This is a genomic window from Paenibacillus sp. J5C2022 (assembly GCF_025567625.1).
GTDB lineage: Bacteria > Bacillota > Bacilli > Paenibacillales > Paenibacillaceae > Pristimantibacillus.
The window spans coordinates 57672-115342 of sequence record NZ_JAOQJC010000021.1; the positions used below are offsets into that span (position 1 = coordinate 57672).

Annotated in this window: 48 protein-coding genes (2 of these 48 cut by a window edge); 22 read left to right on the forward strand and 26 right to left on the reverse strand. The window is 54.5% G+C overall.

Features of this window, described 5'->3' with window-relative positions; genetic code table 11:
- Nucleotides 1–629, reverse strand: the 5' portion of a protein-coding gene (locus tag M6D81_RS17565) for a DeoR/GlpR family DNA-binding transcription regulator (RefSeq protein ID WP_262678222.1). Its footprint begins 133 nt before the window's first position; 629 of the gene's 762 nt are visible here — the first part of the coding sequence; the start codon lies at nt 627–629; its stop codon lies off the left edge, out of view.
- 273 nt (nt 630–902) lie between these two features.
- On the opposite strand from M6D81_RS17565, the gene M6D81_RS17570 reads away from it, so the two are divergent.
- From M6D81_RS17570 to M6D81_RS17600, 7 genes are all read left to right on the forward strand, one after another.
- Nucleotides 903–1655, forward strand: a complete 753-nt coding sequence (locus M6D81_RS17570) for an ABC transporter ATP-binding protein (RefSeq protein ID WP_262678223.1) — start codon at nt 903–905, stop codon at nt 1653–1655.
- Complete coding sequence (locus M6D81_RS17575; RefSeq protein WP_262678224.1) at nt 1648–3270, forward strand: ABC transporter permease; 1623 nt, start codon at nt 1648–1650, stop codon at nt 3268–3270. Before M6D81_RS17570 ends, M6D81_RS17575 begins: the two co-directional genes overlap by 8 nt.
- Before the next feature lie 16 nt (nt 3271–3286).
- On the forward strand, nt 3287–4285 hold the full coding sequence (locus M6D81_RS17580; RefSeq protein WP_262678225.1) for an extracellular solute-binding protein: 999 nt from the start codon (nt 3287–3289) through the stop codon (nt 4283–4285).
- 12 nt (nt 4286–4297) lie between these two features.
- Nucleotides 4298–5392 carry a 2-aminoethylphosphonate--pyruvate transaminase gene (gene phnW / locus M6D81_RS17585; protein WP_262678226.1) on the forward strand — a complete coding sequence of 365 codons (1095 nt, stop codon included), beginning with the start codon at nt 4298–4300 and terminating at the stop codon, nt 5390–5392.
- The gene (gene phnX / locus M6D81_RS17590) at nt 5389–6237 is read left to right on the forward strand and encodes a phosphonoacetaldehyde hydrolase (protein ID WP_262678227.1); all 849 of its coding nucleotides are present in this window, start codon (nt 5389–5391) and stop codon (nt 6235–6237) included. The genes phnW and phnX overlap by 4 nt, the downstream gene beginning before the upstream one ends.
- A 193-nt stretch (nt 6238–6430) precedes the next feature.
- Entirely contained in the window at nt 6431–7144 is a 714-nt protein-coding gene (locus tag M6D81_RS17595) for a DUF421 domain-containing protein (RefSeq protein WP_262678228.1), read from the forward strand.
- A 277-nt stretch (nt 7145–7421) separates the two neighbouring features.
- Entirely contained in the window at nt 7422–9047 is a 1626-nt protein-coding gene (locus M6D81_RS17600; RefSeq protein WP_262678229.1) for a beta-N-acetylhexosaminidase family protein, read from the forward strand.
- 11 nt (nt 9048–9058) lie between these two features.
- Here M6D81_RS17600 and alr read toward each other — a convergent pair whose 3' ends face one another.
- The 3 genes from alr to M6D81_RS17615 form a co-directional block, all read right to left on the reverse strand.
- Nucleotides 9059–10207 (reverse strand): alanine racemase, encoded by a 1149-nt coding sequence (gene alr, locus M6D81_RS17605; RefSeq protein ID WP_262678230.1) that lies wholly within the window; start codon nt 10205–10207, stop codon nt 9059–9061.
- 5 nt (nt 10208–10212) lie between these two features.
- Nucleotides 10213–11346 (reverse strand): alanine dehydrogenase, encoded by a 1134-nt coding sequence (gene ald, locus M6D81_RS17610; RefSeq protein ID WP_262678231.1) that lies wholly within the window; start codon nt 11344–11346, stop codon nt 10213–10215.
- Between the two features lie 105 nt (nt 11347–11451).
- The gene (locus tag M6D81_RS17615; RefSeq protein ID WP_262678232.1) at nt 11452–12699 is read right to left on the reverse strand and encodes a PucR family transcriptional regulator; all 1248 of its coding nucleotides are present in this window, start codon (nt 12697–12699) and stop codon (nt 11452–11454) included.
- A gap of 306 nt (nt 12700–13005) precedes the next feature.
- Between M6D81_RS17615 and M6D81_RS17620 the strand changes: the two genes are divergently transcribed.
- On the forward strand, nt 13006–14370 hold the full coding sequence (locus M6D81_RS17620) for an amino acid permease (RefSeq protein ID WP_262678233.1): 1365 nt from the start codon (nt 13006–13008) through the stop codon (nt 14368–14370).
- A gap of 562 nt (nt 14371–14932) precedes the next feature.
- Nucleotides 14933–15691: an AfsR/SARP family transcriptional regulator gene (locus M6D81_RS17625; RefSeq protein WP_262678234.1), complete on the forward strand. Its 759-nt coding sequence runs from the start codon at nt 14933–14935 to the stop codon at nt 15689–15691.
- Between the two features lie 94 nt (nt 15692–15785).
- Here the strand turns inward: M6D81_RS17625 and M6D81_RS17630 are convergent, their stop codons facing one another.
- From M6D81_RS17630 to M6D81_RS17695, 14 genes are all read right to left on the reverse strand, one after another.
- Nucleotides 15786–16706: an aldo/keto reductase gene (locus tag M6D81_RS17630; RefSeq protein WP_262678235.1), complete on the reverse strand. Its 921-nt coding sequence runs from the start codon at nt 16704–16706 to the stop codon at nt 15786–15788.
- 135 nt (nt 16707–16841) lie between these two features.
- Complete coding sequence (ptsP, locus tag M6D81_RS17635) at nt 16842–18617, reverse strand: phosphoenolpyruvate--protein phosphotransferase (RefSeq protein ID WP_262678236.1); 1776 nt, start codon at nt 18615–18617, stop codon at nt 16842–16844.
- 35 nt (nt 18618–18652) lie between these two features.
- Nucleotides 18653–18910: an HPr family phosphocarrier protein gene (locus tag M6D81_RS17640; RefSeq protein WP_262678237.1), complete on the reverse strand. Its 258-nt coding sequence runs from the start codon at nt 18908–18910 to the stop codon at nt 18653–18655.
- 6 nt (nt 18911–18916) lie between these two features.
- Nucleotides 18917–20095: a YhfX family PLP-dependent enzyme gene (locus tag M6D81_RS17645; protein ID WP_262678238.1), complete on the reverse strand. Its 1179-nt coding sequence runs from the start codon at nt 20093–20095 to the stop codon at nt 18917–18919.
- A 61-nt stretch (nt 20096–20156) separates the two neighbouring features.
- Nucleotides 20157–21062 carry a phosphotriesterase family protein gene (locus tag M6D81_RS17650; RefSeq protein ID WP_262678239.1) on the reverse strand — a complete coding sequence of 302 codons (906 nt, stop codon included), beginning with the start codon at nt 21060–21062 and terminating at the stop codon, nt 20157–20159.
- Nucleotides 21063–21108: 46 nt separating this feature from the next.
- Nucleotides 21109–22449, reverse strand: coding sequence for a YhfT family protein (locus tag M6D81_RS17655; RefSeq protein WP_262678240.1), 1341 nt, complete (start codon nt 22447–22449; stop codon nt 21109–21111).
- 44 nt (nt 22450–22493) lie between these two features.
- Nucleotides 22494–22859: a DUF2620 domain-containing protein gene (locus M6D81_RS17660; RefSeq protein ID WP_262678241.1), complete on the reverse strand. Its 366-nt coding sequence runs from the start codon at nt 22857–22859 to the stop codon at nt 22494–22496.
- The gene (locus tag M6D81_RS17665; RefSeq protein WP_262678242.1) at nt 22860–23222 is read right to left on the reverse strand and encodes a PRD domain-containing protein; all 363 of its coding nucleotides are present in this window, start codon (nt 23220–23222) and stop codon (nt 22860–22862) included.
- A gap of 27 nt (nt 23223–23249) precedes the next feature.
- Nucleotides 23250–24170 carry a GntR family transcriptional regulator YhfZ gene (gene yhfZ / locus M6D81_RS17670; RefSeq protein ID WP_262678243.1) on the reverse strand — a complete coding sequence of 307 codons (921 nt, stop codon included), beginning with the start codon at nt 24168–24170 and terminating at the stop codon, nt 23250–23252.
- A gap of 36 nt (nt 24171–24206) precedes the next feature.
- The gene (locus M6D81_RS17675) at nt 24207–25037 is read right to left on the reverse strand and encodes a carbohydrate ABC transporter permease (RefSeq protein WP_262678244.1); all 831 of its coding nucleotides are present in this window, start codon (nt 25035–25037) and stop codon (nt 24207–24209) included.
- Nucleotide 25038: 1 nt separating this feature from the next.
- Nucleotides 25039–25920 carry a carbohydrate ABC transporter permease gene (locus M6D81_RS17680; RefSeq protein ID WP_262678245.1) on the reverse strand — a complete coding sequence of 294 codons (882 nt, stop codon included), beginning with the start codon at nt 25918–25920 and terminating at the stop codon, nt 25039–25041.
- Nucleotides 25921–25990: 70 nt separating this feature from the next.
- Nucleotides 25991–27352 carry an extracellular solute-binding protein gene (locus M6D81_RS17685; protein ID WP_262678246.1) on the reverse strand — a complete coding sequence of 454 codons (1362 nt, stop codon included), beginning with the start codon at nt 27350–27352 and terminating at the stop codon, nt 25991–25993.
- A 338-nt stretch (nt 27353–27690) separates the two neighbouring features.
- On the reverse strand, nt 27691–29082 hold the full coding sequence (locus M6D81_RS17690; RefSeq protein ID WP_262678247.1) for a sensor histidine kinase: 1392 nt from the start codon (nt 29080–29082) through the stop codon (nt 27691–27693).
- Nucleotides 29079–29768, reverse strand: a complete 690-nt coding sequence (locus tag M6D81_RS17695; protein ID WP_262678248.1) for a response regulator transcription factor — start codon at nt 29766–29768, stop codon at nt 29079–29081. The genes M6D81_RS17690 and M6D81_RS17695 overlap by 4 nt, the downstream gene beginning before the upstream one ends.
- A gap of 186 nt (nt 29769–29954) precedes the next feature.
- On the opposite strand from M6D81_RS17695, the gene M6D81_RS17700 reads away from it, so the two are divergent.
- Nucleotides 29955–33659: an S-layer homology domain-containing protein gene (locus M6D81_RS17700; RefSeq protein ID WP_262678249.1), complete on the forward strand. Its 3705-nt coding sequence runs from the start codon at nt 29955–29957 to the stop codon at nt 33657–33659.
- Nucleotides 33660–34355: 696 nt separating this feature from the next.
- Here M6D81_RS17700 and M6D81_RS17705 read toward each other — a convergent pair.
- Nucleotides 34356–36107 (reverse strand): ATP-binding protein, encoded by a 1752-nt coding sequence (locus M6D81_RS17705; protein ID WP_262678250.1) that lies wholly within the window; start codon nt 36105–36107, stop codon nt 34356–34358.
- Nucleotides 36073–37197: an SIR2 family protein gene (locus tag M6D81_RS17710; RefSeq protein WP_262678251.1), complete on the reverse strand. Its 1125-nt coding sequence runs from the start codon at nt 37195–37197 to the stop codon at nt 36073–36075. The genes M6D81_RS17705 and M6D81_RS17710 overlap by 35 nt, the downstream gene beginning before the upstream one ends.
- Before the next feature lie 225 nt (nt 37198–37422).
- On the opposite strand from M6D81_RS17710, the gene M6D81_RS17715 reads away from it, so the two are divergent.
- The 3 genes from M6D81_RS17715 (at nt 37423) to greA (ending at nt 39360) form a co-directional block, all read left to right on the forward strand.
- Nucleotides 37423–38355 (forward strand): methyl-accepting chemotaxis protein, encoded by a 933-nt coding sequence (locus M6D81_RS17715; RefSeq protein WP_262678252.1) that lies wholly within the window; start codon nt 37423–37425, stop codon nt 38353–38355.
- Between the two features lie 107 nt (nt 38356–38462).
- A complete protein-coding gene (locus M6D81_RS17720; protein WP_262678253.1) occupies nt 38463–38810 on the forward strand; it encodes a zinc ribbon domain-containing protein YjdM in 348 nt (115 codons plus the stop codon).
- A 70-nt stretch (nt 38811–38880) separates the two neighbouring features.
- Nucleotides 38881–39360 (forward strand): transcription elongation factor GreA, encoded by a 480-nt coding sequence (gene greA / locus M6D81_RS17725; protein WP_262678254.1) that lies wholly within the window; start codon nt 38881–38883, stop codon nt 39358–39360.
- Nucleotides 39361–39427: 67 nt separating this feature from the next.
- Here the strand turns inward: greA and M6D81_RS17730 are convergent, their stop codons facing one another.
- A complete protein-coding gene (locus M6D81_RS17730; RefSeq protein ID WP_262678255.1) occupies nt 39428–41002 on the reverse strand; it encodes an extracellular solute-binding protein in 1575 nt (524 codons plus the stop codon).
- A gap of 140 nt (nt 41003–41142) precedes the next feature.
- Between M6D81_RS17730 and M6D81_RS17735 the strand changes: the two genes are divergently transcribed.
- The 5 genes from M6D81_RS17735 (at nt 41143) to M6D81_RS17755 (ending at nt 50234) form a co-directional block, all read left to right on the forward strand.
- Entirely contained in the window at nt 41143–43383 is a 2241-nt protein-coding gene (locus tag M6D81_RS17735; RefSeq protein ID WP_262678256.1) for a helix-turn-helix domain-containing protein, read from the forward strand.
- Nucleotides 43384–43590: 207 nt separating this feature from the next.
- Entirely contained in the window at nt 43591–46860 is a 3270-nt protein-coding gene (locus M6D81_RS17740; RefSeq protein ID WP_262678257.1) for a DUF4838 domain-containing protein, read from the forward strand.
- A gap of 41 nt (nt 46861–46901) precedes the next feature.
- Nucleotides 46902–48404, forward strand: a complete 1503-nt coding sequence (locus M6D81_RS17745; RefSeq protein ID WP_262678258.1) for a type 2 periplasmic-binding domain-containing protein — start codon at nt 46902–46904, stop codon at nt 48402–48404.
- A gap of 26 nt (nt 48405–48430) precedes the next feature.
- Complete coding sequence (locus M6D81_RS17750; protein ID WP_262678259.1) at nt 48431–49384, forward strand: carbohydrate ABC transporter permease; 954 nt, start codon at nt 48431–48433, stop codon at nt 49382–49384.
- Nucleotides 49385–49397: 13 nt separating this feature from the next.
- A complete protein-coding gene (locus M6D81_RS17755; RefSeq protein WP_262678260.1) occupies nt 49398–50234 on the forward strand; it encodes a carbohydrate ABC transporter permease in 837 nt (278 codons plus the stop codon).
- Between the two features lie 98 nt (nt 50235–50332).
- On the opposite strand, the gene M6D81_RS17760 is transcribed toward M6D81_RS17755, so the two are convergent.
- The 3 genes from M6D81_RS17760 to M6D81_RS17770 form a co-directional block, all read right to left on the reverse strand.
- On the reverse strand, nt 50333–50680 hold the full coding sequence (locus M6D81_RS17760) for a VOC family protein (protein WP_262678261.1): 348 nt from the start codon (nt 50678–50680) through the stop codon (nt 50333–50335).
- 364 nt (nt 50681–51044) lie between these two features.
- Nucleotides 51045–51581 carry a GNAT family N-acetyltransferase gene (locus M6D81_RS17765; protein WP_262678262.1) on the reverse strand — a complete coding sequence of 179 codons (537 nt, stop codon included), beginning with the start codon at nt 51579–51581 and terminating at the stop codon, nt 51045–51047.
- Nucleotides 51582–51684: 103 nt separating this feature from the next.
- On the reverse strand, nt 51685–52713 hold the full coding sequence (locus M6D81_RS17770; RefSeq protein ID WP_262678263.1) for an NADH:flavin oxidoreductase/NADH oxidase: 1029 nt from the start codon (nt 52711–52713) through the stop codon (nt 51685–51687).
- A 276-nt stretch (nt 52714–52989) separates the two neighbouring features.
- Between M6D81_RS17770 and M6D81_RS17775 the strand changes: the two genes are divergently transcribed.
- A complete protein-coding gene (locus tag M6D81_RS17775) occupies nt 52990–53319 on the forward strand; it encodes a hypothetical protein (RefSeq protein WP_262678264.1) in 330 nt (109 codons plus the stop codon).
- A 66-nt stretch (nt 53320–53385) separates the two neighbouring features.
- Here M6D81_RS17775 and M6D81_RS17780 read toward each other — a convergent pair whose 3' ends face one another.
- Complete coding sequence (locus M6D81_RS17780; RefSeq protein ID WP_262678265.1) at nt 53386–53820, reverse strand: MarR family winged helix-turn-helix transcriptional regulator; 435 nt, start codon at nt 53818–53820, stop codon at nt 53386–53388.
- Between the two features lie 232 nt (nt 53821–54052).
- Here M6D81_RS17780 and M6D81_RS17785 point away from each other — a divergent pair, with 232 nt between their 5' ends.
- The 3 genes from M6D81_RS17785 (at nt 54053) to M6D81_RS17795 (ending at nt 57151) form a co-directional block, all read left to right on the forward strand.
- On the forward strand, nt 54053–54193 hold the full coding sequence (locus tag M6D81_RS17785; RefSeq protein WP_262678283.1) for a paeninodin family lasso peptide: 141 nt from the start codon (nt 54053–54055) through the stop codon (nt 54191–54193).
- A gap of 161 nt (nt 54194–54354) precedes the next feature.
- The gene (locus M6D81_RS17790; RefSeq protein WP_262678266.1) at nt 54355–55320 is read left to right on the forward strand and encodes a phosphoenolpyruvate carboxykinase (ATP); all 966 of its coding nucleotides are present in this window, start codon (nt 54355–54357) and stop codon (nt 55318–55320) included.
- A 31-nt stretch (nt 55321–55351) separates the two neighbouring features.
- Nucleotides 55352–57151: an ABC transporter ATP-binding protein gene (locus M6D81_RS17795; protein ID WP_262678267.1), complete on the forward strand. Its 1800-nt coding sequence runs from the start codon at nt 55352–55354 to the stop codon at nt 57149–57151.
- Nucleotides 57152–57201: 50 nt separating this feature from the next.
- Here M6D81_RS17795 and M6D81_RS17800 read toward each other — a convergent pair whose 3' ends face one another.
- On the reverse strand, nt 57202–57671 hold the 3' portion of the coding sequence (locus M6D81_RS17800) for a pentapeptide repeat-containing protein (RefSeq protein WP_262678268.1). It continues 187 nt past the right edge of the window; the window shows 470 of its 657 coding nt (coding positions 188–657); its start codon lies beyond the right edge, outside the window — the gene reads right to left on this strand; its stop codon occupies nt 57202–57204.

Here is a 57671-nt window from a genome sequence, read left to right on the forward strand (position 1 = left end):
TTGGAGCTGTCGGCGGCGACATACACTTGACCCGATTGCTCGATAATTTTTTTGCGGGTGACGGCCTCCTCCAGATTATAATCCGATATGCCTCTATCGATCGTAATGCCGCTGCAGCAGATGAACGCCTTCTGAATATTCAGTCCTTGAAAGTTGAACAAGTAGTCGTACGCAATGACAGACTGCTCATGGTGCCTGATCTTGCCGCCAATGATGACCAGCTCCACGGAGCTGTCCATCAGCTCCTGCACGATCGGGATGGAATTGGTGACGACCGTCAGCAGCTTCTTGTGCTTGACATGCCTGGCGATATGATAAGTGGTCGATCCGCTGTCCAGATAGATGCAATCGCCGTCGCTGATCAGCTCGCTGCACTTTCGGGCGATGCTTTCCTTCTCCTCCAAATGCTTGACCATCCGCTCATCCATCGAGGATTCCCCGAACTTCGCCTGCACGAGCTTGACCCCGCCGTATATTTTCTCTATCTTTCCTTGACTGGTCAGAGCGTTCAGGTCGCGCCGGAGCGTATCGATAGAGATGTCCAGCTCGGCGGTCAGCTCAGGCAACTTGAGCACTTTTTTGATCATGAGCAGATCGAGAATTTTTTTCTGCCTTTCCAGTGGAAGCATGCTTTCACCCTTCAATTATGTCGTGATATAACCTTCTATGAATTGCTAGCAAGCTAGCGCTGGTGCCAGCGCTCTCCCTTCTAAGTCTACTGATTGCGATCACGGGAATCAAGACTTATTCACATTTGCTCTGCATAGTGTGGCAATAGATGACACAAATAAATGCAATACTTATGTATGAGTTATGCATAATTTACGCACATTTTACACAGTTGCCTATCAACGTTAACAATCCGGCTTTATACTGAGCCTGTACTTAAGGAGGTGGTCAATGTGCTGAGACTCCAGCATATAGGCAAGCATTATGATAACAAAGTCGTGCTGGACGATATAAACGTGGATATTGAAACAGGCGAGATCGTGTCCTTGCTGGGACCGAGCGGGAGCGGGAAGACGACCTTGCTGAACATTATACTGGGCTTGACGAAGCCGGATCGCGGCAAGATTGCGTTCAACGGCGTGGATATGACCTCGCTGCCGATGAAGAAGCGCGGCTTCAATATCGTCTTCCAGGACTACGCACTGTTCCCTAACCTGAATGCGTACGACAACATCGTCTACGGTTTGCGCAATAAGAAGGAGAGCGTCAGCGAGCGAGAGATAGGGGAATATATCGATTTCCTGGAATTGCAGCCGCATCTGAAGAAGCGGATAAGCGAGCTGTCGGGAGGACAGAAGCAGCGGGTTGCTCTGGCCCGTACACTGGTGACGAAGCCGAAGCTATTGTTGCTGGACGAACCGCTGAGCGCGCTGGACGGAGTCATCAAGGAATCTATCAAGAAACGGATACAATCCGTTGCGAAGCAGTTCAAGCTGACGACGATTATCGTGACGCACGATCCGGAAGAAGCGCTGACGCTGTCGGACAAAATTCTCATCATCCAGCAAGGCTCGGTCGCACAGTTCGGAGCGCCGCAGGACATTATCCATCGCCCGGGCAACGACTTCGTCAAGCAGTTCATCATTCAACAGCTCCATATTAAACGGCAAAATATATACAATTTGTTCGGTGAGACGCATGTATAAAGCAAAGCCGGAAATGCGCATTATGCTTGCAGTTCTGCTTCTGCTGTTCACCGTATTCCTGTTCCTGCCGCTGCTCCTGCTGTTCATCCGCTCGCTGGAGACCGGACAGGGCTTCTCGCTCGCCAATTACGCAGCCGTCTGGAGCGAGCGCGATATCGGCGCATCGGCGTTGAACAGCTTGAAAATCTCGGCGGCGACGGCGTGCTTGTCCACCGTATTGGGATTTACACTGGCCTATGCGCTGCATTGCACCCGGATGTACAAGTCTATGAAGGGCATATTGCGAACGGTTATTATCATCCCAATGCTGCTGCCGACGATTACTTACGGATTCGCCATTATGTATTCGCTGGGCAATCAGGGGCTTATTACCCGGATGCTGGGACGGCAGCTATTCGATATATACGGCTTCAACGGCATGCTGATCGGATATGTCGTCTATACGCTGCCTCCGGCGTTTCTGCTCATTCACAATGCGTTCAAGTATGTGGACAAAAAGTTCATCATCGTATCGCATTTAATGGGGGATGGGACGTTCAGAAGCTTTGCCAACACGATACTGCGTCCGCTGGCCGGGGCGCTCGGAGGGGCATTTGTGCTTTCGTTCATCTTAAGCTTCACGGACTTCGGCATTCCGGCTTCGGTGGGCGGGACGTATAACGTTCTGGCTACGCAATTATACGAGGTGATGCTGGGCTCTATTCCCGATATGCATCAGGGAGCCGCGATCTCCGTCATGATGCTGGCGCCTGCCGTGTTCGGCATATGGCTGTTGCAGAGACTGGAGAAGCTCAATTTCCATTACGACAATGCCGCGGACACCGAGCTTCCGCATCATCGCGTTCGTGATAGTGTCCTTGCTGCCATATCGATCGTCATTGTGCTCGGGATGCTCTCCATATTCGCGATTATGTTTATCGCGCCTTGGCTGAACCGCTACCCGTACGATACGACCTTCACGTTGAAGCATGTCATGAGCATCGTGCAGTCCAGTGATTTGATGAAGGTCTACGCTAATTCTTTGTGGGTCGCATTGCTCACTTCTCTGCTGGGAACCGCGATCGCTTATTGGGCGGCCCTGCTGAACGTACGGTCATCGCTCAAGATCAGATCGTCCATGGATACCGTCTCGATGATAACCAATACGGTACCCGGCATGGTGCTGGGCATAGCCTACCTGCTGCTGTTTAATGGGAGCGACTTGAAGGGGACGTTCGCGATACTGGTGTTCTGCAATATCGTTCATTTCTTCACGACGCCTTACTTGATGGCGAAGAACGCCCTGTCCAAGATGAATCCTTCGTGGGAGACGACAGGGGAACTGCTAGGAGACAGCTGGATCAAGACGGTGTATCGAGTTATTGTTCCCAATTCGGCAGCCACGATATTCGACATGCTGGGTTACTTCTTCATGAACGCGATGGTGACGATAAGCGGCGTCATCTTCCTCGTATCGGCCCAGACGTCGGTAGTCGCCAGCAAAATCAAGGAGCTGCAGCATTTCGCCAAATTTAACGAAATATTTGTCCTGTCGATGTTTATCTTCTTCACCAATCTATTGATCAAGCTGTTGTGCGATTACGGGCAAAGAAGAATGATGACCAAAAACAAATAAAAGCGAGGGAATTTCCATGACTACAAGTTCGAAAACGATTAAAGCTGTGCTTCTGTCCATTGTTGCCTTCAGTCTGATGCTGGCTCTTGCAGGGTGCGGCAATGACAGTTCGCAGGAAGCGGGAAAGGTGGTCATCTCCACCAATGCCGATGAAGAAGCCGTGGCGGCAATGGAAGCTGCTTTAAAGAGTGCGGGCTATGAGGGCAAATTTGTCATTCAGTCACTGGGCACGTCGGAGTTGGGCGGAAAGCTGCTGGCTGAGGGCAGTGACATTGAGGCCGATCTCGTCACGATGAGCTCCTACTTTATCGAGAGCGCGCAGGCCGAGCATGCCATGTTCAAGGATTTGACATTCCAGAGCAAGGCTCTGGACAGCTATCCTTCCTATTATGCGCCTATTCTGGGGAATACGGGCTCGATCTTCGTCAATACGGAGGTGTTGAAGGAGAAAGGGCTGCCGATGCCGACGTCGATCAAGGATCTGACTCGACCGGAGTACAAGGACCTGGTCTCCATTCCGAACATTATGCATTCCTCTACCGCATGGCTGCTTGTTCAAGCCATTATAAGCGAGTATGGCGACGAGGCGGGCACGGTGATGCATGATCTGATTGTCAATGCAGGCCCTCATCTGGAAAGCTCCGGCTCCGGTCCGATCAAGAAGGTAGAAGCGGGAGAAGTGGCTGCCGGCTTCGGATTGCGTCATCAGGCGGTAAGAGCGAATGCGGACGGAGCGCCAATCGACTTCGTTGACCCTGTAGAGGGCAACTTCTCCTTGACGGAATCCATCGCGGTCGTGGACAAGGATAATGCGACGACTGAGCTGGCGATGAAGATGGCACAGACGATTATTGAGCAAGCGAGAGGCGAACTCATCACGAACTATCCCGTTGCCTTGTATGAAGGCGAGAAGGTGGACGATGTGAACAAGCCGGCGTATGCCAAAGTATTCGCCAAGCCGCTGACGGTAGAATTGCTGGAAAAGCATCAGAAGGCGTTCAACGACGCGAAATAGGAGGAGTTAGGAATGAATCGATACAAGCTGCTGACACCAGGACCACTGACGACGACAAGCACGGTGAAGGAGGAAATGCTGCAGGACCGATGCACCTGGGACGATTCCTATAAATCGATTACGCAGAAAATACGAGCGCAGCTGCTGGAGCTGGCAGGGGTTGATCCAGCGCAGTATACGGCCGTGCTGATGCAGGGAAGCGGTACGTTCGCCGTAGAATCCGTCATGACATCCGCGATCTCGGATCGTGACAAAGTACTGATTATGACGAATGGCGCTTATGGCGAGCGCATTGTTCAGATGGCGGCATATATCGGGCTGCAGTATGTCGAATATCGTGTCGGCTACGATCAATATCCCGATATGGAGCAGTTGAAGACTATGCTGGATGCAGACCCCGGCATTACACATATGGCCATGGTGCACTGCGAGACGACGACGGGTATATTGAACCCTGTCGCAGATGTTGCCGAGCTGGCCCGGCAATATAACAAGACGCTCATTCTGGACGCGATGAGCAGCTTCGGCGGCATCGACATCGATGTGGCGGGCCTTGGCATCGACTATGTGATCAGCAGCGCCAACAAGTGCATCCAGGGCGTTCCGGGCTTCGGCTTCGTCATCGCCAGACTGGACAAGCTGGAGGCTTGCAAGGGCGTAGCCCGCAGCCTGTCGCTGGATCTGTACGACCAGTGGAAGGGAATGGACAAGGACGGCAAGTGGCGCTTCACCTCCCCTACCCATGTCGTGGCGGCATTCTCCCGAGCCTTGGATGAGTTGAATCAGGAGGGCGGAGTGCGTGCAAGACACGAGCGTTATCGGAGGAACAACGAGCTGCTTCGAGAGAGGCTGGCGTCCATCGGCATCAGAGCCTACATCGCGGAGGAGAAGCAATCTCCGATCATTACGACGTTCATGTTCCCAAGCGAAGCGTTCAGCTTCAGCCAGTTTTACGAGTATGTGAAAGAGCGGGGTTATGTCATCTATCCGGGCAAGCTGACGGAGGTCGACACTTTCCGCATTGGCAATATCGGAGAGATTTATGAGGAAGACATTCACCGCTTATGCGATATTATCACAGAGTATATGGAGGGATTGGGCCAATGAGCGGCAACGGCAATAGCAACAGCAACAGAATCGAGGGTATCATCCTGGATTGGGCCGGAACGGCGGTAGACTTCGGATGCTTCGCGCCCGTCAATGTGTTCATCGATATATTCAGGCAAGCCGGCATCGAAGTGACGATGGAAGAAGCAAGAGGACCGATGGGCATGCTGAAGATCGATCATATTCGCGCTATGCTGTCTATGCCGAGAGTGTCGGCATTATGGCAGGAGCAGTACGGCAGACCTTTCAACGAGCAGGATGTTGAAGCGTTGTATGCGGAGTTCGAGCCTGCGCTCATGACTTCCCTGTCGCACTATACCGATCCGATTCCCGGAGTCATCGACACCGTAGAAGCGTTGCGGGTCAAGGGCTTGCGAATCGGTTCCACCACGGGCTATACCAGCTCGATGATGGAGGTTGTCGTATCTCATGCGCGGGCGAAAGGGTACAGCCCGGACTTCGTCGTAACCCCGGACGATACCGGTTCTAATGGCAGACCTTATCCGTACATGATCTACAGGAACATGGAGCAGCTCAAGCTGTCCGCTTCATGGAAGGTAGTGAAGGCGGGAGATACTGTATCCGACATACGGGAGGGCGTGCAGGCCGGGGTATGGACGGTCGGCGTTGTCATCGGCAGCTCGGAGCTTGGCTACTGTCAGGAGGACTTCGATCGCTTATCGGAAGCGGAGCGGGCAGAGGCTGTAGCCCGAACGAGGAAAGTGTTCATGGAGAATGGCGCCGACTTCTGTCTCGACCGGATGAGCGAGCTCCCGTCTTTAATCGAAGAAATCAATGAGAAGCTGACGCGCGGCTTGAGACCCGGCTGCGAATGCGTACGATAGAGAAAATCATGGCAAAGCCGTTCCTTCCGTTAGGGAGGGGCGGCTTTGTTGTTGTCTGTCACCCGTCAGAGTGATTCATGCCGTCGGCAGCTGCCGATCATGAGGCGATTATACATGGAATAAATGTCCTTGGGAGAGACTGATATACATAATGGCTGCTACACATCATTGGTTACGAGGAAGGGGAGGCAGCATGCATCCTGTCATGGAGACGATTATACGAACGGTCTTGTCGTTCGTCTTGATCATGATCATTACACGAATACTGGGCAAGCATACAATTACCCAGATGACGTATCACGATTTTGTGTCCGCTATTACGCTGGGTTCCATTACCGCCAATATTGCTTTCAATACATCGCTAAAGTCTTGGAATCTTACGGTGGCTTTACTCTTGTTCAGCTCGATTGCCTTTCTGATTACACTTCTGACATTGAAGAGCCGGAAGCTGAGGAAGGTGCTGTCGGGGAAGCCGACAATCGTCATCGAAGACGGGAAGATATTGGAGAAGAACTTGCGGAAGCTGCGCTTTTCGCTGGATACACTGAATCAGGAGCTGCGGGAGAAGGATATCTTCGACATCGGGGAAGTGGAATTCGCTGTTCTAGAGCTGAACGGGCAGGTATCCGTTCTACGCAAGCCGGAATACCGGCAATTGACGAGAAGAGACCTGGCCCTCGCCAGCGGTCAGCGAACGAAATTCCCGATTGAGCTTATTATGGACGGGCGGGTTGTCGAGGAGAATATTCATCAGGAAGGGCTAAGCCCGGAATGGCTCGATCGTGAGTTGGAAAAACGGGATTTGGACGTGGACAAGGTATGTTATGCTGTGAAAGGAACGAACGGCAGCTTGTACTTTGACCTTTATGATGACCGCCTCAAGCATCCGATAGACGGCATGCATTAGCGTAAGGAGGAGCAGCGGGTAGACGACTGCTCCTTCTCGCCGTCTGCTGCAGACCGCATTAGAACTTGTTCGGCATAGGGGCCATAACACGGCATCTCCTTCTGCTTCGCAGATGAATCATAAGTATTGAATGTTATTGCGAACTAGGTAATAATTAGAATCATATATAAATTGGAGCGCTCCCAAATCGGGTGTGTGTGCCGTCACTGAACATGTATACCGTTCCGTTCATTTGAATTGGGAGCGCTCCAATATTTACGTTGAGGGAGTGTGGAAAGTGAAAGAGAAGCGTGTGGGGAACAGGCATCCCGTTATTTCATTTGCCTACGGGGAATGGGAGAGACTGAAGGAAGCCTTCGCGGGGAAATCGGGCATGGAGCATTCCGGAGAAGTATGGATTGGCACTTGGGAAGCGCTGATAAGGTGCAAGCCTGAGCTGGCAGGGGCTATGCGTCCGGAAGAATCCCGTTATTCCGATGACTATGTGCTGATAGAGAGGGAAGGCAGTCTTATGCTGGCAGGGAAATCAGAGCGAGCGGCGTTGTATGCCGTCTATCGGTATGCGCAGGAAGAATGGGGCGCACATTGGATTTACCCGGGTGAAGCTACGGTGATCGCCCCTGATCCGAGCCGTTGCAAGAAGCGAGGAGAGGTCTATTCCCCTAGAATGGAGCGCAGAGGCTTCGTGTTCGAGACGGTGAACGATGCAGCATATATGAAGCAGATGATAGACTGGCTGGCGAAAAACGGCATAAATGAGCTCTTCTTTACTTTCTCCTTATGGGATCAGATTGGCGGAGAGATCGCATCGGATATTGTGGATCGCGGACTATCGGTTACATTGGGCGGGCATAGTCTGAAGTTTTTCCTGGACAATGAGAGAGGCATTCCGTATTCAGAGGCAGAGCATCCTTATACGTCGAAGCGGCAAGTGGACTTCCAATCCTTGGACTGGCAGAAGCTCCTCATCACGAAAGTGGTCTCGTACTGCAAGCATGTGCCCAATCTCGATCGCCTGTCGCTATGGCCTGAAGATGTAGCGGCGAGTGACGCCGAAGGATTCCTGGGTTCCTATGTACAATTCACGGAGATGCTCCATGACGAACTGCTGGCAGCGGACATCAACATTGAAGTGGAGCATATCGTCTATAATGCAGGCTTGTCCTGGAGCATGCTCGAACGAGCGGGTGCGGAGACTTCGCATCTTGTGGACACCTTGCTCGCCTATTGGGGACGCGACTACAGCTGCGGCTATGAGGACAGCCCGCATGAGAGCGACAGAAGGGCGCAACGCGCTTTGCTCGACTGGGAAGAAGCGCTTCAGCGGAGCGGCCGGAAGCTGACGATCTTCGAATACTATAGCGATCACTTTATGCTCTCCTCGCTATTCCCGTTCATACCGCGGCGAATCGCTGAAGATATGACTTATTACGAGAGCTTGCGGGCGCATGGCATTGTGAATCTGGTCGTGCCGAACTTGGACAAGGTTGCCGATTATCCTTGGAAGTGGGCGCATCAGTACAATAGCTATGTATTCTGCAGAGCATTATGGGACGATGATATAGACGGAATTATGGACGACTATTATCAGTATTATGCACCTGAAGAGCGGCGTGCCATAAGGTCGCTCTATGAGGAGCTGGAGCGGCTGCTGCCGCAGCTGACCTTGTGGAATGCGCCCTTGTTCCCTGCGAGGGCTGTCGATCCGGAGAAGGCTCTTGCCGCGACAGAGGAGTGGCGGGAGAGGATTATGGCGTCGCTGCATGACATCTCGGACTCTGTCCGGGAACAGCTCCGGCAGCCGGAGATAAAGCATGGCAGCATGCCTTATCGATTCGGCCAACACATCGTAGCGCGGGCTGATGATCTGTACCGGAGATGGATGAAGTCTGGCCATGCATAGAGATAGAGGCATCATCGTCTGTTTACTCTCGGCACCCGCTTGCCGATCAGGCAGACGACCTCATAATTTATTGTGTTCATGACATGCGCCAGTTCATCGATCGCCAGCAGCTGTCCGCCGGATCGTCCGAACAATGTCACTTCGTCGCCTGCCCGGGCGTCCGCTATATCCGTCACATCCAGCATCGTCTGATCCATGCAGATGCGCCCGGCGATCGGAATGCGCTCACCTCGCAGAAGCGCGCAGCCTCTATTCGACAGCTGCCGCGACAGTCCGTCTGCATAGCCGATGGGAATTGTGGCGATGACGCTCGGCCGCTCCGGCACGAAGGAACAGCCGTAGCTGACGGGCTGATGAGGCGCAATGTGCCGAATTGCCGATATGCGGCTTCTGAGGCTCATAGCTTGCTTGAGCGGCCAGTCGTGCTTCATAGCGGAAGCGGGGTGCAGGCCGTATAACGCGATTCCGATTCGCACCATATCCAGATGCATGGCGGGATAGCGCATGGCAGCTGCGCTATTGCAGCAGTGCCTGATCGGAACAGGGATGCCCCGCTCGCGGAGAGCATCTGCGAATGCCAGGAAGGTCTGGAATTGCTGCTCCGTATAGGCAGCGTTATCGTCATCTGCGCTGGCGAAGTGGGTGAATAGACCCTCCAGCTTGATCTGAGGAGAACGCGCCGCCAGTTCGGCCAACTGCACCGCTTCCTCTATACTCTGTACGCCGATACGCGACATCCCGGTGTCGACCTTCAGATGAATAGCGGCTTGAATGCCCAGAAGATTAGAGCAGGCGATGATGGCATTCAGCACCTCGCAATCGTAAACCGTCAGTGTGATTCCATGGGCAATGGCCGTTGTGACGGAACGGGGAGGCGTATAGCCCAATATGAGGATGGGGGTGGCAATGCCGGCCTCTCTCAGTTGCAGCGCTTCGTCTAGAAGGGCGACGCCGATATAGCCGGCGCCCCCCTTGATGGCTTCCCTGGCGGTCTCGACTGCGCCGTGACCGTAGCCGTCAGCTTTCACAACGGCCATCACCTTGCAGCGTTCATGAACATGCGATTTGAACAGAGTGATATTGTGAGCGATTGCGTCCTGCGAGATCTCGGCCCAAGTATCCCGATAGCTTGCCGCCAGTACAGGAGATGTCAGCTCCATCACGGTCAGTTCGCGGCCAGTGCAAGCTCCAGCGCTTGCTCTACAGGTGTATAGGCGTAGCCCAGATCCTTGGCCACCGCTTCATAAGTGACGGCGCCAGCCACGGTATTGACGCCCAGCTTCAGGGACGCATTGTCTTGAACAGCTTTGCGTACGCCTTTGCCCGCCAACTGGAGGGCATATGGCATCGTAGCGTTGGTCAGCGCGATGGTGGATGTTCTTGGGACTGCCCCCGGCATATTGGCGACAGCATAGTGAACGACGCCGTGCTTCAAGTACGTTGGATTGTCATGCGTAGTGACGCGATCGACTGTCTCCATGATGCCGCCTTGGTCCACTGCGACATCGATCACGACGGACCCTGGCGCCATCGTCTTGATCATATTCTCCGTTACCAGCTTCGGAGCTTTGGCTCCCGGAATCAGTACAGCTCCAATGACGAGATCGGATTCGGCCACAGCTTCAGCTATGTTGAGAGGATTGGACACCAATGTCGTGATTTGGGCCCCGAATATATCGTCCAATTGGCGGAGGCGGTCGGCGCTCAGATCGATCATCGTTACTTTGGCGCCTAGCCCGATCGCGATTTTGGCCGCATTCGTACCGACAACTCCGCCGCCGATGATCGTAACGTTGCCCCGCTTTACGCCCGGCACGCTGCCAAGCAGTATGCCTTTGCCGCCGTACATTTTCTCCAGAAATTGCGCTCCGATCTGAGTAGCCATTCGTCCGGCCACCTCGCTCATCGGCGTCAGCAGCGGAAGCGTACGGTTCACTTCAACGGTCTCGTAGGCGATAGCCGTCACTTCCGCTTCCGTCAGCGCGCGCGCCAGCTCCGGCTCCGCAGCCAAGTGCAGATAGGTGAACAGGATAAGCCCTTTGCGGAAGTGGCGATATTCTGAAGGGAGAGGCTCCTTCACCTTCATGACCATATCGGATTCCGCCCATACTTCGTCGGTTTCGCTCACAATGGATGCTCCGGCCAGTCTGTAATCCTCATCGGTGAAACCGCTGCCAACTCCGGCGCCGCTTTCGATGCTTACGCGATGTCCGGACTGGAGGAATGAGACGACTCCTGCGGGCGTAATTGCAACGCGGTTTTCATTATTTTTAATTTCCTTCGGTACTCCGATGATCATTGGTAGCTCCCCCTTTTACTTGTGCTTCAGTGCCAAGTATAAGGGGGAGTCGCTTATTTTACATTGTGTGGAAATAACAAATGTTGAAGACTTTTTTGTTGTGTTTCACAAACGGGGGGACGGTTCCTTCTTCAGCCTGTCTATCTTCAGGTCAAGGAACACGGTGATTTTCTGGTCGGTATTGCCGAGATCAATGTCTCCAATCTCGGCAATCCGCTTCAACCGATAGCTCAGCGTATTGATATGGATGTGCAAAGTTTCCGCCGCCGCCTTCACATTGCTGTCGGAGGACAGGAATACTTCTAATGTATGTAGGAGATCGCTGTTATGCTCATTATCGTATAAGCGCAGCTTGTTCACGCTGGGATTCCGGACAGGGTGCAGACGGTCTTCCGCTATCATGGCAGGAAGCAGCCGGTAATAGCCCAGCTGGGAGTAGGTATACGCATGATGCAGCTCTTTGGGGAACAGCTTCTTCATGCGCAATACGGTCAGCGCCTCCTGATAGCTGCGCTCCACCAGCATATAATCATCGTAAGCCGAGCCGCATCCTCCTCCTGACGGAGAGAAGCCGAACCGTTGCTGCATCTGATCGAACATATATTGGAAATCCTCGAAGTCATCTTCTCTCAGACTTGAGTCCGGCTTTTGCGCCGACAGGATAATCAGCTGTTTCTGTTTTACGGTATGGAAGAAAGCGGTGATACGCTGCGAAGTCGTAAGCATATAATCGATATGCTGCTGCTTGTCTTGCATGTCGGATGCGAATGCCAGCACGACGATCCGATAACGGCCGGGCAAGGCAATGCCCAGATCGGACGCCTTATCTTCAATCTCGCCTTGATCGGCAAGATGGCCGGTAAGCAGCTGCCAGAAGAAGTCCTCGTGTCCCTTCTCTTCGTTGCGCTTCTTCACTTGCAGCTGCAGCAGCTTCGCAGAAGCCGCATGAGCGGCTTTCTTCAACAGATCGGCGGCGTCGGCGCCAAGCGGCCTGTCCGACTCCAACACCCAAATGTAGCCGAGAACGGTTCGCTGCTTGCGAATGGCAATGGCAATCCGCTTGCCTAGTCCGACCGCCGAGATCGTCGGAATGGCCAGCGGCTCTTCGCTGCTCAATAGATGCTGCATATGACCTGCCTGCCATAATGCGCGAATGACCTTCTCCGGCACCCGCCTGCCGATAATCGTCGCTACTCGGGCTTCATCGGATTGCGACTCGTGGGAGCTGTAGGCAATAAGTCGATGGTTGTCGTCTTCGATCGTAACCGGATTTTGAAGCACCTCGCTAATTTTATCAGCCAGCGCCTCCAGATTTTCGAAGCTTTGATGGAATGGGTTGCGTTCATGCTTCAATGAGGGCACCTACTTAGACCAGTTTCTCTGAACGGGCATTTGTGATTTTCGACAGAGAAAACGCTTTATTTTCATCGATTATAACATAAACGGATACATGGGAATGTGCTAATATGGCTCCATGAGTTTCACAGCTATCTTAAGCTTGGCAGATAGACGTGAAATTATACGCAAGACGAGGGGGAAGCAAGAAAGGAGTTCTTCGAAAGATATTCGACCGCATATTCTGAAAGGTCCGCGCGAGGTTTTTTACATGAATTATGATAACGCTTACAAGCAAAGTCTACTAGATCAGGAGGAGTCATCATGAACAAAGAAAAACCTGCAGAGCTGCATCGTGGACTTGAGCAAAGACATATTACGTTAATGTCATTGGGGGCTGCAATCGGCGTCGGATTATTCCTGGGATCTGCTACTGCGATCAAGCTGGCTGGACCCGCGATATTGATTTCCTATGCGCTTGGCGGACTGGCCATCTTCTTCATAATGCGGGCGCTCGGCGAGATGGCGATCCGGAATCCGGTAGCCGGCTCCTTCAGTCGGTATGCCAGGGAGTATATGGGCCCTGTATTCGGTTATTTGACGGGCTGGAACTACTGGTTCCTCTGGGTCATTACCTGCATGGCGGAGATTACGGCGGTCGGCATCTATATGGAATTCTGGGCTCCGGACGTTCCTCGCTGGATATGGGCATTGGCAGCGCTTGTTATGATGACGCTGGTCAATCTGATTGCCGTCAAGGCTTACGGGGAGCTGGAATTCTGGTTTGCACTTGTGAAGATTGTGACGATTATTCTGATGCTGGGGTTCGGAGCGGCGATGATTGTATTCGGTCTCGGCAATGACGGCGTAGCTGTCGGCATAAGCAACCTGTGGAGCCACGGCGGCTTCTTCCCGAACGGGTTCGGCGGCGTGCTGATGTCGCTGCAGATGGTAATGTTCGCTTATTTGGGCATTGAAATGATCGGCGTAACGGCCGGGGAAGTAAAGGACCCCAAGAAATCTATTGCCCGTGCGATAGACTCCGTGTTCTGGCGTATCCTGATCTTCTATGTGGGTGCACTATTCGTTATCATGTCGCTATACCCTTGGAACGAGCTGGGGCAATCGGGGAGTCCCTTCGTTATGATCTTCGAGAAGATCGGCATTCCGTATGCGCCAAGCATTATCAATTTTGTCGTCATTACGGCTGCTCTCTCCTCCTGCAACAGCGGCATCTTCAGTACGGCGCGCATGCTGTTCAACCTGGGACAGCAAGGGGAGGCGCCTCAGAAGTTCACGAAGGTGACGAAGCGTGGCGTGCCGGGCGTGGCGACCATGGCTTCTGCGGGCGCGCTGCTCATAGGCGTTGTACTCAACTATGTCGTGCCGGAGAAGGTGTTCACTTGGCTGACCAGCATAGCTACATTCGGTGCAATCTGGACGTGGGCGATCATTTTGCTGTCCCAGCTGAAGTCCCGCAAGAAGATGTCGGGAGAGGAACTGCATGGATTGTCTTACAGGATGCCATGGGCACCATATAGCTCATATGCTACGCTTGCATTCTTGGTACTGGTGATCGGATTGATGGCTTACTTCCCGGACACGCGCATCTCTCTGGTCATTGGCCCGCTATGGTATGCGCTCCTCATTGCGGTGTATTACGGCAAGGGATTTCATAAGAAGAGCTGAATAACGATTGGGAATAGAAGGCGCCTTCGGGCGTCGCCGGCTGCGGCGTATTCCGCAACGATCCCGATCGGGTCGCGGCATGGTGGCGCGAGCTTCTGGAAGAGGAAGGCAGTGGCAAGCTGTTCCAGGAGATTCGGTTCGCCGTGCTTGACTTGGCCAAAGATCGGAAATGTATTGGTGCCTTTGAGCAAGCGTTTGGTGCGGAATAGGGAGAAAGAGCTTTTATATAAGACGGAAGTAGAGACACCGAGTACGGGACTTGGTGTCTTTTTTGCGTGAACGGCGAGTTGTAGGCGATGTAGCCTTGATCATGGATAGGAGAGTGGTTGTGATGGGACGCAGTAGATGATGCAGCCTCGGTTGGAGTGAGATGAGCTGGAAGGAACAGCAGCCGTTTATCCCAAAAGTTTTTCCCGATATGCTGTTTCAAATTTTAAGGAATTGTTTAGTTACTGTGTATATGACGATGTTAGACTGGCAGGGGCGTGCAGCGAGCCTGCTGCAGTTGTCATGTTCATAGATGTGTTGTGGAACGATGAAGAGAGTATGGAGGGAATTGTTCATGGATGATGCTTCAACCCCGATCATATGCTGTTTCAAGGAAATCCGGTTCAAGCTTTCACGCCAACAGGTGCACAGCATCAAATGGAGAACGAGCAAAGCGCGCGAATTGTTTGCTTACTTGCTACATCATCGCGGACGGATAGTCTATCGGGATCAATTAATAGAGCTGTTATGGGCTGACATGGAGGAGGATAAAGCCGCCAAGCAGCTTCATACTTCCATTTATCATATACGCCAGACCTTGAAGAGCTTGGAGCTGAACTTGCGGATCGCCTATTCCTGGGCGAAGGTTCCCGGCTATAAACTGGAGACGAAAGCGATGAAAGTCGACGTAGAGGAATGGGAACGGGCTGTCAATTCTCTAGGCAAGCCCTGCTCGCAATCGGTGGCTGCATATGAGCATGTGCTGCATGCATTCGAAGGAGATTATCTCGGCAGCTACGATTATCAATGGGCTGAGCAGGAGCGGCAGCGCTATCGGCGGCTGTGGCTTCTTCATATGCGGGAGTTAAGCCGGTACTACGAGCGGGAGGGCAATATTAGGAAGGCGATTGCAGTCAATCAGCATGTTCAACAGTTGCTGCCTGACGAGTGCGAAAGCTGCTTTTCGCTGATGAAGCTGTTCCATCAGACCGGCGATCGCGAGTTGGTCGAGGAGCAATACGAGCAGTTCAGGTCGCAGATGAACGCTAATCAGAAGGCGGAGCGCATGAGTGACGTGGCTGCATGGTACGAACGCTGGAAAAAATGCGATTAATGGCTTGCGGCAAAAAAAGAAAGAATGGAATACGGGGAGTATTCCATTCTTTCACATGTATGCAAAACTAACGTACAAGAATGCCTGAATTCGTTTATGGCAATATGTTGCCTGCCGAGCGGTAAATCTCGTACCATTCCTCGCGCGTCAAGGTAATGTCGCTTGCCTTGCAGCAGTCGATCAGCCGGTCGATATTCATCGTGCCCGTCACCGGCTGCATCTTGGCGGGATGGCGCAGCAGCCATGCCATGGCAATCGTCGTATTGCTTACGCCATAGTTGGCCGCGACGGCATTAATCGTTTCATTCAATTCCGGGAATTCCTCATTATCCAGAAATACGCCCTTGAAGAAGCCGTATTGGAATGGCGACCACGGCTGAATGGTAATGTCATGCAGCCTGCAATAGTCCAGCACGCTGCCATCTCTATTGACGGCGGCGGCATTCTCCATGTTCACATTGAAGCCGCTCGTAATCATAGTGGAGTTTGTAATGCTCAGTTGCAGCTGATTGGCAACTAGCGGCTGCTTGACGTATTTGCGCAGCAGCTCCATTTGCATTGGGTTTTGGTTGGATACGCCGAAGTGCCTTACTTTGCCGGAGCTTGCCAGCGTATCGAACGCTTCAGCAACCTCTTCGGGCTCAACCAGTGTATCCGGCCGATGAAGCAGCAGCACGTCCAGATAATCTGTGCGCAGACGCCGCAGTATGCCGTCCACTGACTGTAGAATATGCTCCTTGGAGAAGTCGAACATGCCTTTGCGAATGCCGCATTTCGATTGCAGAATAATGCTTTCACGGACGTCGTCATTCATATTTATGGCGTCCGCGAAAATTTCCTCGCATTTCCCTTCTCCTCCATAAATGTCCGCATGATCGAAGAAGTTCGCTCCTTGCTCCATAGCGGTCTGGATGAACCGTTCCGCCCCTGCCTTGTCCAGCGAGTTGATGCGCATGCATCCGACCGCAACGACAGGCACCTCCAATGTGCTTGTCCCAAGCTTGATCGTCCTCATGGCCTGTAGCCTCCTTAGCGCCCTCTATCCTTGCGAATAGGGGCAAGTTATTCACTCTTGCAAGTCCAATCAGTCCTATACGTATTGTGTCATATCTGTGCAAGAGTTCGCAAGGAGGATGTGAGGATTGTATCTCTATTCTGACTCAAGGCTGACATTCGGCGTGCACGCCTCGGCTGCCAATCGCTGGATCTCCTCCGCACTCTCAAGCTGTAGCGCTTGCTGTGCAAGCCGCCGGCATTCGGCGTAGTCGAGCCTGGCGATGAGCTCCCTGGCGGGCAGCAGCGCCGATGCGCTCATGCTGAATTCGTCGAGACCAAGGCCGAGCAGGAGCGGAATCGCCAATGGGTGGCCCGCCATCTCGCCGCACATGCCGGCCCACTTGCCCTCCTTATGCGCGCACTGAATGACGCGGTCGATGACGCGCAGGATAGCGGGCTGAAGCGGCTCTGCGAGATGGGAGACAGCTTCGTTCATCCGATCCGCCGCCATCATATACTGCACCAGATCATTGGTGCCGATGCTGAAGAAGTCGGCTTCCTTCGCCAACTGATCAGCGATCATCGCCGCAGCGGGCACTTCGATCATGATGCCGGCCTCGAGCTTCGGATCGTAAGGAAGCCCGGCCTCGTCCAACTCCAGCTTCGCTTCCTGCAGCAATGCGCTTGCGGCACGAAGCTCCTTCAATGTGGCAATCATGGGATACATAATCTTCAGCTTGCCGCAAGCGCTGGCCCGCAGAATGGCCCGCAGCTGCGTCTTGAACAGGGGGCTGTATTCCCTGTCCAGACATAAGCGGATGCCGCGATAACCGAGGAAGGGATTCAATTCCTCCCGATTCCGCTGCAAATAAGGGATCGCCTTGTCCCCGCCTACATCCAGCGTTCGAATAATAATGGCGCTCCCCTCAGGAATGGCCATAACGGCTGAGCGGTATGCCTGGAACTGCTCGTCTTCACTGGGAGACGTACTCCGGTCCATGAACAGAAATTCCGTACGGTACAGCCCGATGCCTTCCGCGCCTACCTCCCGTGCGGCTTCCGCTTCCTGCGGATGCGCGATATTAATGGCCAGTTGTACGGCATGCCCATCGGCCGTTGCCGTAGGCAGCGACTTGAAGCGGGCCAACCGTGCAGCCGCCACCGCCTCTTCCCGTTGCCGGGTGGCATACGACTCGGTCGTCGATTGCTCCGGGGTCGTAATGACAATGCCTTGACGCCCATCCACAATGACTTCGTCTCCCGTCTGAATAGCGGAGAGAAGGCCGCGGATGCCGACCACAGCGGGAATGCCGAGCGAACGGGCGATAATGGCGGAGTGCGAGGTGCGTCCGCCCTTCTCCAGAGCGATGCCCAGCACCATTCGGCGGTCGAGGCGGGCGGTCAGAGAGGGCGGAATGTCCACCCCTACGATGACCGCTGGTTCTGTCAGCCGTACTTGGAGGGGGGTATCACCGCCATGCAGCTTGGCATGCAGCTGCCCTGCCACGTCCTCCAAGTCGGCGCAGCGCTCGCGCAGCACCTCATTCTCCATTGCCCCGAACAAGGCTACGAGCTCGTCCGTTACAGCCCGCAGCGCCGACTCGGCATATATGCCTTCTCCCTTGATGCGCTCCGTTACTTCTCCGATATATTCCGGATCTTGAAGCAAGGACAGATGAGTGGCGAATATACGCGCTTGCGCTTCTCGTCCGGCCGCGGCAGCCTCGCGCTTCCAGGCGGCGATATCCTGAGCCGCCTGCCGGACGGCTTCCGCCAGCCGATCTGCCTCCTTGTCAATCTCCTGCTTATCCAGCTTGCTTCCGGGATAGGAAAGCACTGCCGACTTCACAGCGGCCGGCAGCTCGGGCAAGCGATAGGCCGATCCCATCGCATAGCCCGTCGAAGCGGCTATTCCTTTCCACTCCAGCATGATTCCGCCTCCTTCCACTAACAACCTGTTCATAGCTACTCCACATTGCTTCCGATAATCTCGCCGATTGCCCGGATCGCTTGCTCCGCATCTTCCCCTTCAGCAGAGACTGTCACCTGATCACCCATTCTGGCGCCCAGCTTCAGCAGGCTAACGATGCTCTTCGCATTCGCCGTCTTCGTCGTCGTACGGACTGTAACCGCGCTTGTGAATTGCAAGGCCGCATCCATAATGAGATTGGCGGGGCGGGCATGGATGCCGGACGGATTCATGACCGTATAGGTCTGTTCCATTATTCGTCACTCCTTCGTATATGTCGGGTACTGAATCGGCTTGCCGCCACTGTCATGCACACCGATTAGACGGGGGCGCGAGGCGGAGAGTCCTTCTACGACCGCTACCTGACTTCTTGTTACAAAAATCTGTGTCCGAAAAGCCATGACGACTGTGCTTCCGATACGCTGCTTCCCGTCCAGCTCGAAATAGTAGTCGATAGCATGGGGGGATGGAGGCTGCAACGCGCACATCCGCTCGCCGTCGGAATCGGCGACCAGCGCATGTTCAATCGCCGAGCGTTGATAGTAGCCTCCGCCGTAGCAGTAGCTCTTGTCTCCCCAATGATGGGATACTTCGCTAACATAGAGCATAGCCGGCAGCTCCGCCAGCTCCCTGTCGGCATGCATGGGAGTGCTCCCAAGCAGCCCGTGGCCCGGCTCTCCATGTGTGCCGCCAAGCGCTTTGATCATGTTCAAGCTGTGGATGCAAGTGGCCGACGGCATATTCATGTGCGTAATCCGAAGGCCGAATTGCTCCTCCGCGATGCGCTTCGCCTTCCGCATCGTCTCTACGTTGGGAGTCGGGGCGATGTCCCCTGCTTCCGGGTCGTACAGGAAGCAGGGGAAGGAGGTGAATCCCGCGACTTCGACATGCTGCAGCCGCAGCAGCTGCTTTAGCGTCGCCGCCAGCTCACGGAGCGGGATGCCGCCGTGCTGACCGGGATACAGCATATCCTGATCGTCCACGACACGCAGCAGGAGAGCTTGCTTCCTTCTCAGCTTGCGGCATGCCTCATCAATTTCTCTTGCTTTATCGACGGAATATACGGTCATGACATCCGGGTTCATCATCGCCACCTTGCCGACCATGCGGGTCGGCGTCTGAACGAGGTGGCCGACGTGGGCGATCGGAATGCCTGCTTGATGCAGCGTCTCCGCTTCTCTGAAATCAACGGCAACCGCACCTTCATAGCCAAGCTCCAGCAAGGCGTTCGCCACGATGGGATTGCGACCGAATTGCTTGGTCATGAACAGCAGCTTCACGCCTTGACGATTCGCTTCGTCCAGCATCATCCGGGCGTTGCGCTTGACCGTATCCAGATCGATGACATACGTATCCGGCATAATAAGCCCAGATTGGTGCAGCTCGATGGCATACCGAACCAATGCGGAATTTCTTTCCACCGTTGTCGTCAAGAACATAGTGATCTCCTCGAATCTCTCAAGCTTGCATAGTTGGAATATTGGACTTGCTAGAAGCTGTTCAAAAGCTCAAAAACGTTCTTGGATTAACCGTCAGCATCCTATGCAGCATTTCATCCGTCACGCCGAGCTCCTTGAGGCGCGGGATGAAATGGCGGAACAAATAAATATAGCCGTATCCTCCATTGCGGGTAAGATGAGACTTTCTCGTAATATCGCAGGATAACATAAGCTGTTCCACATAGCCCTTCTCCAGCAGCGCAGCCAGATTCATGGTCCGGTCTGCGTCAGGGCGGTAAGCTTGCTTGCCGATCGTATCGAATTGAATATAGGCTCCGCTCTCCAGCAGTTCGAGCTGCTCCTCCATATCGAGATTCAGGTCCTGATGGCCGAACGATATGCGGCCAGGGTCCACGCCGAAGCGGTCGAACAGCTTCAGCTGCTCCCGTCCCATTGTACCGATCTCGCAATGCGTGCTGATGGGAGCGCCCGTCGCGAGATGTGCAAGCGCCGCCGCATGAAATACGGTCTGCTCGGCGGCTGTCACCTCGTTCAGGCTGCTTCCAATCTCGGCGATGAGTCCGGCCCTCACGGCCGTGCCGTCCATCCCTTCCGCGATATCCCGAATGAATATCTCCGCCAGCGTCTCCGCTGTGCTGGTGAATACATGCGGGGGATAGTGGCACTCCTTATAAAATCCGGTTGAGGCGATAACCGCGATGTCCGTCCGCCGCGCCAGCTCAACCAGTCCGAGCGGCTGCCGCCCCATGCCCATGTTGGATACTTCCACGATCAAGTTGCAGCCATGCTCCTTCAATAACGACATATCATCTATAACATCGTCCTTCGATAAGGCGGAATCCTGATCTCCTCTAACCGTAGTCAGATTCAATATCAGGTGCTCATGAATCATCGTGCAGCCGACATCTTCGGCGTCCATAAGTCCGGTTACAGTATGAAGCTTCATTGTCTGCCCCTCCTTCATCCGTTCGCTTCCTTCCCGTCTTCCGGAACTACAGGCCCGGCAAGAGGGATACCGCATTCAGCAGCAGTCCGGTCAACAAGGCGGCTACGGGCCCGATCGCGACTCTCATAACGGGTCGTCCCATGCCTTCATTCGCCAAGTAAAGCAGGATGAAAGCGATCAATCCGAAGCCTGGCGTACCGCCTTCCATCTTAATGACAGCGAGTAAGCCGCCGATCAGGAAGCCGATCTCCAGCGTCGCATTCATGGCCGAGCGAATGTAGTCCGCCGCTTCTCGCATGACGGGATAGACTTCCGCAGCCTTGGCCATCCGGCGCACGGCGACGACTTCGAGTGCGATGACCAGGGCGCCAAGGCAGCCGGCAACGACCGGATTCGGCGACAGATAGCCGACGGGGAACATAAGCATCATGCCGGCCGCGCCGTATACGCCAGTCGCCAGCGCCGTCGCCGCTATCATCGGCACGAAGCTGAGCAAGCGGGCGAAGTCAACGGCTGCGGCGCTGGCGAGCCATCCGGCTTGCCCCTCGCTGTCTCCTTGCCAAGCGGACTGCAGGAACGGCATGGCGGCGTCGGTGCCGGCGAAGACGCCCAAGTTGCAGGCGATCGATGCGCAAGCTCCGATAGCCATGAATAATGGAAGCGATTTCACCAATGCCTTGGCATGTATTCGCTGCTGCTCTTCTTCTTCGGCAGCAGACAATTCTGCATGTACGCTTGTCGATGCGGCCCCCGCTTCGCGTCTGAGTCGCCGTTGCTTGGCGGCAACGAAGATGGCAAGTGCTGCGAGGGAGAGCAGGGAGCTTGCGGCGGCCATGCCGGCCAGTCCCGCGTCCGTCAGGCGAGCGAGCAGGACTGCTGCTGCCGCCACGAAGGATGCGCTTCCCAGCGCCTTGCGCCATCCGAATTGGTAGAGAATCGCGACTAGCGGGAAGAGAGCGATCACGCCTGCGACGGGATAGCCGAATGCCTTCATAGCGCTCATCATATCGACGGGCATGGCTGAGAGCAGGGACAGCATTCCCGCCAGCCCCGGCAGCGCGACTGCTCCCCAGGCGGCGCCCAGCAGCACTGCCATCCACCAGCGTCTCGCCAGGATACCAAGCACATCGGTGGGCAGGAAGAGCAGCCAAGGGTTCAGCAGCTGGAATGTGATCGCCATCGGTATGCCGACGCTTGTAATGAATCCTTTGCTTAGCCCGAAGGAGATGCCGGCCAGCTCGCGCCGTTCCATTCTTCCTTCCAGAAGCTCGGGGATAATCGGCCTTATGCCGTCATGGAATACGGCTTTGCCGAGTCGGGCCGCAAGTGCGGTCAGCGCAGTCATGACAATGACGACAATCATTTGACCCCATGTGTAAGGCAGCATATGGCCCCCCCTTCAGTGATATAGTTGGCATTCATAGCGCATTCTCAGGCGTGCTTCTTCAGCAAGCTGTCTATCAGATAGGCCGTCGCGGCTTCAATGCTTTCTTCGGCTATGCCGAAGGCGACCGTTCCCTGACGCACGAGCTCGTCAATGTGCCCTGCGTCCGGCTTGCCTCCGCTCTTCGCGACGGTGGCGCAGCGGGTGTAGCCCAGCAGCCCGATAGCGATCGACAGTGCGGCGCCTCCTCCCGAGTTGCAGGCTCCGATATAATAATCGGCCTGGCCGTTCTTCACCTTGCGGGCGGCGTCCATATCCGAGGTAATGGTCACTTCAACCCGATCGCCTCCTGCCTGCTGTACGCTGCGGGCGATGCGGTCCTTCTGCAATCCTGCTATGGCGATGCGTATCATCTATATCAACTCCTCTTCTTCCTTCATTCCAATGAAATAGGCTGTCAGAAAGGCTGCCTCCGCCTCGAGCTCCGCGTCTTCTTCCTGGCTGAACGGTTCAAGCAGCCGGCGAGAGAAGGAGTGAACGGCCGTATGGGAATGAGCTTGCTCCAGCAAGGCGGGTGAGCATTCCGTAATCGGCGCGTTGTTCTTGATTCGTTCCACTGCCTTCATGAGATGAGAGGTGAATGCGCCGGCATTGTCTTCATCCAGCTTCATGCGCAGGAATTTCTCTGTCATGTACAGAAGTGCCGGCGTCTGCTCGTACGTGGACTTGCTCACTTGCTTTGATTCGTACAGCAGCTCCATCCGCTCGTCTAGCATCTGTGCTTCATTCCTCTCCGAATAGTGTCAGTAGCTGGGATCGATCTCGAATTGAATGACTTTGCGCTGATAGTCAAGCACCAGATCAGGCTGCAGCATCTCCCTTAATAGGGGATTGATGCCGCTGTTGCTCTTCGCCGTCAGGATAACGGCTTCCGTCGCGTCCGCGAAGGAGTTGACGCTGGATATTTTCTGATAGGAAATATTCAGCTTCTTGTCTTCGATTTCATCCAGATTCCAGACGCCGGCATCTACTCTGCCGCTCTGGATGCTGCTTACGATTTTGTTATAAGGCATCTCCGCCAGCTTGACTTGCTTGCCTGCGCACAGCGTCTTCGTAATATATTGCTGGTCGATCGACTTGGGATCGATTCCGATCGTCATGCCGTCTTCTATCGCTTGCTTGGATCGGTCCGCGAACATAATGACATGCTCCGACAGGTACGTATGAACGCCGAATCCCAGATCGATGCTGACCTCGAGCCCGTCCTGAATGGCCTGGTTGGCCGCCAGTCTGGAGACGACGACGAAGTCGTAGGCTCCCTTGAGCAGCATCTGAATTCGGACGCTCGCCCCTCGCACGTAAGCCATATTCAGATCGATATTATAAGCTTCTGCCGACTTGTACAGTCCGGTGGCGAAGCCTTCGTATTGTTTGGAATAGGGCAGGGGCATGGCTCCCATAATGAAATCGATGCCTGTGTACTCCCACATCTTCTTGTAGTCGATGTCTTGCACATAGGTGCCGACATGACCGCGGCTTTCCAGCACGACAGCTCCATCCGACTTGAGGACAGAGAGGGCGTTCTGGATCGTGCCCCGCGCATAGCCGAGCTCCTTCTCGTACTCGGAGACCGTCATAATCCGCTCGCCTTTCTTCTTGGTCATGAACATTCTGGCCAGGTACATAATGACCATGCCGCTTTTCTGGTACAGTCGATCTTTCATGGCAAATCCGCTCCAGTATGACTCAATATAGTGTGGTTATCCTTTCACGCTTCCGGCTGTAACGCCTTCTATAATGCTTCTCTGGAATATAGCATAAATCACGATGACAGGTAAGACGCTGATCGCAATGGATGCGGTCATGGCGCCGTAGTTCATGTTGAATTTGTCGGCATAGTAGACGACGGTGACGGGCATCGTGCGAAGCTCCTGATTGGACAGGAACAGATTCGCCATAATGTATTCATTCCAGTTGCTGATGAAATTCAGGATGAATACCGTCACGAGCGTCGGAATCGTAACGGGGATCACGATGCGTCCCAGCAAGCCGAAGGTGCTGAGTCCGTCCATCACGCCCGCTTCCTCCAGCTCAAGCGGAATCGACTTCAGGAAGGCGCTGACGATGAAGACCGTAAGCGGTATGCCGAAGGAGGCATACGGAATAATGAGCGCCAGATGGGAATTGTACAAGCCGAAGTCCTTCACCATAATGTACAGAGGAATAAGCAGAGATGCGGGCGGAATGAGCAACGCGATCAGCAGGAATCCGTATACCAGCTTGTTCAGCCGCTTGAATTGCATGCGGGTGAGCGCGTAGGCGATAGCGGTCGAGAGCAGGATGGTGGCGACCGTCGCAACCGTGCCGACATAGATGCTGTTCAGGTAGTTTTTCCAAATAAAGCCGTTCGAGAATACGTTGACATAATTGCTGAAGTCCAGCTTGGCCGGTATGCTCCATGGATTGTTGAACAGCTCGGTGTTGTTCTTCATGGAGGTCGTGACGACGAACCATAACGGATAGATGACGGTAAGCACATAGAGGACAAGCAAGCTATGCGTAAGAAAGCGGAATCGCGACCTCTTGTTCATGTCAGCTTACCTCCTTGGCGCTGCGGTTGAACAGAAAGACGAATACGGACAGCAGTGCAGTGAAGACAGCGATAATGATGGAGATGGCGTTGGCATAACCGAAGTCGCTGATGCTGTACGCTTGCTTGTACATATAAGTCGCCATCAGCTCTGTGCTGCCGAACGGGCCGCCCTTGGTCATAATCAGAACGATATCCAGCGCCTTCATTGCGCCGGTCACGGACAACAGCAGCGATACCCCGATAACGGGACGGATGAGCGGGATGGTCAGGAACCACGCTTTGCGCCAGCCGACGGCACCGTCGATCTCCCCGGCTTCGATCATCTCCTTCGGCAGGGCGAATATTGCGGCCAACAGCAGCACGATATAGAAGCCGGTCCATTGCCAGCCGTTCGCGGCGATGATGGCCCAGATGGCCAGATCCTTGTTGCCGAGCCACACTTGCGTCCAATCGCCCAGGCCGACAGCTTCAAGCAAGGAATTCAGCAGACCGGCTTCAGGCGCGTAGATGAAGCGCCAGATGACGGCAACAGCCGCGGTGGACAGTATGCTGGGCAAGAAGACCGTCAGCTTGTAGAAGTTCAGCATGCGCTTCACGCTGCTGACCATGATCGCGACAAGGATGATGAGCGGCATCTGTATGAAGACGGAGAAGCCGACGAAGTACAGGTTGTTGCGAAGGGAGATCCAGAACTTCTCATCGTTCATCCCTTTCACGAAGTTATCCAGCCCGGTATAGACGGGCTCGTTAATGCCGTTCCAGCTCGTCACGGAATAGCCGAGCGATTGGAACAGCGGCGTAACGTAGAAGATAGCGTATAGCAGCAAGGCAGGTACGACAAAGACAAAGTAGGCTGTGAAATTACGGTAAATTTTGAACATGTGCTCAACTCCTGCACCAAGTTGAGCTGCCATTCGCTGCATGGGCAAATGGCAGCCAGGTTGAAATTAGTTAGCCTTGTGCATTTGCAGCATCCTGCACTTCTTGCATGCGCTTCGCTCCATCCTCAGGTGATACCTGCCCGCCAAGCAGCTCTTGCACCACCGACTCAAGCTGTACCTTCACTTCCTGCTTCACAAGCGCATCGAACGCGGGATAAGCGCCCTTCGCCGAACCTTGCTGCTCGCCGATTGATTTGATCAGCTCGCTTGCACCTTCCACGTTGTCAACGCCTTTCATGGAAGGAATTTTGTTGTTCTCCACGAGCGTGCGCTTCTGATTTTCAAGCGTGTAGAAGTTTTTGATGAACCCCTTGACCGCCTTCAGCTCATTGTCGTTCAGATCCTTGGAGAAGCCGTAGCCGTTGGACCATCCGCCGTTAATGTAGCCGTCGCCCTTGCCGCCGATGTCGGGGAAGCGGAAGAAGCCGACATCGTCTTTCACAGTGGAGGTCTCGCCGATCACGGCGCTGACCGCCCAGCTGCCGTCGAACAGCATAGCCGCGTTGCCGGTGTAGAACTTGGCTTGGCCTTCCGCGAAGCCCAGGCCCAATACGTTAGGATCGATGTACTTCTTCTTCACCATGTCGGCGATAATCTCGAATGTCTTCATTACGGCGGGATCGGTCCACTTCGTCTCGCCCTTCGCGAAGCCTTCCTGCAGCTCAGGTCCGCCCAGCGCGACGAACATGTTGTTCACGAGCATGTTCGCTACCCAGCCGTCGCCGCCGCCGGCGCCCATGGCAAGCGGAGTAATGCCCTTCGCCTGCAGCTTCTCCATCGTGGCCATCAGTTCGTCCCAAGTGGCCGGTATGCCGGCTCCGACTTCCTCGAACATCTTCTTATTGTAGAAGAAGCCTTCGATGTAGCCCGTCTCAGGCAAGCCGTATACTTCTCCGTCCACTGTGAATTCGCGGAGATCGAAGAAGGAATCCGACAAGCCGAGCTCCGCCATAATGTCGTTCAGCGGAAGCAGACGCCCTGCTGCCGAGTAGTTCTGGGTATCGGCACCTCCGAACAGATTGAAGATAGGCGGCTGCGTACCGCTGGACATCTCGGCTTTCAACTTGACGTCGCGGTTGACGGTGTCCTCCACGCCATCCAGCGTGAACTTGAGCCCCGGCACCTCGCCTTCCGTCTTCTCGACCACCTCTTCCAGCAGCTTCAATGAATCCTTGGCGGTCTCGCGAATGTGAATGTGGCGAATCGTCATCGTGAACGGATCAGCCTTGTCTACTTTTGGTTCGTCCTTCTTCTCTTCCGGCTTGGCCGTTGCAGAAGAGGTCTCCGAAGGCTTATTCGTATTGTTGTCTTTATTGCCGCTGCCGGAACAGCCCGCGACGACAGTCAGTCCCATCATTGTTATCAGTGCCATTATGAACAACTTCCTCATTGCATGATCAGCTCCCCTTGGATTTATTCATCATTTTAAAGCCAATCCTGTCGAAACATGATGCGATAAGACATGTTCATCTACTCCTGAAGATAGCGTTTACAACTAGCTGCTGGATAATCTGGACAGTCACTCCCTTCGCCTTCATCAATGTACATAAAAATGTATATTAAGACAAAATGAGCTGTGCCGAAGGCTATAATCGGACGTCTGCGATAATGGAATCCGGCATGCCGTTTAATATACTTTTTTTTGTATATTCAGCTCACGTACATCGTAGCACTAAATGCAGCATCTGTAAACAAAAAATGTAAATAAGATTAAGGCAGTATGAGGTGGAAGCTTGTCTCCCGACCGGGGACGCTGCTCATTTCGACGCGCCCGCCGTGCGCGGCGGCCACCTCCTGCACGATGGACAAGCCGATACCGATGCCATCGCCTTCTCTTCCTTCCGACGCGCGGAAGAATCGTTCGAATATATGCCGATGCAGATGCTCGGGGATGCCTGGGCCCCGATCGGTGACGACGATGTACAGCAGGTCGTCGCGTTGCTCCAGGCTTAGCCCCAGGTAGCCGCCGCTGCCGCCGTACTGGATGGCATTCTCGATCAGATTGCGTACCGCCCTCTCGAATAGGGGGATGTCCAGTCGGGTGTATACGGGATGCTCCGGGATGGAGACATCCAGCGCAATACGACCGGCTTCCAGCGTATGTACATAATCCACGGCAATACGTCTCAGCTGCTCGGCGCAGTCGACTGTGCTGAGATGCGCGTGTTCCTGCTCGGCGTCCAGTCGGGATATCTCCAGCAGCTGCTGGAGCAGCCGATTCATATATTGTGACCGGCGCATAATAATGTCAGTGTAGGCGCGCTTCTCTTCTTCGCTCCGATAGAGTCCGGAGTGCAGCGTCTCCGCATAACCGTGTATCATCGTCATCGGTGTGCGCAGATCGTGAGACAGATTGGCAATCAACGTTTTTCGCTTGTTCTCTAATTGCTGGATCTGGCCGACCTGCTCGCCAATTCTCTCCGACATGCTGTTGAAGCGGCGGGTTAACTGCCCGATCTCATCGCGGGAAGAGTCTTCCAGTGCGATCGTGGAGCCTTGCGCGTCTACCGCATTCATCGCTGTATTCAGTCGCTGCAGTCTCTTGCTCATACGTTGAAAGTACAGCAGCACAATAACATAAGGGGCCAGAATGAACGAAGCGGCAGGAATGAGAAGCTGCAGCAAGTCGATTCGATTGCGCATATAGAAGAAAAGCTGGTTATTCTTCATGCTGTCGCCGGGGAGCGTCATATACAGGTATTGCTGTTGCTGTCGCTTCCAGGAGAACACCATGGCAATCTCCTTCCCGCTCTCCCATAGACTGAAGGGCATGTTGATGAAGCGGTCGGACATCTCCTGGAACGTATAAGGTGCCGTCCTGCCGCTCGTCGCATGCAGCATGGAGCCGTCCGCAGCCAGCCATTCCAGTTGCAAGCTGGGATGCTCCGCTTTCACCTGCTCGATCAGCGCAATGACACCGGTCGTATCGTCACCCAACTCCTGGGCTGTCTCGGCAAGCGTGGTTCCGATCTCATGCAGCGTAAGATGCGTATAGCCTTTATTGAATATTTCGCCAATAAAATAACCGGTCAGGAACAGCAGTATGAATCCCGCCATCGTGCTGCTGACGATCAGCAGCCACATCTTGGTACGCAATGTCATGGCTGCTCACCGTTGAAGCGATAGCCGAGGCCCCTGATCGTCTCGATGTAACGAGGGCGCGAGGGATGGTCTTCAATCTTCTTTCGCAAATAATTGATATAGACATTGACCGTATTGGTGTCCATCCGGTCCAGCTTCCATACGCCCTGAGATATCTCCTTCTTCGTGAATACTCGACCCGGCTCCTGTATAAGCAACTGCAGAAGATCGCCTTCCAATGGCGACAGCGAGACCGTACCGGACGGCTTATGAACCTGCTGCGTAACGGTATCGTAAGTCAGCTCGCCTATTGTTATCGTGCTCTTCGGCTCCGGTGCGGGGTGACGGCGGAGATTGGCTTGCACGCGTGCCACCAGCTCGCCAATACTGAACGGCTTGGTAACGTAATCGTCGGCGCCCATTCCCAGCACTTCGATCTTGTCCGCGTTCATTCCTCTGGCGCTCAGCACGATTACCGGCATGTCATGACCGCTTGCCCGCATGCGGTGCAGCGCCTCCCAGCCGTTCATATCCTGCATCATCAAGTCTAGGATGACCAGATGAACGGATGCTTGTCTCAGAGCTGCCAGCGCCTCGCGGCCGGAGCTTGCCTCAAGCGTCTGCATGCCGGCATTGTACAGATGAACCTTAAGCAGCTGCCGGATATCCTTTTCATTATCGACAATCAAGATATGTGGTTGCGTCATGGCGATTCCCCCGTCTCTTCCATGTTGGACACGGTGTTTCGGTTCTTTCATTATAAACTATATTTTCTATCGGATGGCAGCCCTCGCTTTTTACCTCCGGATGTCATTCTCTAATCTTCCTTTAATCTTCCTCCCGGAGGAGACGTGATACGATGAACCTAACTTAAGGAGTAAGGAGCAATGTGCATGAGACGCATCATATCTTTGGTTGTGCTGTTAGCGCTTCTGGCTGGAAGCGTTCCGGCGTATGCCGTTCCGGCCGATCCGTTGGACGAGTGGAGCAGTCGCGGGCCGTTGGAAGGAGACTTGGCAGGCTTAGCGTATGGGAATGGCCAGTATGTGGCTGTAGGGAAAGTAGGGAAGGTATGGTCATCCGGCAATGGGGAGGATTGGTCGGAGCAGAAGGGCAGCGGCATTATCGCCTTGCCTAATGACGTGGCCTATGGGAACGACAGGTTTGTCGCAGTCGGGGATGACGGCATAGCTGTGTCCGGAGATGGGACGAGTTGGGTGAAGGACGATTCCTTCAGCGATCTGATCGGTGTCGGCTATGGGAATGGCTTGTTCGTTGCAGTCGGGCTATTCGGCACGATCTTGACTTCCAGTGACGGTGAGAGCTGGACAAGCCGGGACAGCGGCACATCGGATTTCTATGAAGATATAGCCTATGGCAACGGCCAATATGTGGCGGTGGGCGCCTTCGGAGTGGTCTCGACTTCGCCTGACGGAACAGACTGGACGAGTCGGACGAGCGGAACGACCGAAGATCTGTATGGCATTGCGTACGGCAACGGGAAGTATGTGGCGTCCGGATGGGGCGGTATCCTGTTGACATCGGATGATGGTGCGGATTGGAGCGTTCAAGCGAGCGGAGTGGCCGATTCGTTGTACAGCGTCGCCTATGGTGATGAGCATTACGCGGCTGTAGGCGATTTCGGGACGGTGCTGACTTCGCGAGACGGAGTGAACTGGTCGGTTCAGAAGAACGGCGAAGTGTTCTGGGTGATTAGAAGCGTTGTATATGCCAAGGGCAAGTATGTGGCGGCGGGAGATTTCGGAACGGTGTATCAGTCCGCTTATGTCGGCAATGATACCTTCCCTCCGGAGGTCAGCTTCGGCACGAACGGAAGCGAGGCTTGGGAGAAGGCAGTCTCAACGACGGTGGAAGTGAGCGATGCGGGTATCGGAGTAGAGTCCGCTTCGCTGCAGTATGCGTGGTCAACTGACCAAGTCTTGCCGGCAGCGGGATGGGAGACGTTCGCGAGCGGGCAGATCATCGCTCTGAACGGAGTGAGCGGCGACTGGTACTTGCATGTGAAGGCGGAGGATAAGCTCGGCAATGCCGCGACGGCGAAGTCGGAACGGTTCCGGCTCGACAATACGGCGCCGTCTCTCCATGTTGCGATGATGACGGAATCGGGCGGCGACTATGCGAACGATACATGGACGAACCAAGCCGTGACGGTATCCGTTGCCGCATCTGATGCAGGCACGGTGACGGGCGTGACGTATTCGCTGGATAGCGGAGCGGCATGGCATCCTTACGGCTCGGCGATACGGCTCGATGAAGAAGGTGTCTATGCCCTGTCGCTGAAGGCGGCCGACGCAGCCGGCAATGAAACGGTCGAGACGCGCACGGTGAAAATCAGCAGAAGCGGATTAATGCTGACGCCTGCCATGGCACTGGCCGGCGGGGGCGCTTATTCAAGTGGCGAGTGGACGAGTGAGAATGTCATTGTGCGAGTAAACGCCACGGCCGGTGCAAGCGGCATCGATACGCTGGCTTACACGGTGAACGGCGGTGCTTCGCAGTCTTATGCAAGCGGCCAGCCTATCGTTCTGGATGAAGAGGGCGTGCATGCTCTGCAATTCCGGGTGACAGACAAGGCGGGCAATACACTGGGAGCCTTGTTGACGGTGAAGATCGACCGCACCGCTCCGTCCGTCGGCTTCGGTACGAATGGCAATGAAGTATGGTCGAGGACGGCGCAGACGACGGTAGCGGTGGGTGATACCGGAAGCGGAGTGAATGCGGCCTCGCTGCAATATGCATGGTCGAAGGATGTCGCATCGCCGGTTGATGGCTGGTCATCGTTCCTGAACGGAGACATGTTGCATCCGGATGGTACGGACGGCGATTGGCATCTGCATATCCTGGCGCAAGATGAGACGGGCAATGTGGCGAGTGTCGTATCGCATCGCTTCCGGCTGGATACCTCGACCGCGGAGCTTGGCGGGCTGGCGGTGTCGGAGGGCGAGCTCTCTCCATCCTTCGATCCGGCCAGGCTGGCGTATGCGGTCACGGTGCCTCATTCTGTGTCAGCCATCGTCGTCACCCCTTCGGCGATGGCGGCAACCGATACGGTGACAGCCAGCGTATACGGCGAAGCGCCTCAGACCGTGAATAGCGGGATGGCGAGCGAGCCGCTGCCGCTTGCAGTAGGTGATAACGATATTCGCATTGGCAGCAAGGCATTGAACGGAGAAGAGAAGGCTTATCGACTGGTCGTGAAGCGCTTGGAGCCTTACATCCCGCCTGTCGTTCCCGCCGGGCCGAAGGTAGTAGTTGGGGAAGGCGGCGAAGTGCGGATTATCGTAGATAAGGCATCTGTTGCGACCGAGCGGCATAGTGACGGAACGGTTATTCAGGAAGTGAAAGTGACGGATCGGGTGATGGAGCAAGCGTTGTCTCTCCTTGGAGATGCTGCGCGTATCGTCGCAGAAGTGAACGATGCGGCTGATGCGGTTCGGGTGCAGCTGCCCGCGGAGTTGCTTGCCGATGCTGCCGATAGACGTCCGGAATTGACGGTGCAAGTGCAACTGAACGGCTCCAGCTATCGACTATCCATTGCCGCTCTGCAGTTGGAAGAGTTGGCAGCCAAGCTCGGTGTATCGCTGAAAGAGCTGACGCTGAGCGTCGTGATCGAGCTTGCTGACGAGGAGCTGGAAGCGGAGGTCAGAGAAGCGGCGGAGACGGCGGGGCATGAGATGGCCGGAGGCGTGCTGCACTTCCGGGTCATTGTGGAAGCGGGAGAGCGGCGAGTCGAGATAGATGACTTCGACGGAACGTATATGGCGCGGTCCATCGTCCCGAATGAAGACTACGATAGCAACCAACTGCTCGGGGTATTGTACGATCCCGCTGCAGGCACATTCCACTTCATTCCGTCGGCACACAATCGACGTAGTGATGGTACCGGAGAAGTGATGATGCAAGTGCCGCACAATAGCGTGTATACGCTGCTGAAGACAGGCGATGTGCAATTCGATGACATGCGGCGCCATTGGGCTCGGGCGGATGTGGCGATGATGGCGTCGAAGCTGATTGTGCAAGGAAAGACGAAGTCGACGTTCGCCCCCGATGAGACGATTACGCGTGCAGAATTCACCGCGCTGCTCGTTCGTTCGCTGGGATTGTCTGTGAGCGGAGGCGGATGGGCAAGCTCTGCCATGACGTCCTTCGGCGATGTTGCATCAGACGCATGGTACGATTCCGCTATTCGCGCTGCAGCTGCGGCAGGGCTGATCCAAGGCGTATCCGAAGATCGCTTCGCCCCGGATGCGCCCATTACCCGGGAGCAGCTGGCAGTGCTGACGGCTAGAGCGATCGCTTTCGTCGAGCAATCTGCAGTTGGCGCTCTAGCCGCGCAATCGTCGGCTGCCGCAGATCCATTGGACGCTGATGATGACAGCCTTCGGCCATTCTCGGATCGCCATGCGATATCCGACTGGGCGGTCGATGCAGTAGCTGAAGCGGTGAGCGCGGGCATTATGGACGGCGTGGACGGCGGCTCGCGCATCGCGCCAATGGAACAGGCGACACGCGCACAGGCTGCAGTCATGCTGAAGCGTCTGCTGCTGCATCTGCAGTTTGTGTCTGAAGAACTGTAAGGATAGAAGGGGTAACGACGGAAATCCGCTGCTTCGCATGGAGCAGTGGATTTTCATTCGTATAGGCTGACGTTTGAAGCAATGGAATAGGCATAATCGGGTAACCGGGGATGGCGTTAAGGATGAAGCATGTTCCAATACATGATGTTCAAGTACGGAGACTGCTAACTGGATTTTTAGTTATTATTAAAGGGATATCGTCTTCCGAGTAATAAGCAAATGGAATAGGTACAGTTAAATGGGAGTGTACAGCACAAGATCGCCATATTCGTTCGAAAGAGCAGCATAAAATCCAGTTGATTGTGACAAATAGGCGTATTTCAAAAAAATAATGACATTAAATCCAGTTAGGGCGTGTCTGAGAACTCTGAGGACAGCAAATTTTGCCGAATTTTCGTTCCATGCAAGGCGCGTTTGTGAAGGCGTACCCGGGGGTACGTCAAGCAAACGGAACGAAGCAGGGGGCGGAAAGGCGGTGAAAGGTGCCACTGAGCGGGTTTTCAGACACGCCCTTGTTAAAGCTGGCTCATTTGCGTATGGAGGCGGTTTTTGACTGCTGCAGGAGCGTGCTATCATACTTAGCGTCGCGAGGAGATAAGGATGATCCTGCAGGCGGGCTACAAGAGCCGCGAATTATACCGCAAGGATCATCCGTAGTGCTCTCATGAATGGTGCGATTGCAGCCTGTGTCATCTGTCATCCCCTGCTTTGCCTGCGCCAATGACGCACGGCATCCCGGAGCTGCTGGGGATTGCGGTTGCCTTGCCACTCCTCCCATACTTTCATCGAGTTTGAAGCAGGCTTGCATTCGGGCTCCCGCACCTTGATTCGGCCTGGTAGCAGGCAGGATGCGCCGGCGACAACCGCTTCCCCGACGCCGAGAGCGGGCAGCACCTGATCAATGCCTCCCAGATGTTCCGGCAGCAGCAGGCTGACGGCGCTTTTGTCCGCATGATGAATCAGCCGCATAGCCACGATATGATGCATCTGGCTCATAATTGTCGTATTGATCTCGGATGGACGTTGGCTGACCGGCAGCAGGCTGACGCCGTACTTCCTTCCCTCCTTCGCGATCCGTTCGAATACATGAACGGCTCTTGCTTCAGCGGCGTCCGCAGACGATCGCTGCGGCATGTACAGATGTGCCTCCTCGCACACGAGTGCGACAGGATGCCTCGACTGGCGACCCGACCATTGCTGTATCTGGAAGACGAGCCGGGCAATCAAGCTGACGGCCAGGGGCAGAATATCGGACGGCACTTCGCTGAAGTCGATTATTTTCACACCTGGCGAGTGCTCTCCCCCTCTTCCCATCAGCGTCTCGGCCAGCAGGTCCAGATAATCCGGCTCCAGCTGCTGCTTCTGCGGCGGGAACAGGAAGCCGTACCGTCTGTCGCTTCGCTTGGCGGACAGTCGGGGCAGGAAGCGGTTGAACCTGCCATGGAGGGGGCCGTTCGTCTCGTTGCCGGTTCGAGGATTCACGTTCCTCTCTTCATTGCGCGCCGTCAGCTCCTTCACGACATCGTCAAGCGGATAAGGGACGGGGCTATCGATCGTGAAGGAAGCGAGCTCCTCCTGCATGTCCGCCTCCCGAAGCGCAGCTTGCTTCGCGGCGATGACGGCACGGCTGAAGGCCATCGCCTGATTCGGCGCATTCTCGTCGCTTCTATCCAGAATAAGCGCCAGCATATCTTCGTAGCCAAGCAGCCAATAGGGGAGGAATAGTGCATCAGGGGACTTCCGGGTCAAGTCGGAGGGCCCCGCAATCCGGTACCTCCCGATATTGGGATGGGCCGCGAGCGGTCCGTATTCCCCGTGAAGATCGAAGAGAATCAGGCTCGCCTGGCGGAGCTCGGCGGCTTGCTCGACGATACGTGCTACCGTCCAGGACTTGCCCGATCCAGTCGATCCCACGATTGCGGCATGCCTGTGGAAGAACGCGTTGCCGTCCAGAATGGCCGGAGCGCCTGCCGCTTGTGCGTATGAACCCAGTGTTAACGGAGCAGCCTGCATCGCGGCTCCGTCCGCCAGCAGATTGACGAACAGGGCGAAGTGCTCGCCCTGGAGCAAGTAGCAAGCGGCACCTATCTCGGGAAGCCGATCTACTCCCCCTGTGAAGACGGGCCGTTCTCTGCCGCCGCCGGCTCCTCTCACGGTGCCAATAACGCTAATGGTCACGTCATTATGCGCCAGACCGCCTCCATAGAGCGCCGCTGCAGCATCCTGCAGCTCGTCCGCATGTACGGGTGCCTTCACAATTCGGTCGACTCTGCCTATTAATCTGGCGTTGGGGTCCGAGGTGTGAAGGAGAACGTACCCGTTCACCTGAGCCTTGCCCAGCAATTCATTGCTGACGGCCGACACGTTCACTCTGTAGCTGTCTACCAGATAGACGCTGCCTATTCTCCATTCGTCATGGATGTGAAACAGACTTGGCTGCTCCCTCATTTCCCTCAGCTCCCCATGCTTGATTCAGCATCCCTTTCAACGTCCAATGCTCCGGTTCAGTCGTGACGAAGCTGTTGAATTGGTCGCTTATGACTTCGCTGCCGCTTCCCTGTCGCTGAACTGCCACGAAGTTGACCAGCTTGCCGCTTCGCATCAATTGCTTGGCATTCGGGGACAGTCCTCTCGCCAATATAAGCTTGGGGATATCCCCATTGCGCATGACGCCGGCGAAGCTGCCTTGTATGTGCAAGTCGTTGAAGCCGAAGCCGACAAAGATGAGCGCCCGACACTTGTCCAGCACTTGCTTCATCTCTGCGAGAACGGAATTATAAGGCTCCTGATGGGTTTCCAGGTATTTTCCGGTGCCTGGCGTGACGATGGCGGGCGTGATGGACAGCTTTCGCAGTCCAGTAAGCAATTGCGCACCAATGCCTTGCACTCTCCTCATCTCGCCGCTCGGCAATTTGAACCAGCTCAGAGAACCGTGAGGCTTATATACCCGCACATGATGATGCCTCGTCGTCACCTGCTTTCGCCCGCTTGCCGTCACCTTCCTCATCTTCTCGTTCAGCGCATCGACACTCAGCGGCATCCCGATCGTACCTTCATCGAACCCGTCCCATACCCTCCAGCCGCAGCTGGATGCAGACCACTCAATGAGATGGTCGTAGTTCGTCGTGATAATGTGAATTGTGTCAATATTTGAAGTTAAGCATTGGGTGAAATATCGCAAAAAACCCGTTGGATCGACACGATAGGATATCGCCGGAAGCAGCGGCTGTTCGTCATGCGCAATGCAGCGCCAGGTTTGCTCCACAATTTCTTGCAGCAGTATACCGTTGAGGGCTTCGCCTGAATGCTGCAACGCTTCCTCCAAGCCTTGCTTCTCCTCTGTCAGCCGACGCTTGATTGCTCCCCATTCATTAAGTTGATTTTGTGCAAATTTAGAAATACGAATGTGTTTGATTATATAGCTAGTCAGCTCTCCCATGCCGGATATGCCCGCACCTGCGGACAATCCACTCCCCACGATAAATGCAGGATTCAATCTGACGACGCCTTCAATAAATTCGGAATAATCCTTATGCAAGAGAAGTCCCTCCCTTGTTCTCGTAACGGTGCCTGTGGTTATGTTTCCGCACTATTAATAGGGTGGACAAATCTATGAAAAATTAATCGGTCGCAAGCAATGCTCATGTATACTCATAGATTAGGGAACTGTACGGTCGAAAAATGCCTTGCTGTCATTTTATAGGATTTGTATAATAAGGAATAACTTTATACAAAGGTTATACAAAATGAGGAGGGGGTCAAAATGATTTCCGGCACCGATTCCGAAACAAATAGATCCGCCCAGATGTTAAAGCATGAAGATGTACTTGCAGCGATTGAACGGTCACTGGCTATGATTGCCTTCAATACGAACGGTGAGGTGATCTGGGCAAATGCGCTTTTTGCAGAAACGATTGGATATCGTACCAGTGAGCTGGTCGGCATGTCTCACCGGACGTTCTGCTTGAAGCAATATGCCGATAGCAAGGAGTATGCCAGGCTCTGGGAAGGGCTGTGCAGCGGTCGGGCATTCCAGGATAAGATTACAAGGGTAGCGAAGGACGGTCGGACGATCAGACTTGAAGCGTCATATATGCCTGTCGTGGACGATGTGGGGAAGGTATACGCCGTACTGAAGGTCGCGACGGATATTAATGCTCGTGAGCAGGCATCCATTCATATGACGGAGCAGTTGCTTGGCATGTCCGACAGGATGCTCCATCGCGCACGGGAAGGCATGAGCAAGAGTCTGGAGGTGGAGGAAGCTGCGGATAAAGTGGCGGAAGCCTCGGAGCGGAATAAGGCGATTCTGCAGCATCTGGAGCAGCATACGGAATCTATTCTCAGCATCGTAGAGGTCATTCGCCATGTATCCTCGCAGACGCAGCTGCTGGCGCTGAATGCGGCTATCGAAGCGGCCCATGCGGGGGAGCGCGGTCGCGGCTTCGATATTATTGCCAAGGAGGTCCGCAAGCTTGCGGGCCAAGTGCAGCAATCCGCATTGGAAGTGAACGGTTATGTGGAAGGAATGGTCGGTCAGGTGCATGCGATCATCGAAGGGACAAATCGCACGCAATCTGCCGTTAGCGCTAGCCAGAGTCTGATCCGATTGGCAGTCGAACAGTTTCATGGAATTGAGGAAGCTGCCAAGCAGCTGGATGAGCAGGCGAAGCAGATCGGAGCTGTTGTAGAGTAGAGCTTCATATAGACTGAATCTGAACAAGTCCATGGCAGCAACGGCAGTGTACAGCTTGGTTATGGTATAATAGCAGCTATAGTAATGGAATGGAGGCCTGTAATAAGATGTCTGATCAATTGCCGAATTGTCCGGAGTGCGGATCAGCTTACACGTATGAGGATAGAGGGCAGTATGTATGTCCGGAATGCGCGCATGAGTGGTCCATGGGCACGGGAGAAGAAGTCGGAGATACCGCTCTGACGGCAGTCGATGCCAATGGCAATGTGCTGCAGGACGGAGACGCTGTAACCGTCATTAAGGATTTGAAGGTGAAGGGGAGCTCATCCGTCATCAAGATGGGCACGAAAGTGAAGAATATCCGCCTTGTTGCGGAGGGCGACCACAATATTGATTGCAAAATAGACGGCTTTGGCGCGATGAAGCTGAAATCGGAGTTCGTAAAGAAAATATAAGGCCTCATCGTCCGAATCTCGAGAAGTGGGGAATACTAAAGATGAGCATGTCGATTGGAGAGTGGCGATTATGGCGAAAGAAGAAATGATATTGACGCCCGAGGGGTATGCCAAAATAGAAGCCGAGCTGGAGGAACTGAAGACGGTCAAGCGCAAGGAGCTGTCGGAACGGCTGAAGGTGGCGATCAGCTTCGGAGATCTTCGCGAGAATAGCGAATACCATTCGGCGAAGGACGACCAGGCGTTCCTGGAGACGAAGATTCTGCAATTGGAGCGGATGCTGAAGACAGCCAGGGTAGTGGATGCCAGCAGCGCGGGAATCGATAAGGTCGGCGTGGGGACAATCGTGACGCTGCATGATGTGGAGTTCGATGAGAAAATTCGGTATCAGCTTGTCAGCCCCGCGGAAGCGGACGTGGATGAGAACAAAATCTCGTATGAAAGCCCGCTCGGCAAAGAGCTGATGGGCAAGAAGGTCGGCGACGCCATTCATGTCAATGCTCCGATGGGTACAATTGAATACAAGCTCCTCGAGATTAAGGCTACATAGCAAGTGTGCGATGAGTACCGGAAGAACGGGAGCCGCTGCCTGCTGGCAGCGGCTCTTCTTCACGAGCTTACTTCAGGTGCGCCGCCCGAATTTTCTGCTCATACTGGTGGAAGATCGTATCGCCGTGGAATTGAGTCAGCACTTCCTGGCGGTATTCCGGCCACTTCGCGGCCGACCGATCGGAGAACAGCATCTTCACCTGCAGCTCATTCTGCCGGGTGCGCATCGCTTCTACGTTAATGCCGAGCGGCGGCGTCAGCGTCGTACCCAGTCCTTCATGCATCGGAATGGCCTCAATTGTGAGGCGAATCTGCTTGTCGCGCTCCGTTACTCTGGGATCGATTACGGTTATCCCGTACACTTCCGGTTTGTTCGGCGTGAAGAAGCTCCATACTTTCATGAAATCGCCGCGGACGTCCTTCTCCTCGCCTACCGCCTCAGGGACAATTGTGATCGTATTGCCTTGTCGCGTATAATGCTGTCCTTCCACACCGTAATGCGTTAACAAGAAGCCTTCCTCGCCGGCCAGCCAGTCCAGTATGCGGGCCGTTCGCTTCAGCTTCTCCGGATGCAGTCCCGCGGCGTTGTTGGAGAACACGAACGGGAAGCCGGGAGCAGCCTCGGTGCGAAGCGGCCTGGAGCCGAACGGGTTGAACGGGACCCAATCGGCATCGGGATTGACGGCTCTGCTTCGCGATTGCAAGCTGTCAGGATTGGAATCGTAGGCGAAGTCTGCCGTGTCCCCCAAGATGACCCCGACTCTTCCCTGCACGGCCTTGTCCACATGTTGATCCCCTTTATTCAGGAACCAGTCCGGATCGACGACACCTTCTTCCATTACATGCAAAATATCTTCGATCACTGCGCCTACGCGCTCGTCCATCCCCATATCGATTAGTCGATCATCCTTGAAGTATGCCGGATAGATAAGGCCGTGCTTAATAAATTCCGGCCATTGCTGTGACAGGCCGACGCCATTGCCCGCTGTTGTGAAGCCGTAAGTGTCGTCTATGCCGTTCCCGTCCGGATCATCGTATGTGAAAGCTCTGAGCGTATCGACGTATTCCTCATAGGTTGCGGGAACCTTCAATCCAAGCTTCTGCAACCAGTCTTGACGAATGTAATACGCGCGATAAGACTGATTGTCGTAGGGGATGGGCGCCCGGGCGAATTTGTTATGCACCTGATACTCCCTCAGCTCCATCTCATTCATCCAGTAGCGAAAATAATTTGGCATCGTCTCGGGCGTCACATAATAGGTCATGTCCGCGAGCACATTGTCCAGCGTATACTTGGCGCCGCCATCCGGGCTAATGTTCAGCCACATATCGGGCGGATCGTTGGCGGCGAGCAGGGAAGCGATCGTCGTATTGTACTCATCGCCTTCTTCCATCGCGGTGACGGTCAGCTGCACTTCGAATTCCTCCTCTATCGCAGCTCTCACGATGTCCGATGCCGGATCGGGTAAAGCGGATGAGGGAGGGCGATTAATGAAGAAGTGGAGTGCCAGCCCTTCCTGTGTATGGATATGTCCCCGATTCGCCGCTCCCCCCGGATAAACGCCCATGAACCACGCTCCTATGCCGCAAGCGCCAATGACGGCGGCCGCACAAGCCGCTTTTATCCAGATTGATCTTCTCACATGATCTCCCCCTGCATGCGCATATCTATCCTCTTATAGTAGACGCTTTCCCGCAAAAAATAAACCGCTTTCAAAATGACATTGCAGACAAATGGCATCGATTGTAAAATTTGATCATAATCCCACTTATGGAGGCAGCCATGCAATTAAAGAGAATATCCCGGATTCAGCTGTCGTATTTGCCTGTATTTTTTGTTATCTGCTTCAGCCTGCTGTTCATTGCGTACTTGACGCTTAGTGAGATGAGCAAGCAATCGGCCTACAAAACCAACGATGTGCTGGCTCATAATATGGTGCAGATGATCGATGAATCCTTGCATACGATTGATTCCGCCGTCGCCTTGCTCGTACAGGACAATACGATTGTGAAGCGCTTCTTTCACAATGAGTATACAGAGGACAAGCAGTACTGGGACTACAGGGCCGCATCGGTATTGAATGAAATCATTGCCGGCCACCCGCTCATCGATTCCATTTATTTATACCGGACAAGCGACAATCATGTTCTGACGCCTACAACGTTCGTCAAGCTGGATGAATTCGGTGACCGGCAGTTCGTAGGGAGCAAGCTGTCGTCCTTGCAGCCGTTCCGCTGGAGCAATGCTCGCATCTATCAAGAACAGTTGAACGGACCGGGCACACAAGTTGTCAGTCTGGCGAAGTACGCCAACTTATCGGACAGAAGCTTAATCGTCGTCAATATACGTACGGAGGAGCTAAGCGGCATGCTGCGCGATATGACGCCTTCCGGTCTGAATTACATTGAGCTGGCGAACGCTTCGGGAGAGCTTATCGCTTCAAGAGAATGGCCGGTCGAGGAGGGGCGGCTCCGGGAGGCGTCCGCTCCAAGCAAGGAGTGGTCGAAGGCGGAATCCTCCTACACCGGCTGGAGCGTTCGCAGCGGCGTGTATGAAGGGAGCGTCATGCAATGGATATCTTCCCTGTTCTACATATGGATAGGACTTGGCGCACTCGTGATCGTATTGGGCGTTATATGGCTTGTCTATGTCACACGGCGCAATTATTTGCCCATTCAGACGATATCGCAGCGCATGAACGATTACTTCCGCCACAAGCAGCAGGAATTGAAGCTGCCGCACCAAGGCGATGAGCTGAAGTATATTGAGTCGGCCATGGAGGAATTGCTGGATCAATCCAGTGCGCTGCAGGAGCAGAACGAAGAAAATCTTGTCTATCGCAAGCGGCATATATTTCTGCAAATGATGGAAGGCGGCGGAAGGCAACACAGCGATGTGCGAGAGGAATTGGAAGCGTTCGGATATTCGGCGGACAAAGGAACGCCTCTGATCGCCGTAATCGAAATAGACGGCTACACCGCATTCTCCGGTCAGTACTCTCAGCGCGATCAGTATCTGCTCAAGCATGTTCTGAAATCGGCATTATCCGAGATGGCGGCGGACGAAGCTGTCGTCATGTGGGCGGAGTGGATGGATCGCCGCCAGCTGGGCGTGTTGTTCCTATTGGGGGAAGGTGGCGAGGAGAAAGGGGTTGCCGTGCTGGAGAAGCTCGTTGCCTGGGCGGGACAGCACTTGCCTTATTCTGTAACGGCAGGCATGGGGACGGTCCAGAGCAGCTTTGGCGGAATCGGCGAATCGTATGAAAGCGCGGTGGATGCGCTTCACTACAAAACGTCTCTCGGCACAGGCCGTGTCATTCGCCATACCGACCATGCCGATAAAATGCCGTTCGAAACGCTGCTTCATGCCCGTCAGATCAGAGCCATCAGCCAGGCCTACCGAGCGGGAGACGCGGCTTGGGAGCAGCATTGGCACGAATTGTTCGAGGGGCTGCATACGCAGTTATTTTCCAGAGAGGAGCTGCTCGGCTTGCTGAACTATCTGCTGTATCAGCTGCACAGGGAAGTCGCTGAGCTCCCCGAAGAGTTCCAGAGCATATGGAATAGCGGCGCTCATGCGGAATTGCATGATGTGTTCGGGCAGCAAGAGACGACAGAAGCGATAAGCGGTGCGTGTTATCAAATTCTGAAACGTGTCTTCGAGCAGATGAGCGAGCTGCGCGAAAGCAAGAATAATCATGGGCTCATTCATCGCGTCAAGCAATATATTCTGGAGCACTATCATAATCCCGACTTGTCGCATGCGCATCTGGAAGGTGAGTTCGGCATGACGCCAAGCTACTTGAGCCGGCTGTTCAAGGAGCAATTCGGAGTGAAATTCAACGCTTACGTTACACAGACGCGAATGGAGAAGGCCATTGAGCTGCTCAAGCGGCATCCGGACAAGACGGTGCAAGAGATCGCGGAGCAGGTGGGCTATCTGCACGGCATCACATTTATACGCGCCTTCAAGAAGTATACGGGCTGCACACCGGGCAATTTCCGCAAGGATATGCATGGATGAGGCGTATTTCAATAAACGTCGATAGGGTCAAAATAAGTCGCTTCAACGGATTCAAGCCTTTTGAATCCGTTTTTCACTTTTCGTCGCTTTCCGAAAAAAAGCTATATATACGGGTGCTTGGGCGGGATGGTACCGTTAGTGCGTAGATCGCGAGGCATGCCGACCAAAGAGCGATCCCATTATGGTTAGACAGGAGGAGGTCTATCGTTGAACAAGAGACTGCTATTCCCGTTTATATTGCTGATTGCCGCTTTCACCTTTGTGTCCGGCGCATCGGCAGGCAGTACGCAGCATTTGTCCGCACATGTACTGGATGAGTTGGAAGCGCAAGTCGATACGTACGAATCGGCTGACCGGATTGCAGCCGCATTTGCAGCGGAGCTGCAGTACCGGCTGGATATCATTCGCATCTTGCTGGATCAGGATAACCGGCAGCAAGCGCTCCTATATATGGAGGATTTGCTGACCCATATTCATGATCCCGCCGTACAGCAGCAAGGGTTAATCTTGCCGGAGACGGCCGACGCTCTGGAGACGGCGGCAGCGCCGTTGCTGCAACTGCTTGAAGGGGAACCCGTTACAATGGATATTGTCCGGGACGGCCGGCCGAATGCCGTTATAGTAGTGGACGAGACCGTCTATACGACAGAGCCGTCGAATCCCGGCATAATTCAAGGATGGACGCAAGTGTATGGGCAAGGCGGGATTGCCGTTAGCGCCCTTCGCAGCTACTCGGGACAGCACAGCTTGCATATTGACGACAACAGCGGCGGAACCTACGGTGTTGTCAGCAAGCCGGTGCCGGTCATTCCCGGACAGACGTATACGGCTTCCGTCATGATCTATCGGGAGTCCGGCGGCAAGGCGGAAGTCTACCTACGCTATTACGACGAGAATATGGCCAGAGTGAGTCAGAAGATGGCCAGCGATGACCATCCTCTCGCGGTATGGAGCGAGACGGCCGCTACAGAGAAGGCTCCGGCCAACGCCGCGTATGCGGCAATCGTCCTTTATTCCGGCACCGCGCAAGCCAGCTTGTACTTGGATGATGTGTCCCTGACATCGGCTGACGGGGAAGATGTGCCGGTGCCTCATTCCGGCTTCGAGCCGGTCCTGTCTTGGGAGAGCGAGGCTGCGGACGCCATCGTTGAATACGTACAGAAGTCCACGGGCGCCATTCTGCCCGTATTGACGGAGCAGCAGTTCTCCGACAATCCGGAGGCGCATGCCGGGCAGGTCGTTATACGGCTGGCCACCTCGGACAGCATCGCGGGCGAAGACGCGGAGCTGGACAGCATGCTTGACGGACTGGAGCGGGACGGGTTCGTTATCCACTTCCATCCGGATGAGATCACGATAGCCGGTCCTAGCCGCTGGGGAACGAACAACGGCGCATTCGACTTCCTGGAACGTTACGTCGGCGTAAGCTGGCTCATGCCCGGCGAGTATGGCGAGGATGTGCCGGAGCAGAGCGATATTGCCGTTATTGCGGAAGATGTTCGCGAGGAGCCCGCCTTCAGCTTCCGCATCTTCAGCCCGCTCCACGGCGACCCCGCCGATGAGGCCGCCTACGGGCATGTCCAGAACGAATGGGCGCAGCACAATCGCATGCAGGGCTTCTATAATGCGCCGGTCAGCTTCCATCACAATCTGTACGCTCTCTTCCCTGTCGAGAAGTTCGGTCAGAGCAATCCGGAATTCTATCCTGGCGGAATCCCTCCCGCACCGGGCGTTCAGATCGACTGGCAGCCGTGCTTCAGCGCGCCGGGCATTGCAGATGCCGCCGTCGATGAGATTGTCGCTTATTTCAATGCGCATCCTGAAGCCGAGTCCTACTCGCTTGGCGTCAATGATGGAAGCGGTTACTGCGAAGCCAATCCGATCCAATCCTACTACAGCTGGGTGAATGAAGTCGTCGCAGGTGTTCTGGAGGTGCATCCCGACAAGTGGTTCGGCCTGCTGGCATACCGGGTGATGGAGACGCCGCCGACCTTCCAGCTGCATGACAGAGTCGTGCCATTCCTGACGACTGACCGGATGGCATGGGCCGATCCTGCCGCGAAGGCTGCGGGGCATCAACTGACGGAGCAGTGGCTTCAGAGAGCGGCGCAAGTCGGCTTCTACGATTACATCTATGGCTCGCCATATCTGGTGCCTCGGTTATACCCGCACCTGATTGCCGACACCTACCGGTATGCACAGGAGCAAGGTGTCTCTGCGCACTATGCCGAGCTGTATCCGAATTGGGGGGAAGGGCCGAAGGCCTGGCTTGCGGCGAAGCTGCAATGGGACCCTCTACAAGATGTAGATGTTCTGCTCCAGGAATGGTATGTCCGGGCGGTTGGAGAAGATGCGGCACCGTACTTGCAGGACTATTATGAGCATTGGGAGCAGTTCTGGACGACGGAAGCCCTCTCGCTGCCATGGTTCCTGCCGGGCGCAACCTATCAGGACTTCACGAGTCCGGCTTACTTGACTGGCGTCGATGCTGCGGATATGGCCTATAGCCGTCAATTGCTGGAGCAAGTGGTTGACAAGGCGGAGACCGGACAGCAGCAGGCCAGGGCGGACATGCTAATGAAGTCCTTCGAATATTATGAAGCATCTGTCCTGAGCTACCCGAGACCGGCAGACATTCCGGCGGATGCGGCAGCAGCGATTGCCCTGATGGAGAACGCCGCAGATACGGTGGGACAGAAGCTGCAGCTGGCGGGCAAGCGGATTGAGTTGCTGGATGAGTTCCAAGCTAACCCGGCGCTCATACACAGGTTCGATGCCCGCAGATACAATCAGCTCGTGTGGTCAGGCTGGAACGTGCAAGAGTATTGGGCGCTCGTCGACTATATGCGGGAGCGGGAGCCTGCCGGCGGACCTGTGCGGACAAGGGCGCTGGAGCTGAAGCAGACGCATCCTTCGCAGCAAGGAAGACTGTACGCTGCCATGCTGTTAAGCGGAGCGGACGGAGCATCACTGACGCAGAATCCATCGTTCGAGCAAGGAGATGCCGCCGCCCCGCCGTGGGAGCTGTTGCCCAGATCCACTTCTACACGCGCTGTTGTGCGCTCGCAAGAGGAGGCCTACAGCGGCACGGGGAGCATGAAGGTATATGGCAAGGGCTGGGGCGGGCCAAGCCAAGTCATCGACGTCGAGCCGGGCATGGCTTCCCTGTCCTTCCGTTACTATATGCCATCAGGAAGCGGTGCCGAAGTCCATATGCAATGGGGCTACGATCTGCTGGATGAGCAGGGCAACTGGCTGAGCTACAGTACGGTCCGCTCTCCGGTCGCGACGATGGAGGATACGGGAGGCGTATGGCTGGAAGGGCGCTTGAGAGGCGAGATTCCGGCTCAGGTCAAGGGGAGCGCTGTGTCTAAGGTGCGACTCATCTTTCTGATCGACAGTACTGAGCCAGTCGAGCTGTATATAGACGATGTGGCCTTCTACAATGAAAGCTACGCAGGCACGGCTGGAGAATGATCAACTTCATGACATAATGCCAAATTGAGGGGGAGTAATACATGCATTTGACAGATATGAAGCCGCTGACAAGACAGCTGACTGTGCTGCTGCTAATCGTAATGCTGGCCTGGATGACGGGCTGCAGCACGAATAACGGCAATGGGGGGCAGGAGACGCCGCAAGGAACGAATGGGGGCAGTACGGACGCCGCTTCCACGACAAAGCCTGAAGCTTCGGATTCCGGCGTCTATCCCGAGAACGGGCTGCCGAAGGATGAGAAGGTGACGCTGAAATTCGGCTTCTTCGAAGGCGGCATGGGCCGTGAATATATTGACTACGCCATGGACACATTCAAGCAGAAATTTCCCAATGTCAGCTTCGAGGTCGTCTATTCGCCGAAAATCGGCGATATAATCAATGCGAAAATTTCCGCTAACAACGATGACGATATGTTCGATCTGTTCAACGGCAACATTCCCGGCGGCATTACTCCGCTAGTCTTGTCCGGCAAGCTGGAGCCGCAGGAAGATCTGTGGGATAGCGAGCTGTATGATGCAAGCGGCAAGACGTTAAGAGACATTGCGCTGCCGGGTACGGTGGAAGCGGCGATCGGCAAAGTCGGGGACCATCTGTACGCGCTGCCTGTATCCGGCAGCGGGTCCGGCCTCTTCTTCAATAAAGCGCTGTTCGAGGAGCATGGCTGGGATCAAAATCCGAAAACCTGGACCGCATTCCTGGAGCTGCTCGCCGACATTAAGGCGGAAGGCATTATTCCGATTACGTATCCGGGCAAATACCCTTCCTATATCGAGCATGCCTTCGGGCCGATCAAAATGTTCGAGCTGGCGGAAGCGAACGGCAATCTGGAGAAGTTCACCGATGATTACCGCAACTACAAGCTGCCGCAGCATCTTGCTCCGGAGAGCGTAGATCTGTGGAACAGGATCTACGCGCTTGCGCAAAAGGGATATTTCCCCGAAGGCGTCGCAGCTCTTACGCACACGCAATCGCAGATGCAGATGATTCAAGGCCAAGCCGCGATGGTATCGACAGGGGTGTATGTCGAGAATGAGATGAAGTCGGCTCTCCCGCCGGAGTTCAGCTGGGGTTACATGTCTGTGCCCATGAGCGAAGATCCGGATCAGACGAGATGGATTAGGTCGACGGCTTCCAACGGCCACTACATCTGGGCCGGCAAGCCGGACTTGAACAAACAGTGGGCCAAAGCGTTCAACGTCTGGATGTGGAACCTGGACGTGCAGGAGGTTATCGCCGAGAAAGGCGGACAGTTGCCTGTACGCTCCGACTTCTCGGAGGACCCTGCGCGGGCCGACAAGCTGCAGAAAGCGCCGAAAGCCATGCTGGACTATATGGCTGCCAACAAGTCGAAGATGGAGCGAGGCAACCGTGATCAGACATTGACCGACCCGAGCGTCTCGCAAGCCTTTAAACTGATGCAGGAAGGCACCATTGAGATCACCTCCGCCAAGAAGGAGCCGCTTCCGATCCTTGAAGAAGCGGAGAAGCTGATTGGCCAAGCGATAGAAGCGCAACAAAAATAGGCTCGCACGGAAGGAACTGAAATGCCATGACTCATTCGCCTTTCGCCGCAGCAGACCGTGTCTCTCCCCGCAAGGGGAGAGACTGGCTGAAGAAGGCCAGGACGCAGCGGATTCTCTTCCTGGCCATCGCCATTACGCCTGCTTTCGGCGGCTATCTCTTGTTTACGCTGTACCCGAACCTTCTGTCGGTCTATTACTCGCTGTTGAATTGGAACGGCATCTCCGAGCCGGAATTTGTAGGATTGGACAATTACGTCTCGTTGTTCCAGGACAAATATGTATGGCGGGCTCTGCTGCATAATCTGTTTTTTATGGCGGTCGTTCCTGTCGCCGTCATCTTCATCTCTTTGCTGCTCGGGTATCTGCTGGCGAACAAAGGCTATCGGGGGACGCCATTTTTCAAAATATTGTTTTTCTTCCCCAATGTGCTGTCCACTGTCGTCATCTCGCTGCTCTGGGCGTTCATCTACGATGGAAGCTTCGGCTTGCTGAACGGCTTGCTGAGGCTGCTTGGCATACCGATCGGCAACTACTATTGGCTCGGTGAAAGCGCTACGGCACTGGCCGCTATCGTACCTCCGTACGTGTGGGGCGGCGTCGGGCTGTATGTCATCATTTTCATGAATGCGATGGCGACGATTCCGAAATCGCTCTATGAATCGGCCGTGCTGGAAGGTGCCGGGCATATGACGCGACTGTTCCGCATTACGATGCCGCTTATTATGCCGGTCATTCGCGTCAGCGCCTTATTCCTTGTGCTGGGCTCCCTGAAGGGCTTCGAGAAGCAGCTCATTCTGACCAACGGCGGGCCGGCGGGATCGACGGACGTCATCGGACTCTATATTTTCAATCTGGCCTTCGGGGCGGAATATCACAATTACGGCTATGCTTCGGCGGTGGGCATGTTCTTGTTCGTCATTCTTGTAACAGCCAAGCTGCTGATGGACAAATATTTGCCCGATCGCGCCGTTGAATATTGATGAGGTGCTGCACATGAATGAGAAACGCACGTTGGTCGATAGCGTCTGGTGGACCCTGCTGATTTTATGGTCGGCCGCCATCGTGTTTCCATTATTTTGGGTTTTCTACGAGTCTTTGAAGACCAATCAGGAGTTTTTCCGGGACGTATGGGCATTGCCGGAAGTATTGAAGTGGGGGAATTACGGCAATGCATGGTCGAAGTACGGCATCGGTCAAGCAATGACGAACACGCTTTATTATGTTGGCGTCAGTCTTGTGTTCGGCACATTCCTGACTACATTGAACGCTTATGCGCTAACCCGGATTGCGTTCAAAGGGCGCAAGCTGCTGTGGGCGATTATTATGCTGTCGCTGTTCCTGCCCGGCATTAATGCGTTGATTCCGCAGTACGTGCTGATGCGCGACCTGCAGCTGACGAACAGCTTGACGGGACTAGTGCTGCTTGACGTTCTCGGAGAAAATGTATTCTTCCTCATGCTGCTCGGCGGCTTCATGCAATCGCTGCCCAAGGAGCTGGAGGAGAGTGCTTATATGGACGGTGCGTCCATATTCCAATCGTTCTTGCGCATTATGCTGCCGCTGTCGCTTCCGGGCATCGTGACGGTGGCAATATTCAAATTCCTCGGGTTGTACAACAACTTCCTGGGACCGTTCATCTACTTAAGCGACCAGTCGAAATATACAATCGGCGTCAGCATGTATTCCGCCAATCAGATGATGCAATACTCGGCTGACTGGGTGACGCTGTTCGCCGGCGTCATGATTGCGATGGTGCCATCCGTCCTCATGTTCAGCTTCTTCCAGCGATGGATTATGGAAGGCGCTACGCTGGGAGCGGTGAAGGGGTAGCTCGCATGGAGACAAGCCGCACAACGACTGTCGTTGTGCGGCTTGTTTGTCACGATCGTATTGGGCATTTCTTCGAGACAGAGGTTTCCTCATCAAGATCAGTGAGCAAGAATGTTGACCAGCTTGCCGAAGGGGTCGCGCACATAGAATCTCCGGACTCCCCACGCTTCGTCTACCGGACCGTATTGGATCGCGAAGCCCGCTTGCTTCATCTTCTCATAAGCGGCATCGACATCGTCTACCTCTATGCTCATGTCGGGAACAGGCGTATCCGCCCCTCCCTGAGAAGCGAAGCTAATCTGGATGTTCATGGTCTGATCCGTCCCGTATGTTGCGATCCAGCCATGATCCATGAGCAGATCCAGACCCAGCACGTCATGATAAAATACTTTTGCAGCTTCAACGTCCTTTGTCGCAACATTTGTTACAATGCGTTTCACTCTCATGCGAGCCGCTCCTTCCTTGTTGCAATCCCTTTATTTCCTGCTTTGCAATATTCGTGAAGAAGATCCTGATGATAGGCTGACATTAGCTTACCATATTCAGGCCTCCGGCCTGTCATAAATGTGAGAAATTCGGTTGCTGCTTAGCTACTAAAGCAAGTAAGGGCTTATCGCTCAAAGTGGTCACATAGAATAGGAAAAGTAGAGGAAAGTGTGCGCGATCGCTCATTTTAGTCACATAGCCCCGCCGTCAAGCTTGCCACGTACCAAATGGACCTAAGTAGTAACGAAAATTCGCACCTTTCTGAGAATGAAGTGAGCGGTGGTATGGGAGTGAAAGTGCTGGAGAACGGGGAGTGAGCCGCACTCAATGCTTCCATTCCAAGGCTTCGTCGGGGTCGGCCAGCTTGCGTCCGTAGAACCGGTGAGCATGGAAGTTGTGGATTTCGCGGCATGCCTTTCTCATTTTGTCCATAATCATCTCCTGATCCGTATCTTCGGCCGGCCAATACAGAATATTCATCTGAAATTCCTCGCCGCTGTCATCTTCACGCGTATAGCGAATGCGATCAGCTTTCTGGAACCCGTTCTTCTTGTAGAAGTTCATTCGCTTCGCTGTAGCGGGATCATCGGCATCAACGGGCTCCGCTTCCAGAATGATCATCTTGCCCTTCTTCTTGAACCGTTCCAGCAGCTTGCTTCCAATGCCCGCCCCTCGCTTCTTCCCCGTCACGAGCAGGTAATCGATGAAGATAAAGGTGGAGAATTCGGCATAGAGGATCAGATATTCCTCCGTCTCCTCCTTGTGATAATACGGGGAAGATTGCAGCAGAGACTGGAGCTGATCGGGGTCTTTCAACTCGTGATCGGGAAAATAATCATTCAGCTTCTCGAACCAATCCATATGCTCAGCACCTCCGAAAGTATGCCGGTAGTATTCACCGCTCAGCTGGCAATTATGTGCATGACGAAGAGCCGGCTCAGCGAGTGAGCCGACTTCTCGGTCCTTATGCTCTGGGGAATCCCGCGGCATATTGCTGAGGCGCATCCATCTTCAATTGCAGCTGGGTTGCCGCTTCCAGCGCCCAGTAAGGGCTGCGCAGCATGCCTCTGCCGATGGCGACCAGATCGGCGCTTCCGTCGACGACTGCCTGGTTGGCGTCTTCGGCGCGGTCCAGCCGCCCTACTGCGATAACGGGTACCTGCAGCGCACGCTTGATCTGCTCGGCAAGCGGCACCTGATAACCTGCGTGTTGGCCGATCGGTCCTGCAGCTGTGGCCGCTTCACCGCCGCTGCTGACATGGAACATATCCACTCCGGCATCGCGGTATGCCGCCCCGAATGCGATGCTCTCCGCAATGCCGTACCCGCCTTCTACGTACTCTTGCGCCGAGATGCGCATGATGAGCGGCATGTCGGTCGGCATCTCGCTCTTCACTGCAGCGACGACTTCTCTTCCGAATAAGGTCAGATCCTGACCGTATGCATCTTCTCTGCGATTCGTGAGCGGTGAGTGGAATTGATGCAGCAGGTAGCCGTGCGCGCCGTGAAGCTCAATAGTATCGACTCCCGCTTGTACGGCCCGCCGTGCAGCCAAGCGGAACTTCTCGATCATCGCCTTCACTTCATCTGTCGCAAGCGCTCTTGGCATCTTGCTTCCGGCATGGAAGGGGATGGCTGAAGGGGCAACGGGAACGGCGGCATCTTCCGCCTTCCTGCCGGCGTGAGCAATCTGGATGCCGACCTTCGCGCCATGCAGGTGACTGGCCTCGACGATTCGGCTTAAAGGCGCGATATGGTCATCGGACCACAATCCCAGATCGTAGTCGGAGATGCGTCCATCAGGTTCTACGTCCGTCATTTCGATGATAATGAGGCCTGTTCCGCCTACGGCGCGGCTAACATAATGGACGTGATGCCAATCTGTGGCGATGCCGTCTTTGGCCGCTACGGAATATTGGCACATTGGCGGCATGACGATGCGGTTTTTCAAGTGGAGACCTTTCAATTGGAACTGGGACATGAGATGTGGCATATGGGCTGAACCTCCAGAAGTATGTGATGGTTGAGTGCATGCCGATTTCTATAGGGGTGACGATATAAAGTCATCGATAATCAGCGGAACAGCATACTGTGAACTATAAAATGCATGCACATGCATGTATATTACGAAGTAAATCGGTTGCTGTCAAGTCAAAGTGTTGTGTGAGGGGGGGATCAAAATACAAATTTCCGGGAGATGCCTTTACGATCTTTCAGAAGTTTGCTTAAATGGGATTATGAGGAGTGTTTTCTTGGAAGGGGAGATAAGATGGTCAAGAAAAGACCGATCGGATATGGGACGTTAGCAATCCTACTATTGATGATGGGATTTCTTTTTAACTGGAACTTCTCCAAAGGATTTGTGTTTAGTCATTATTTGTTCCAGCTTTTTGATTTGAAAATATATTCGATTGAAAACCGCTTTGGATTTCATCTTCCGTTTATGGCTGCGATCATATTTTGGATTCCCGCAGTTCTTGTTTCCAAAAAGTATCCAAACCATTACGGTGCAGACTTGAGTCACCGATTAGGCAGCTTCATGCTAGCTATTAGTGTCATCGTATTCGTGTTCTATCTTATTGATTTGATCATATATTGATCTTTCCCGTGTATTGCCCCGCTAATTAAGCGGGATGGCGGTCAGGCTGGAAGCGTGACATTGTTGCTACTCCACCTGACCGGGCGGCATCAATCGGGCCAATCGAGCCATATCGTTCGCTGTCCACTCCGTACCCAGCACATGAAGCACAGTATCTAGCGCCTGCTCCACCTTCTCGCGTCCTGCATCCGTCAAGCAGGTATACACGCCCCTGCGGTCCGCGTCGCAATGATGCCGTTGCATGGCTCCGCACGCTCTTGCTTCGAAGCGGCTGACAAGTCTGGACATCGCGCTTTGGCTTAAGCCGACCATACTCTCCAGCTCCTGCAGCCGCAGCTTTCGCTCCGGCGCCTCATATAGGAAGTACAGCATATAGAATTCCTTCAGAGACAAGCCATGCTTGTCGGAAAGCGCCTGCTCCAGGAGGCTGGAGACGGAGTAGTGCCATTGCGTAAACTGAAGCCAGCCTGCCAATATATTTTTAGCGGGTTTCGTATTCATTCCGATCACCTGTCATGTTCATTTCTGTTCATTATATCATTTTCGTCAAGACGGTCCTCCCAGAAACTTCTCAACCTCCTTCAAGTACTTTTCTCGCTCTCAACATCCGCTCTCAATATGGATTGACAAACCCGTATAGCGGCGTTACAATATGGTCACAAACGTTCTCAATTAAGAACGTTCAAAAGCTATTCGGTAACCCATATTCTTCATTGGGAGGTGCGACGTATTGATGAAGAAGGAATGGCAGCAGCCCAAGCTGGAAGTGCTGGACATTAACATGACCATGAAAGGCAAGGGTAAAGGCGGCTCAGGGTCTGGATCTGGCTCGGGGTCCGGAGGCGGCTCCGGCAGCGGCGGGTTCGGCAGTTAATTGCAAGGAAATAAGCTCTTATTCCGAAAGAACGGGGAATAAGGGCTTATTTCCTTTTTTGGATGATGATTGACAGGTGGGGGCGGTCGACTTATAATGTTCTTTAAATAGAACAATTCAAAAAGATTGTTCACTATATTGCGCCTAACGGAGGATGAGGCATGACTGCTATGAACCAGAAGGTTTATCAAGCATTTGGCTTGCTCATAACCAGCGAGATTGCATTAACCGGTGAAGAAGCGCTATGGGCCGATGCCGGGGAAGCGGATGCGTCCATACATTGGGGAGATCTGTCGGAGATGTGGTCGCAGCTGTCCGAGCCCGAGGAACGATATGTCATTCGGGACAATTTCGTTCTGCTTCACATGCCTCATACAGCTACTTATCTTATAGAAGACGGCTGCAGAATTATCGTCTCTCCGATCGGAACGCCGCCTCCCGAACGCATCCGGTTATATTTGGACGGCTACTGCATGGGCGCTCTGCTTCTGCAGAGAGGCATACTGCCGCTGCATGGGACGGCGGTCGTTATCGAGGGGAAAGCTTACGGCATAATAGGCCGCTCAGGGGCGGGGAAGTCGACGCTTGCGAAAGCTTTCCTGGATCACGGTTATGCCTTCCTGACGGATGACGTCATACCGGTGCGGCTTCCTTCTGGAGAAGGGGAGGCTGAGGTGCTGCCTGCGCTGCCGGAGCAGAAGCTATGGCAAGAGAGTCTGCGCCAGCTGGGAATGGAGGATCGAGGCTTCCATCCCATCTATGAACGTGAGATCAAGCGAGACGATGTCGTCACGGGCAAGAAGACGAAATATAAAATTCCTGTAGAGCCGTTCCATAAAGGGCCGCTTCCACTGGGGGGGTTGTTCGAGCTGGTGAAGTCGGACCATATGGACGGTTCTGCTGCGTTGGTTCCGGTCTCGAAAGTGGAGCAGCTGCATATCGTAATGCGCCATACCTTCAATCGTGAGCTGATCCATCCGCTTGGCTTGCTGGAGTGGCATTTCCGCACGGCCTCCAGCTTGGCGGGCATGACGAGCGTGCAGGTGCTGCAGCGGTCCAGCGCGACATTCACCGTACAGGAGCTATTGCAGCTCATCGTATCCGAAGTGGAAGAGGTTCCGGCATGACGCGCCCATCAGACAATCGGGGGACTGTGGCATGAAAGCGATCCGTTACTTCTCCGGGAGGATATATAAGTACTCCGGCCCGATTCTTCTGTATAACTTTATTGCCATGCTCTTTATTGGCGTGCTGGAATCTATCGGCCTGGTTCTCATTATTCCGTTCCTTAACATGACGGGAATCGTAGCGCTGGACATGTCGAACGTGCCTGTCGTATCGGGGATGATGGAGAAGCTGGAGGGCGTCGCGAACGAGCAGAGCCTGCTTGCTGTGCTCATCATATATGTGCTGCTTATCGTAGGCCAAAGTCTGTTCATATGGCATCTGTCGACGCAGAACAAGCGCATTCAGCAGGGCTTCATCCGCCAGCTGCGTGAAGATACCTATCGAAGCATTATACGTGCCAACTGGTCGTTCTTCCTCGCCCAGCGGAAGTCCGATCTCGTGAAGCTGATGACGACGGAGATCGGGAACGTGAAGAAGGGGCTGAATTACACGCTGCAATTTCTGTCTTCGCTCATATTCACAGGCGTCAAGGTGGGGGCGGCCTTTCTCCTGGCTCCAGGCATTGCGCTTGTCATCATCTCCATCGGCGCCGCTCTTCTGCTGTGCTCCCGATACTTCACAAGAAGGGCGAAGCAGTTCGGCTATGACAACTTGAAGCTGTCGAAGGTGTATGCCGCGGGCATTACCGATCACTTGAACGGCATGAAGGATATTAAAGGCAATACGCTTGAGACTGCCCACGAGGCATGGATGACCGATCTGTGCGGACAAGTGGAGCGCAATTCCATCGATTTCGCCAAGATGAAGGCGAGCTCGCAATTCATCTATCAGACGGTATCGGCGGTGCTGCTGGCGGTATTCGTGTATTTCCTGCTGAACATGTTCCAGTCTCAGCCGGCGGAGCTGCTGCTCGTCATTATGCTGTTCGCCAGCATATGGCCGATGGTTGCCCGTATTCAGAACAGTGTGGAGAAGCTGGCCGCCATGGCTCCTTCGTTCGAATCGGTCATCGATCTCCAGCAATTATGCATGAGGGAACGGGAGCTTCAGGAAGAACAGCTGGCGCATGATAGACGCATCTCTCTGCGGCAGGGGCTGACTTGCCGCAGCGTCTCGTTCCGATATAACCGGGAGCGGGAGCATTATGCGCTGAATAACGTATCACTTCACATCCCGGCCGGCGGCATGACAGCTATTGTAGGCGCATCGGGAGCGGGGAAGACGACGTTAGTGGATATGCTGATGGGACTCAATGAACCGGAGCGCGGCGAGGTGCTCGTCGATGGCGAGCGGTTAACCCGCGATAATGCCACTGCCTTGAGGCGGTCGATCAGCTATGTGTCACAAGACCCGTTCCTGTTCAACGCCAGCATCAGGGACAACCTGAAGCTGCTTCAGCCGGAAGCGGCTGACGATCGGCTATGGGAAGCGCTGGAGCTGGCTGCGGCGGCGAAGTTCGTGAAGCGGCTGCACCATGGACTGGATACGTTCATCGGGGATCGCGGCGTCAGATTGTCCGGCGGCGAGAAGCAGCGGCTGGTGCTGGCCAGAGCGCTGCTGCGGGAGCCGTCCATCCTTATACTGGACGAAGCGACAAGCGCGCTGGATACGGAGACGGAGTGGCGCGTACAAGAGACGCTGGCGCGATTGCAAGGGACGATGACGATGATTGTAATCGCCCATCGCTTGTCTACGATTCGCCATGCGGATCAGGTGGTTGTATTGGACGGGGGCGAGGTGAGGCAGATCGGCACTTATCAGGAGCTGGCGAGCGAGCGGGGCGGTCACTTCAGCAAGCTGCTGGGGAAGCAGGTAGGCGTACCGTCATAGAGGAGGCGACAGGACTGTGTTCCGTGCCGCCTGCTCCTGCGGCCATGGTGTTAGTCGCCCTTCAGCCTCAGTCCGAACAGGCCGGCGAACAGATAAGCTTGCTCGCGGGCGATGAGGCAGCCCTTCAAATTGTCCGCTTCCACCCCGATGCCGTCGAAATCGCAGTCGCTTAAGTCGATGCCGTCCAGCTCTGTGCCCGAGAATTGGGCTCCGTCAATGTTGCATTGGCGGAAAATCGCCTTTTTCTGCAGCTTGCAATGGTAGAAGTCAGACTTGATCAGGGAGCATTCCTCCAGGACGATGCTCTTCATATCCGAGAAGCGGAAGGTGGCGTAATCCGACAGACATTGCCTGAACCGTACATTCCGAATTGTTGCTCCCGTCAAGTTGGTACCGACCATCTTGCAATCCAGAAATTCGGAACGGTGAATAATGGCGTCGCTGAAGTTCGTATTGGAGAGGTCGCACTTGTCGAATACGACATCGGTCAGCTCCGCGCCAATTAGCGAACATTCGGCAA

Bases quoted from the DNA above. Each gene is read 5' to 3' on its own strand.
- M6D81_RS17575 (WP_262678224.1), top strand. From the start codon at position 1,648: ATGTATAAAGCAAAGCCGGAAATGCGCATTATGCTTGCAGTTCTGCTT.
- M6D81_RS17580 (WP_262678225.1), top strand. From the start codon at position 3,287: ATGACTACAAGTTCGAAAACGATTAAAGCTGTGCTTCTGTCCATTGTT.
- phnW (WP_262678226.1), top strand. From the start codon at position 4,298: ATGAATCGATACAAGCTGCTGACACCAGGACCACTGACGACGACAAGC.
- phnX (WP_262678227.1), top strand. From the start codon at position 5,389: ATGAGCGGCAACGGCAATAGCAACAGCAACAGAATCGAGGGTATCATC.
- M6D81_RS17595 (WP_262678228.1), top strand. From the start codon at position 6,431: ATGCATCCTGTCATGGAGACGATTATACGAACGGTCTTGTCGTTCGTC.
- alr (WP_262678230.1), bottom strand. From the start codon at position 10,207: ATGGAGCTGACATCTCCTGTACTGGCGGCAAGCTATCGGGATACTTGG.
- ald (WP_262678231.1), bottom strand. From the start codon at position 11,346: ATGATCATCGGAGTACCGAAGGAAATTAAAAATAATGAAAACCGCGTT.
- M6D81_RS17620 (WP_262678233.1), top strand. From the start codon at position 13,006: ATGAACAAAGAAAAACCTGCAGAGCTGCATCGTGGACTTGAGCAAAGA.
- M6D81_RS17625 (WP_262678234.1), top strand. From the start codon at position 14,933: ATGGATGATGCTTCAACCCCGATCATATGCTGTTTCAAGGAAATCCGG.
- M6D81_RS17630 (WP_262678235.1), bottom strand. From the start codon at position 16,706: ATGAGGACGATCAAGCTTGGGACAAGCACATTGGAGGTGCCTGTCGTT.
- ptsP (WP_262678236.1), bottom strand. From the start codon at position 18,617: ATGCTGGAGTGGAAAGGAATAGCCGCTTCGACGGGCTATGCGATGGGA.
- M6D81_RS17640 (WP_262678237.1), bottom strand. From the start codon at position 18,910: ATGGAACAGACCTATACGGTCATGAATCCGTCCGGCATCCATGCCCGC.
- M6D81_RS17645 (WP_262678238.1), bottom strand. From the start codon at position 20,095: ATGTTCTTGACGACAACGGTGGAAAGAAATTCCGCATTGGTTCGGTAT.
- M6D81_RS17650 (WP_262678239.1), bottom strand. From the start codon at position 21,062: ATGAAGCTTCATACTGTAACCGGACTTATGGACGCCGAAGATGTCGGC.
- M6D81_RS17655 (WP_262678240.1), bottom strand. From the start codon at position 22,449: ATGCTGCCTTACACATGGGGTCAAATGATTGTCGTCATTGTCATGACT.
- M6D81_RS17660 (WP_262678241.1), bottom strand. From the start codon at position 22,859: ATGATACGCATCGCCATAGCAGGATTGCAGAAGGACCGCATCGCCCGC.
- M6D81_RS17665 (WP_262678242.1), bottom strand. From the start codon at position 23,222: ATGCTAGACGAGCGGATGGAGCTGCTGTACGAATCAAAGCAAGTGAGC.
- yhfZ (WP_262678243.1), bottom strand. From the start codon at position 24,170: ATGAAAGATCGACTGTACCAGAAAAGCGGCATGGTCATTATGTACCTG.
- M6D81_RS17675 (WP_262678244.1), bottom strand. From the start codon at position 25,037: ATGAACAAGAGGTCGCGATTCCGCTTTCTTACGCATAGCTTGCTTGTC.
- M6D81_RS17680 (WP_262678245.1), bottom strand. From the start codon at position 25,920: ATGTTCAAAATTTACCGTAATTTCACAGCCTACTTTGTCTTTGTCGTA.
- M6D81_RS17685 (WP_262678246.1), bottom strand. From the start codon at position 27,352: ATGGCACTGATAACAATGATGGGACTGACTGTCGTCGCGGGCTGTTCC.
- M6D81_RS17690 (WP_262678247.1), bottom strand. From the start codon at position 29,082: ATGACATTGCGTACCAAGATGTGGCTGCTGATCGTCAGCAGCACGATG.
- M6D81_RS17695 (WP_262678248.1), bottom strand. From the start codon at position 29,768: ATGACGCAACCACATATCTTGATTGTCGATAATGAAAAGGATATCCGG.
- M6D81_RS17700 (WP_262678249.1), top strand. From the start codon at position 29,955: ATGAGACGCATCATATCTTTGGTTGTGCTGTTAGCGCTTCTGGCTGGA.
- M6D81_RS17705 (WP_262678250.1), bottom strand. From the start codon at position 36,107: ATGAGGGAGCAGCCAAGTCTGTTTCACATCCATGACGAATGGAGAATA.
- M6D81_RS17715 (WP_262678252.1), top strand. From the start codon at position 37,423: ATGATTTCCGGCACCGATTCCGAAACAAATAGATCCGCCCAGATGTTA.
- M6D81_RS17720 (WP_262678253.1), top strand. From the start codon at position 38,463: ATGTCTGATCAATTGCCGAATTGTCCGGAGTGCGGATCAGCTTACACG.
- greA (WP_262678254.1), top strand. From the start codon at position 38,881: ATGGCGAAAGAAGAAATGATATTGACGCCCGAGGGGTATGCCAAAATA.
- M6D81_RS17735 (WP_262678256.1), top strand. From the start codon at position 41,143: ATGCAATTAAAGAGAATATCCCGGATTCAGCTGTCGTATTTGCCTGTA.
- M6D81_RS17745 (WP_262678258.1), top strand. From the start codon at position 46,902: ATGCATTTGACAGATATGAAGCCGCTGACAAGACAGCTGACTGTGCTG.
- M6D81_RS17750 (WP_262678259.1), top strand. From the start codon at position 48,431: ATGACTCATTCGCCTTTCGCCGCAGCAGACCGTGTCTCTCCCCGCAAG.
- M6D81_RS17755 (WP_262678260.1), top strand. From the start codon at position 49,398: ATGAATGAGAAACGCACGTTGGTCGATAGCGTCTGGTGGACCCTGCTG.
- M6D81_RS17760 (WP_262678261.1), bottom strand. From the start codon at position 50,680: ATGAGAGTGAAACGCATTGTAACAAATGTTGCGACAAAGGACGTTGAA.
- M6D81_RS17765 (WP_262678262.1), bottom strand. From the start codon at position 51,581: ATGGATTGGTTCGAGAAGCTGAATGATTATTTTCCCGATCACGAGTTG.
- M6D81_RS17770 (WP_262678263.1), bottom strand. From the start codon at position 52,713: ATGCCACATCTCATGTCCCAGTTCCAATTGAAAGGTCTCCACTTGAAA.
- M6D81_RS17775 (WP_262678264.1), top strand. From the start codon at position 52,990: ATGGTCAAGAAAAGACCGATCGGATATGGGACGTTAGCAATCCTACTA.
- M6D81_RS17780 (WP_262678265.1), bottom strand. From the start codon at position 53,820: ATGAATACGAAACCCGCTAAAAATATATTGGCAGGCTGGCTTCAGTTT.
- M6D81_RS17785 (WP_262678283.1), top strand. From the start codon at position 54,053: ATGAAGAAGGAATGGCAGCAGCCCAAGCTGGAAGTGCTGGACATTAAC.
- M6D81_RS17790 (WP_262678266.1), top strand. From the start codon at position 54,355: ATGACTGCTATGAACCAGAAGGTTTATCAAGCATTTGGCTTGCTCATA.
- M6D81_RS17795 (WP_262678267.1), top strand. From the start codon at position 55,352: ATGAAAGCGATCCGTTACTTCTCCGGGAGGATATATAAGTACTCCGGC.